The organism is Microcoleus sp. A2-C3 (assembly GCF_036706065.1).
Lineage (GTDB): Bacteria > Cyanobacteriota > Cyanobacteriia > Cyanobacteriales > Microcoleaceae > Microcoleus.
The window spans coordinates 57672-104944 of sequence record NZ_JAUBVX010000017.1 but is presented as its reverse complement, the minus strand read 5'-3'; the positions used below and the strand labels follow the sequence as shown (position 1 = coordinate 104944).

At 46.2% G+C, this 47273-nt stretch carries 31 protein-coding genes and 1 pseudogene; 18 read left to right on the top strand and 14 right to left on the bottom strand.

Annotated elements, in window-relative coordinates; genetic code table 11:
- Window positions 1-288 precede the first annotated feature (288 nt).
- The 4 genes from QUB66_RS12100 to QUB66_RS12085 all read left to right on the top strand — a co-directional run bounded on the left by QUB66_RS12100 (window position 289) and on the right by QUB66_RS12085 (window position 2170).
- Complete coding sequence (locus QUB66_RS12100; RefSeq protein ID WP_332967980.1) at window positions 289-639, top strand: hypothetical protein; 351 nt, start codon at window positions 289-291, stop codon at window positions 637-639.
- Complete coding sequence (locus QUB66_RS12095; protein ID WP_332967978.1) at window positions 636-1049, top strand: PIN domain-containing protein; 414 nt, start codon at window positions 636-638, stop codon at window positions 1047-1049. The genes QUB66_RS12100 and QUB66_RS12095 overlap by 4 nt, the downstream gene beginning before the upstream one ends.
- Before the next feature lie 395 nt (window positions 1050-1444).
- Window positions 1445-1726 (top strand): hypothetical protein, encoded by a 282-nt coding sequence (locus QUB66_RS12090; protein WP_332967976.1) that lies wholly within the window; start codon window positions 1445-1447, stop codon window positions 1724-1726.
- A complete protein-coding gene (locus QUB66_RS12085) occupies window positions 1727-2170 on the top strand; it encodes a type II toxin-antitoxin system VapC family toxin (protein ID WP_332967975.1) in 444 nt (147 codons plus the stop codon).
- A 168-nt stretch (window positions 2171-2338) separates the two neighbouring features.
- Here QUB66_RS12085 and prfC read toward each other — a convergent pair whose 3' ends face one another.
- A complete protein-coding gene (prfC, locus tag QUB66_RS12080) occupies window positions 2339-3967 on the bottom strand; it encodes a peptide chain release factor 3 (RefSeq protein ID WP_332967974.1) in 1629 nt (542 codons plus the stop codon).
- A 102-nt stretch (window positions 3968-4069) separates the two neighbouring features.
- On the opposite strand from prfC, the gene QUB66_RS12075 reads away from it, so the two are divergent.
- The gene (locus QUB66_RS12075; protein WP_265239581.1) at window positions 4070-4414 is read left to right on the top strand and encodes a DUF4870 domain-containing protein; all 345 of its coding nucleotides are present in this window, start codon (window positions 4070-4072) and stop codon (window positions 4412-4414) included.
- A 287-nt stretch (window positions 4415-4701) separates the two neighbouring features.
- Here QUB66_RS12075 and QUB66_RS12070 read toward each other — a convergent pair whose 3' ends face one another.
- The 3 genes from QUB66_RS12070 to infC form a co-directional block, all read right to left on the bottom strand.
- On the bottom strand, window positions 4702-5178 hold the full coding sequence (locus tag QUB66_RS12070; RefSeq protein WP_265239582.1) for a Crp/Fnr family transcriptional regulator: 477 nt from the start codon (window positions 5176-5178) through the stop codon (window positions 4702-4704).
- Window positions 5179-5418: 240 nt separating this feature from the next.
- Window positions 5419-8481: a HEAT repeat domain-containing protein gene (locus QUB66_RS12065; protein ID WP_332967973.1), complete on the bottom strand. Its 3063-nt coding sequence runs from the start codon at window positions 8479-8481 to the stop codon at window positions 5419-5421.
- Window positions 8482-8706: 225 nt separating this feature from the next.
- On the bottom strand, window positions 8707-9240 hold the full coding sequence (gene infC / locus QUB66_RS12060; protein WP_265239585.1) for a translation initiation factor IF-3: 534 nt from the start codon (window positions 9238-9240) through the stop codon (window positions 8707-8709).
- A 425-nt stretch (window positions 9241-9665) separates the two neighbouring features.
- On the opposite strand from infC, the gene QUB66_RS12055 reads away from it, so the two are divergent.
- The 6 genes from QUB66_RS12055 (at window position 9666) to QUB66_RS12030 (ending at window position 25084) form a co-directional block, all read left to right on the top strand.
- Window positions 9666-10688, top strand: coding sequence for an alpha/beta fold hydrolase (locus QUB66_RS12055; RefSeq protein ID WP_332967972.1), 1023 nt, complete (start codon window positions 9666-9668; stop codon window positions 10686-10688).
- A 493-nt stretch (window positions 10689-11181) separates the two neighbouring features.
- Window positions 11182-11307 (top strand): hypothetical protein, encoded by a 126-nt coding sequence (locus tag QUB66_RS12050; protein WP_332967970.1) that lies wholly within the window; start codon window positions 11182-11184, stop codon window positions 11305-11307.
- Between the two features lie 613 nt (window positions 11308-11920).
- On the top strand, window positions 11921-13708 hold the full coding sequence (locus tag QUB66_RS12045; RefSeq protein ID WP_332967968.1) for an N-acetylmuramoyl-L-alanine amidase: 1788 nt from the start codon (window positions 11921-11923) through the stop codon (window positions 13706-13708).
- 93 nt (window positions 13709-13801) lie between these two features.
- Window positions 13802-14683 (top strand): glutamate racemase, encoded by an 882-nt coding sequence (gene murI / locus QUB66_RS12040; protein WP_332967966.1) that lies wholly within the window; start codon window positions 13802-13804, stop codon window positions 14681-14683.
- Window positions 14684-14897: 214 nt separating this feature from the next.
- Window positions 14898-15452 (top strand): NYN domain-containing protein, encoded by a 555-nt coding sequence (locus tag QUB66_RS12035; protein ID WP_332967964.1) that lies wholly within the window; start codon window positions 14898-14900, stop codon window positions 15450-15452.
- A 1691-nt stretch (window positions 15453-17143) separates the two neighbouring features.
- Window positions 17144-25084, top strand: a complete 7941-nt coding sequence (locus QUB66_RS12030; protein ID WP_332971235.1) for a hypothetical protein — start codon at window positions 17144-17146, stop codon at window positions 25082-25084.
- A 260-nt stretch (window positions 25085-25344) separates the two neighbouring features.
- Here the strand turns inward: QUB66_RS12030 and QUB66_RS12025 are convergent.
- The 4 genes and pseudogenes from QUB66_RS12025 to QUB66_RS12010 all read right to left on the bottom strand — a co-directional run.
- Window positions 25345-26382: pseudogene (locus QUB66_RS12025) on the bottom strand (DUF4238 domain-containing protein); the annotation flags it as partial.
- A 275-nt stretch (window positions 26383-26657) separates the two neighbouring features.
- Window positions 26658-27236: a Uma2 family endonuclease gene (locus QUB66_RS12020; protein WP_332967961.1), complete on the bottom strand. Its 579-nt coding sequence runs from the start codon at window positions 27234-27236 to the stop codon at window positions 26658-26660.
- A 124-nt stretch (window positions 27237-27360) separates the two neighbouring features.
- Window positions 27361-27768 (bottom strand): GFA family protein, encoded by a 408-nt coding sequence (locus QUB66_RS12015; RefSeq protein ID WP_332967960.1) that lies wholly within the window; start codon window positions 27766-27768, stop codon window positions 27361-27363.
- Between the two features lie 372 nt (window positions 27769-28140).
- A complete protein-coding gene (locus QUB66_RS12010) occupies window positions 28141-28284 on the bottom strand; it encodes a hypothetical protein (protein ID WP_332967959.1) in 144 nt (47 codons plus the stop codon).
- 380 nt (window positions 28285-28664) lie between these two features.
- Between QUB66_RS12010 and QUB66_RS12005 the strand changes: the two genes are divergently transcribed.
- Complete coding sequence (locus QUB66_RS12005; RefSeq protein WP_332967957.1) at window positions 28665-29774, top strand: hypothetical protein; 1110 nt, start codon at window positions 28665-28667, stop codon at window positions 29772-29774.
- A gap of 97 nt (window positions 29775-29871) precedes the next feature.
- Here QUB66_RS12005 and QUB66_RS12000 read toward each other — a convergent pair whose 3' ends face one another.
- From QUB66_RS12000 to cobU, 3 genes are all read right to left on the bottom strand, one after another.
- Window positions 29872-31941, bottom strand: coding sequence for an ABC1 kinase family protein (locus QUB66_RS12000; RefSeq protein ID WP_332967989.1), 2070 nt, complete (start codon window positions 31939-31941; stop codon window positions 29872-29874).
- Window positions 31942-32247: 306 nt separating this feature from the next.
- A complete protein-coding gene (locus tag QUB66_RS11995; RefSeq protein ID WP_332967955.1) occupies window positions 32248-32670 on the bottom strand; it encodes a hypothetical protein in 423 nt (140 codons plus the stop codon).
- 279 nt (window positions 32671-32949) lie between these two features.
- Window positions 32950-33498, bottom strand: coding sequence for a bifunctional adenosylcobinamide kinase/adenosylcobinamide-phosphate guanylyltransferase (cobU, locus tag QUB66_RS11990; RefSeq protein ID WP_265239598.1), 549 nt, complete (start codon window positions 33496-33498; stop codon window positions 32950-32952).
- Window positions 33499-33500: 2 nt separating this feature from the next.
- Here cobU and QUB66_RS11985 point away from each other — a divergent pair, with 2 nt between their 5' ends.
- The 3 genes from QUB66_RS11985 (at window position 33501) to QUB66_RS11975 (ending at window position 36036) form a co-directional block, all read left to right on the top strand.
- On the top strand, window positions 33501-33749 hold the full coding sequence (locus tag QUB66_RS11985) for a hypothetical protein (protein WP_332967953.1): 249 nt from the start codon (window positions 33501-33503) through the stop codon (window positions 33747-33749).
- Window positions 33750-33961: 212 nt separating this feature from the next.
- On the top strand, window positions 33962-34933 hold the full coding sequence (locus QUB66_RS11980) for a glycosyltransferase family 2 protein (protein WP_332967987.1): 972 nt from the start codon (window positions 33962-33964) through the stop codon (window positions 34931-34933).
- 101 nt (window positions 34934-35034) lie between these two features.
- Window positions 35035-36036, top strand: coding sequence for a glycosyltransferase family 2 protein (locus QUB66_RS11975; RefSeq protein ID WP_265239600.1), 1002 nt, complete (start codon window positions 35035-35037; stop codon window positions 36034-36036).
- A gap of 89 nt (window positions 36037-36125) precedes the next feature.
- Here QUB66_RS11975 and QUB66_RS11970 read toward each other — a convergent pair whose 3' ends face one another.
- Window positions 36126-36923 (bottom strand): cation diffusion facilitator family transporter, encoded by a 798-nt coding sequence (locus QUB66_RS11970; RefSeq protein WP_265239601.1) that lies wholly within the window; start codon window positions 36921-36923, stop codon window positions 36126-36128.
- A 163-nt stretch (window positions 36924-37086) separates the two neighbouring features.
- Here QUB66_RS11970 and hpsU point away from each other — a divergent pair, with 163 nt between their 5' ends.
- On the top strand, window positions 37087-37656 hold the full coding sequence (hpsU, locus tag QUB66_RS11965) for a hormogonium polysaccharide biosynthesis acetyltransferase HpsU (protein WP_332967985.1): 570 nt from the start codon (window positions 37087-37089) through the stop codon (window positions 37654-37656).
- 19 nt (window positions 37657-37675) lie between these two features.
- Here the strand turns inward: hpsU and QUB66_RS11960 are convergent, their stop codons facing one another.
- Both QUB66_RS11960 and QUB66_RS11955 read right to left on the bottom strand, forming a co-directional pair.
- Complete coding sequence (locus tag QUB66_RS11960) at window positions 37676-39007, bottom strand: hybrid sensor histidine kinase/response regulator (protein ID WP_332967950.1); 1332 nt, start codon at window positions 39005-39007, stop codon at window positions 37676-37678.
- A 5-nt stretch (window positions 39008-39012) separates the two neighbouring features.
- Window positions 39013-43119 (bottom strand): PAS domain S-box protein, encoded by a 4107-nt coding sequence (locus QUB66_RS11955; RefSeq protein WP_332967948.1) that lies wholly within the window; start codon window positions 43117-43119, stop codon window positions 39013-39015.
- Window positions 43120-44367: 1248 nt separating this feature from the next.
- On the opposite strand from QUB66_RS11955, the gene QUB66_RS11950 reads away from it, so the two are divergent.
- Entirely contained in the window at window positions 44368-45879 is a 1512-nt protein-coding gene (locus QUB66_RS11950; protein WP_332967947.1) for a mechanosensitive ion channel domain-containing protein, read from the top strand.
- 11 nt (window positions 45880-45890) lie between these two features.
- Window positions 45891-47039 carry a flagellar assembly protein H gene (locus QUB66_RS11945; RefSeq protein ID WP_332967945.1) on the top strand — a complete coding sequence of 383 codons (1149 nt, stop codon included), beginning with the start codon at window positions 45891-45893 and terminating at the stop codon, window positions 47037-47039.
- Window positions 47040-47273 lie beyond the last annotated feature (234 nt).

Genomic DNA, 47273 nt, shown 5'->3' with positions numbered 1-47273 from the left:
AGAGAAATTAAGATAGGCTACACACTGAAATTATCTTTCGGTTATTATAGGATCATTTATTCTGTGGGACTCTCTAACGAGTCGTCACACAAACTACTGGCCCCACATAAAAACCCGGTTTCTGGCCACCCGCGTAGTCCTGGACGCACTCCGACAAAGAAACCGGGTTTTTTCCAAAATCTGCGAATCACCACCAAGTATTCAAGGGAAAAACCCGGTTTCTGGCCACCCGCGCGTCAGTCCTAAATTTGCTAAAATATCCCCATAAAATATCAAAATATCAAAAATATGAACGAATCCCAAATACCGCAAATACCTTGGCTACCCTTAAGCCGAGAAGCGCACAAACTATCAGTTACCGACAGATTAGCTCTAGTCAATGCGATTGTTGAGTCCATCAGACGGGAACTAAAATCCCCACAATCTTTACCAGATAACTTCGTGGAACCCATGACGGGGCTAGCAAAAACTGATGCACTACCGCTAACAAATACCGAAGTTAAAATTAGATTGCACCCCGATCGCCAAGGTGCAGCCAAGCGACTCAGAGGACTAGCCAAAACAGATATGCCACCGCCTACAGATGCAGAAGTTGCAATCATGTTAGAAGAACGTTTGGTGGAGAAGTACCTAAAATGAAGGTATTAGTAGACACCAATATTATCCTCGATAGTTTGCTAGAGCGAGAACCATTTGTAGAGGATGCTGATGCTTTATTTGAGGCGATTGAAAATGAGGAAATAGATGGATATGTAACAGCAGCAACCTTAACAAATATCTTCTACATTGTCAGAAGACAAACTCGCAGCCTCGATCGCGCTAGGCAAGCTATTTCTGAAACATTAGCATTAATGAAAGTATCAGCCGTCGATCGCGAGGTTTTGGAAATAGCATTTGCATCTAATTTAACCGATTTTGAGGATGCCGTACAGTTAGCTTGTGCGCTGTCAGATAACCTGGAGGCGATCGTCACCCGCGATGCAGGAGATTTCGTCGGTGCTACCTTATCAATTCTATCACCTAGAGAGTTATTAAAACGTTTGGAATAATATTAGCAGGATTTACGCACTCCGACAAAGAAACCGGGTTTTTTACCAAATCTGCGAATCACAACGAAGTATTCTGGAAAAAACCCGGTTTCTGGCCACGCGCGCAATCCTGGACGCACTGCGACAAAGAAACCCGGTATTTCCCCCAAATCTGCCAATCACAACGAGTATTCTCGAAAAAACCCGGTTTCTGGCCACCCGCGCGTAAGTCCTAAATTTGCTCAGAAGGACTCAACCTCTCAGCTTACCTTCCCGGCGGTGTACCATCAGCCGATCGCACTCGCCCGGTCTTATTTGTTTTGATGCGGGATTGGATAGTTATAATATGAGAATCAATTCAACAAGTGCGATCGAACCCGCTATCATCAGCCGAAAACTTGCACTCAAGGATAATTATGCTGAACAATCTTCAACAAGATCACCAACAAGACATACAGACTATTACTCAGGTTTTGGCAAAAATCACCAGTCGCACGCCGGATCAGATTAAACCCTTACTAGATGCGATGCTCAAACGGCTAATAGAATCTCAACAACCTCCATTTTACGAAACAGCTACTACAACAGAATGGTTAATAGCATTTCAAGAATGGGTTGACAGTCATCGTAGCCTAAACCTCCCCAATCTTTCAGATGAAGCTATTAGCCGAGAGAGCATTTATGGAGACAGAGGTTAAATGCCATTCCTCCTCGATACAAACATACTGCTGCGTAGCGTCGATAGCACACACCCAATGAATCCTGATGCTGTCAATGCCATCATTACTTTGCGTAATCGCGGGGAACAACTTTATATCGTACCCCAAAATTTGATAGAGTTTTGGAACGTCTGCACCCGCCCAATCCAGAGAAATGGATTAGGACGTACTGCAACAGAAGCAGAGGCAGAAATTAATCGCTTAAAACAGATTTTTCCTCTTTTGTTGGATACAGAAGCAATTTACCAAGAATGGGAGCGACTGGTGATCACATATAAGGTTATAGGTGTCAACGTTCATGATGCGCGGCTAGTTGCGGCTATGATCGTTCATGGTTTAACCCATATCCTAACTTTTAATATTACTGACTTTGCTCGTTATTCAGAAATTACGGCTGTTAATCCCCCAACTTTAAAGATGTAGACGGCGGTTGAAACCGCGTCTACACAAACGATGTCCGGATGGTGCGCGGACTAAAGAAAATAACGTAATTTCAACGGAATTTCAACTATCGTGTTTTCTTCAACCCGCGGAGGCGGGTTTTGTTTGTGTCGCCGCGAATTCCATTCGCCCGGTCTTATCAGGGTTTCCCTACTCCGCGCTAACAGCCAAACCAGAAACCACAGGCGCGATCGCATTTAGCTTCAAAACAGGATGCTCACCTTCCACCTGACGGCAATTCCAGTCATTCCTAAACAACAAAACCGGCCGCCCCCAACTATCCTTCACCGTCACAGTATTAAACAACCGCCCAACCTTAGCCAGCGCATCCCAACCGCCATCAACCCAACGAGCTACACTATAAGGCAACATTTCGATCGCAGTTTCCACATTATATTCCGACTGCATTCGGAACTGCACAACCTCAAATTGCAACTGTCCCACAGCCGCCAAAATCGGATCCCGTTTCGACTCATCCACCGAATACATAATTTGCACAGCGCCCTCTTCCTGCAACTCCGAAACACCTTTGCGGAACTGCTTAAACTTAGAAGGATTCGGATTTCTCAAAACAGCAAAAAGTTCCGGCGAAAAACAGGGAATCCCTTCATATTCCAGCTTTTGACCAGTGTAAATAGTATCGCCGATCGCAAAAACCCCCGGATTGTTCAAACCAATCACATCACCCGGATACGCAATCTCGATCGACTCCCGATCCTGAGCAAATAACTTTTGAGGCCTTGACAAACGCACCGTTTTACCAGTCCGAGCGTGAGTCACGTTCATATCCTTTTCAAACTTACCCGTACAAACCCGAATAAACGCCACGCGATCGCGATGTCGCGGGTCCATATTCGCTTGCAACTTAAACACAAACCCGGTAAAATCTTCATAAGTTGGCGGAAGTTCCCCGACGCTGCTGTTGCGGGCGATCGGCTTCATCGCGTAATCTAAAAACGCATCTAAAAACAGTTCAACCCCAAAATTGCTCATCGCGCTACCAAAGAAAACCGGAGTCATTTTCCCAGCCCGAACTAAATCTAAATCGAGTTCAGTTCCTAACTCATCCAGCAGTTCCAACTCTTCTTTAAGCTGATAGTAAAGGTCTTGTTCCAACAAATCCTCAATCCGCGGATCGCCCAATTCAATGACTGTATCCACAGCCGCGCGAGAACCGTGTTTAGTCCGCTCGAATAAGTGAATTTTGCGCCCTCTGCGATCGAAAACACCCTTAAAGCGATCGCCCGTACCGATCGGCCAATTCACCGCATAAGTCTGCAACCCCAATTCCTTCTCAATTTCGTCCAATAAATCCAAAGGATCTCTGCTAGGGCGATCGAGCTTATTAAAGAAAGTAAATATAGGCAAACGTCGCAGCTTACAAACTTCAAATAACTTGCGAGTTTGCGGTTCCAAACCCTTAGCAGCATCCTCAAGCATCACCGCATTATCAGCCGCCGCCAGAGTGCGATAAGTATCTTCACTAAAATCTTGGTGTCCCGGAGTATCGAGCAGATTAATGTGATAATTTTGATACTCAAACTGCAACACAGTAGAAGTAATCGAAATTCCCCGCTGCTGTTCCATCGCCATCCAGTCAGAGGTAGCGTGTCGCTGAGCTCGCCGCGCTTTCACAGAACCTGCTTCGTGAATCGCACCTCCGTAAAGCAGCAGCTTTTCTGTCAAAGTAGTTTTCCCCGCGTCGGGGTGAGAGATAATCGCAAAGTTGCGCCGGCGCTCAACAGCAGCTAGCAGTTCAGTTTCGAGTTCTGTTGTCATCACAAATTAGGTAGGGGAATCATCACCCGATCGCCATTATAGCCTGTGCTACAGTTGCTATTAAAGGTAAAATTATCGGTAAAGTCAAGGAATAAAACTAATATGTACGACTCCGACAAGCGGAAGCTGCTATCACTGGTGTGTCACGGGGCGATTTTTTTCAGCACGTTAGTGTTCTCGATCGGAGCGCCGATCGCTGTATTGTTAGTATCAGATGACCCCGTTGTCAAAGAAAACGCCACAGAAGCCATCAATTTTCACCTGAATGTATGGCTGTACAGCACCGTGATTGTGGTGTTAACTGTCGTCACTTTTGGGCTTGCAGGCTTTATCCTCGTGCCGCTAGGTTATCTCCTGCACTGGGGACTGACAATTATGGCTATCCTCCACGTTTTGCAAGATCCTAACCAACCTTACCGCTATCCTTTTATTTTCCGAATAGTTTAGACAGCCAATCGCGCTTCACCATCGATTTAAACAACCCGATTTCTTGTAGAAACCGGGTTTTTAATTGTTTGATAGAAGAAGGAAGAAGGAAGAGAAAAGAAGGAAGAAGGAAGAAAAGAAACGGTTTTAGCTTAGCAATTCGTAAGGAAGAAAAGAAACGGTTTTAGCAATTCGTAAGGCGCAGTACGCATTTTACGGGAGAAAAATTGTGCCTACCTAATTGCCGCTCGAATAAAACACAATTCCCAATTCCCAATTCCCAATTCCCAATTCCCAATTCCCAACTTTCATCGCATTTCAGCAACTCTAGCAGTCTCTGTCGGTGGCATAACCGCTTCTTTAGCATTCAACTTGATATTCAACTCACGAATCCGGCGCGACAGCAAGCGAATAATATTAACAGCAATTCCCGGCGTTTCATCGATCGCATCATAGAGCTGCATTTGAGTCAACATCAAACACTCCGATTGTTCCAGAGTAGAAATAGAAGCCGATCGAGGTTCCGCATCAAACAGCGACATTTCCCCAAAACAAGCCCCCGCCTTCAACTGTGCCAAATCCCGATCGCCTATATGCACCCGCACCGTACCCGATACCAAGATATAGAGCGATCGACCTTCCTGTCCTTCCGTAAAAATCCTATGCTTAGAAGGAAACGAAAGTTCATCCATCACCGATGCTAGACGCACGAGAAAATCATCCCGCAGTTCCTTAAAAATGGGAACTTCCCTGACAAACAATAGGCGTTCGACGCTGGTTAACATAATGCGATGCAGTGATTAATTTAAACTTTCAAAGGAGAAGAAAAAGGGGAGAGTGGGAGAGGGGGAGAGGGGGAGAGTGGGAGAGGGGGAGAGTGGGAGAGGGGGAGAGGGGGAGAGTGAGGAGTTGTTCTTGTTTTTTCCCTCTTTCTTCTTCCCTTTTCTTTCTTCCCTCTTCCCTTTTCTTTCTTCCCTCTTCCTTCTTCCTTCTTCCCTCTTCCTTCTTCCTTCAGAATGATAACTTTACCTTTTTGTGCTATTCCCCAACTCTGCCATCATCTCTTCAACTTGAGCTGATACCAAATTATCCGGGTCATTTTGCAGCCTCGGCAACAATTCGAGCAAAGCCCGCGGCGAAGCTATTTTCAAATAGGCTAACACTGCTTCGCGCACAAAGCCCGTCGGGTGTTGCAGACAGACAAGAGTTTGTTGGGCGGTAAGACTCCAACGCGCTTCCCTCGCCAAGTGAAAGCAGCAGGCTAAGGCCCAATCCGAAAGGAAATGGCGCAATTCTAGCAAGCGGCGCAAACGATCGCTAGGGGATAGAGGTTTGTACACCATCAATTCGGAGAGATTGCTCAACTTCTCTGTTTCTGAGTGCTGATCCAACAAATTAATCAGCGATCGCTTCTTAGCGATATCCACAGTATTGTCGAGAATTTCCAATCCCCTAGCCACCAAAGAAGGTTGGCCAGAAGCAATGTTGAAAGCAGCAGCTTGTACGGTGTCCAACGCATAAAGAAACTTCATCAGCAAAAAACATCGCTCCTTAGCATCAGCTTCCAGCCCAGCCAAAGCCCGCTGCAACAATTGAGCCGTATCGTTATCCTTCGCAGGTGCGGGGCTATTTACATCTCGCTCTGAGAAATTGCTGTAGGTTGTTACCCCAGACAAATCTACCAGAGCCGCATAAATTTGACCGATAAACATCAACTCCTGTTCGATGAGAGTTTCCAATCCGCTGCGGCCAATGCGGTCTAGAACCCCTTCTATCCCCGCTTCCGAGGGCATTTTCAATAGGATGCGGAGGATGTTGCGCCTGGTAGTTCCCCAAGCCGTCATCAAATTGCTGACTAAAATGTCGATCGCCTCCACAGTCCCAATTTGACCGAGAGCCGTCCAAGCTTGCAATCTGACCAAATCCGACTTGTGGATGTCCTCAGCTAAATAGACGAGCAAAGGAATCGCATCATTGTGAAGTTTGACGATCGCCTGCAAAGCCGCTTCCCTAGTCGATTTGTAACCGAGTCCGCGCAGCAGCGAAGGATAATATTCTTCCGAATGAGTAGAAGAAATCACATCTAACAGAGCACAGCGCACTCGCAGAGATTCATCTTGCAACAGATTGGGAATATACAGCCGCAGTCCTTGCAAATAATCAGCCTCTCCTAGAGCCCGCGTCCCCATCACCCGTTCTCGTTCCAGCTTGTGGGTGAGCATTTGGCGCAGCGTATTAGTAGCTTCTGCCTTTTGCTGGCGATCGCCCCTTCTCATAATTAAAGCAGCCGCCGTACCTCGTACCACCGGATCGACGATCGGCTGCAAATAAGGCCGCAAGCTGTCAATATTCGGTTCAGCCTCCGTCAGCCAGATGTAGCGCAAAGCCAAAGCTAGCACCTCCGGCGGCAAAGATTGCTCCGACAGTGCGCGGACAGCTTCTAAATATTCCGGGTTCGGATGTTGCAGCATGGTTTCCAAGCTCTGGCGCTGCAAAGCCGAAGGCAAAACTTCCAGGATAGGCGCCAAAACTTCTCCGACATTTTTCGGGTCAATTTGCGTCAGCAGTTCTATGCAGGAGCGCTTTTCATCTTCGCCCCCCGGCTTTTCCAGAGTTTCCACCACTGCGCGTTTGAGAGCTTTCAGGTCAACGTCGGTGACGCCCAAGCGCCCCCGTTCCGCACTTTTGACCAACAAACCCACGTATTGAGAGCGGATCAGCCAGACTACAAACAGCCACACCAAAGCCAAAAGTACGATCACGCCAATAAATATCAAACTTTGGTTGTCGTGAAATAGCTTGTCCTTTTCGTCTTGGTGGGGCAGTATCTTGTCTGTCACCCACAGCATAATCAGGATGCCAACTCCTGTCACTCCGCAGGACAGAGGTTCGCCCACACCGTTGACTAGAGTTTGAATACCCGATCGAATATTGTCAGGAATCGGTTGGAATAAAACCGGGCTCACAGTTTCCAACAGCGTGTAGTGCAGCAGTTCGTCCAGAAATCTCAGCAATATCAGTCCGATGAACACAGAGACTAGCTGGCCCAGAGATGCTCCTATCGTCAGCACGCCGAGGATCGCGATACCCGCCGGCAAAATCATCGCCGTCACAAATACACCGATTCGTTCTACCAAGCGACTGGAAGCAAACCACTGAGTCGCGACTTGAAACAGACCTTGTATACCTTCGTAAATCCCCAAAAAGCTAGCAATCCAGCTAGCTCCATTGGCACCGTCCGAAGGGTTTTGGTATTCTAGCTGGCTGTAGAATTGAAAATCTACCAACACATAGAGGACTTCTGCAAGGACGAAAAAACTGACTAGAGGTATGGCATATTTTTGCAGAGGGCCTGTAACTTTGCGGGCGGTAAATTCTTGTTGGTCGTCTTCGTCCTCGTCATCTGTCCAGTGAGCCGTTTCCGGGAATGCTTGGCGGTATTTTTCCGTGAGGTAGTACAGTAACAGCGAGCCTGTCGCCACCATTAACCCCGATATCAGAGTAACGTTTTTGAGTCCGACTACGTAGAGCAAAACCGGCAGAGAAAACCCGCTGACTACTCCAGCCACTAGATAACCACTGCTGACTAGAGGATAGGTGCGCTTGATTTCTCTAATATTAAACAGTTGGTTGGAAGTAATGGAAGTATTCAGGTCATTGAGGACATAGCAAGCTTCCACCCACAGCCACATCAAAAAAATAGTAATAAAAGCGATGCTGATGCCAGCTATCTTAGTATTTTCATAGCCGATGCCGAATCTAAACAAAAATAGCGGTACCGACATCATTGCCAAAACCACTACAACGGTGCGCCTCAGTGGCAAGATTTTTTGCAGCCACGAGTAGACAAATCCCAAACCAGAACCTATAAAGGCGCTGGCTATATAGATATAGGGCATTTTGTCCGCACCGAATTCGTCTAAAAACAGACCTACCGTGCTGAGTTCCAGCCAGATCAGCCCGACGGAGGTGAGAGTGTAGACGAGGAACATCAGTACGGTTCGCTCTACTTCTTCCGATCGCAGGTTGAGCGATCGCAGCACTCCTTTTCCTGCTCCCGCCCAAGCGCTGATTTGAAAATTTTCCATGCTTCTGATGCGTAGATATCCCGATTTGAAATTTAAGATTTGAGATTTGAAATTTACTCCACAGATGCCATCTAGGAGCTGGAACTTTGGTCTAAAATTTTTGCTTTGACCCTCCACGACTATAGTCGGAAACCTATATCCGTTTTGGGGCGTGGCAATTAGTCTACCGTCACCAGTCTATTAATATTGACTGATGACTGATGACTGATGACTAATCACTCATAACTATTTTTTCGGCGACAGCAGCATCATCATACTGCGGCCTTCTTTTTTCGGCGCTTGCTGCACCTCTGCGATTTCCTGTAAATCTGTGGCCATGCGCTTGAGCAAGTCCTCTGCTAGGTTACTGTGTTGGATTTCCCGACCTCTGAACATGATCGTGGCTTTTACTTTGTCCCCAGATTTGATAAAGCGGTCTGCTAGTTTGAGGCGCACTTGGTAGTCGTGTTCTTCAATTTTGTAGCGCATCTTCACTTCCTTCACGTCAGCAGTGTGTTGCTTCCGCTTTGCTTCTCGCGCTTTCTTTTCCTGCTCGAATTTGTACTTCCCGTAGTCCATGACGCGACATACAGGCGGGTCAGCTTTGTCACTGACAAGTACGAGGTCGAGTTCTTTTTCTTCTGCCAGACGCAGCGCTTCTGCGGGCGTCAATATCCCTAGTTGCGCGCCGTCGGTATCGATCACCCGGATTTTGGGGTATCGAATATTTTCGTTAATCTGGGGTAGGTTGCGATTTTGTCTTCTTTCAATCACAGGCATGAATGGTTTTACAATCAGTAGTTGAATATTGAAGCTTCTTGATAGTTACAGGTTCGATCGACCAATATTTCAATTGTCCGAGCGAGCTATTTTGTAAGGTGTTGCCCTTACCGAACGTACTACCGCGCCCTCTCTCCCCTCAGCTTAAGCGTTAGGGAATATTTGGACGATCGTAAATGAATTCTTACAATACCTGTTATTCTACTCAGTCTGGCTAAGTTTCTGCGTAGTTTTATTTTAACTTCACACACGAGCGTCCGCCCCCGTGTCAGATTGATGACAAAACGGTCGAAAATTCCCGGTCAATCGTTAAAAATGAGGTAAAACGGCTTTTATTACCGCATATAGCCCAGTCTGGCAAGTGCCCCAAGTCCCCCAAGTCCCCTGATTTGCCTTGTAGAATAGGTATAACCAAGTGTAAATTTATGTTACGAGCTGAGGCAAAATTGACAAATTCTCTGCTGTGGCACCAACGGGTGGGAACTCAACGAGACTGGGTGTGGCGTGGTTGGCAAACTCGCTACACTTATTTACGGCCAGCTTTGGGACAAAATCAAGGCGCGATCGCATTTCCCGATTCTGCGGACAAACCAATCACCTCCGCCACATCAAGCACCCCGATTATTTTACTGCACGGATTTGGAGCTTCGATCGGGCATTGGCGCCAAAATTTCGCCCCACTCGCCGAAAACCATACAGTTTACGCCTTAGATTTGCTGGGGTTTGGCGCTTCTCAAAAAGCTCCCGCCAACTACGATGTGTCTTTGTGGGTCGATCAAGTTTATGATTTTTGGCTGACTTTTATCAAAGAGCCCGTAGTATTGGCAGGAAATTCGATCGGCTCCCTGATTTGTCTGGCCGCCGCCGCCGCTCACCCGGACATGGTGGCTGGTACGGTAATGATTAGCCTCCCAGACCCCTCTGTGCGAGCCGAGGCGGTGCCCGGATGGCTGTTACCGGCGATCGAAGCTGTAGAAAGTTGGTTTGTTTCTCCGCTCATCCTCAGACCTCTGTTTGCTTTCGTCCGCAAGCCTGCGGTTGTCCGCCGCTGGGTTGGCTTTGCCTACGCCAACCCGGAAGCTATTACCGACGAATTAGTGGAAATTCTAGCAGGGCCTGCGGGCGATCGGGGAGCCGCCCGTGCCTTCTGCGCTGTATTCAAAGCTGTAGGAAGTGCACAAGTTGGCCCCGGTGTCAAGACTGTGCTGCGAAATTCCACAATCCCAATGCTGTTAATTTGGGGCAAACAAGACCGGATGATTCCCCCTCGGTTCGCCCGCCCCCACCAATTTGTCGAATGCAATCCCAATTGTGTAGAGCTAGTGGAATTAGACAATGCCGGCCACTGTCCCCAGGATGAGTGCCCGGAACAAGTAAATCAAGCAATTTTGAACTGGATGAGCCGGAATTTTGCAGCTAGGGGCAAGAGTCAATTGCAGCGCAGTTGATTAGACACGGGCAGTGCGTTGCTAATTAACCAAAATAACTTGCAGGTATCGATCCCGCTCAAAAATAAAGTTGTGATAATTCGATCGCACGCGGTGGTATGGTATTACAGAATTTCCCTCACTCGTTGACACAATCGCCAAGATAGTGTATCTTTTCTAACTGGTAGCATACATACAAGTTATGTAGTTAGTCGAAAAGCGAGTCATCAAACCAAATTACAGGTTTTATCGAGCAGCCCATCGACTGTTTTTACTGTCCCAAAAACTTGACAACTGCCCTAACTATATTTGCCGCCCAAAATTTTATCCGCGTCAATCAACCAATGCTCTGGCTGTCCATCGTGCACTCAAAAAGAGTGTTAATAATGACAAAGCATAGCCCGCAAAGGTAACAGAAAAAACTCTCCGGTTACTGCTGACAGCATCGACTAGCGATCGTAGTGTCAGGAAAATCGCGATCGCCCTACTAATTTTCGATCATCGCCGAAAATTCATGAGTAAAAAAAACCAGAAAAAAAGAGAGCAGGGACGCTATGTAATTGTATTTAACTGTCAAGCTGTCAGCAAAAATGTTTGTCCCCAAAAATATGCCACTTTGTCGGAGACTAATATTTTGTAGCCATCAAAAGTCAGCTAAATCTTGAAAATCTGGATTCTTTTCAAGATCGGTTGTTAAGTTGTCGGTATGGTATAAAAAATTAGAACGAAACACAACAGTCAAGCGGATTATTACCCTTGCCGTAACAAGCTGCGCCAATATTAAAGAGCGATAAAACCGCTCCCTTGAAGAACCTTCATTCAGTTGACAGTTGACAGTTAACAGCGACCTCTACTTGAAAGGAAGAGGATTGGAGTAATGAATAGTTTTTTTTAATTTCTCCCCGATCAGGGTTCCGGCTTTAAACCAATTCTTTCTGGTAAAATTTGACCTTATAACTTGTATCTTCTAACTTCAAGAAAGACATTGTTTTTTGCTCCTAAAAATAAATACCTTCCCTTGTGCCAACAATTTTTCAGTCAGCTTATAACCGATCGCCCCCAAATATACGGGCAAGTTCCAAAATGCCATGATTGGGCATTTTGTAGGCTGTTAACGCATAAATAAAGTCAATGAGAGCCAACAACTGACGGTCGGAAGTCCCCAGTCGGCTAATGGCTCACCGCTGAAAGCCGATCGGGCAAGCGGCACCCTTCCACCTTTTAGCAGTAACGCAAACGAGGAAAAAACTGTCGTGAAATTCCACTGGCTACTACCGAGTTTCTTAAGTGTATTTTTGCTCGCTGGAGCCGCCGAAGCAGCGAGACTGCAATCTTGGCGGTTTGATGCTTCAGAGAACCGGCTTTACATTAGAACAGAGGGGGGAGTTCAACCCAAAGCTCAACTGATTTTCAACCCCACGCGGTTGGTAATCGACTTACCGGGGACGAGTCTGGGACGTTCTGCGGTCAGCCAACCGCTCTCAGGAGCGATCGAATCTGTGCGAGTAGGACAGTTTGACGACGATACCACCAGAATAGTTGTCGAACTCAGAGACGGATTTACCCTAGATCCGCAGCAAGTAAAATTCCGGGGAATTTCTCCCAGCGAGTGGACAGTAGATTTGCCAACGCCAGTGCGGGGAGCAACTCAAAATCCGATTTCAGAACCAGGGGGAGAAAGATTATCGGTTGAACCTTCAGCAACGGAAACCCAATCTGCTGAAGCGACTGTAGTTCAGAACGTTCAGGTGACGGCGGACGGTTTTTTAGTCCGCACTGCGGGCGGGCGCCCCCAAATTAATTTTCAACAAAGTCGGGCCGGGGACATCGCCACCCTCGATATTGAAGGAGCTACTTTAGCTCCGGGCGCGGGCGGCCAACAGCCTCAAACGAACGGCAAGTACGGAGTTGACAAGATTGAAGTGCGGCAACTGCCAACAGATCCGCCCGTTACCCGCGTGACTTTGCGGATGAAGAGTTCTAATACTCAGTGGCGCGCTTCTGTGAGCAATTCGGGCTCTGTTGTGCTATCGCCAGGGGGCACGAGGCCGCCAATCCTCACGGGCTCCCAACCTGTACCTGTTGGGAGACCAGCTCAAGCAAGTTTAGCGAGAGTTCAGTCCATTGATTTAGCCAGTAATGGCACGCAATTTGTGGTGAGAACTGACCGCCAAGTCTCCTATACCAGCGGGTGGGATCAGTCGTCGAAATCTTACTGGATTCGGCTCGCTTCTAGTTCTCTGACTGGGCAAATTCCTCAGCTCGATGGGAACAGTCCTGTATCGTTTACTGCCAGTCAGGAAGACGCGGAGACTGTGGTGATTTGGGTGCAGCCGCGATCGGGGGTACAGGTAGGCAGGGTGACGAGACCTAACCCGCAGTTGCTGTCTTTGCAGTTGCGATCGAGTGCTAGCGCGCAGCCACCTGTGACTCGCGATCCAAATCCGCAGCCGTTGCCGAGAAGGACTATCGGAGCGGGTGATTTGCCCCAAGCTTCTAACCGCCGCGTCGTAGTAGCGATCGATCCAGGCCACGGCGGCCGCGATCCGGGTGCAGTCGGGATTCAGGGCATTCAAGAGAAGGAGATTGTTTTAGATATCTCCTATCAGGTGGCGAGGCTACTGGAACAGCAGGGAGTGCAGGCGGTGCTGACTCGGACTGATGACAGCGAAATCGACCTGGAACCGAGAGTTTCTTTGGCAGCACGGGTGAATGCTACTTTGTTTGTCAGCATTCACGCTAATTCGATTAATATGAGTCGCCCGGATATTAGCGGGATTGAGACTTATTATTTCGATAGCGGACAAGATTTAGCTCGCGTGATTCACGCCAGTATTTTGGATGGGACGGGAGCGACTGACCGCCGGGTGCGGCAGGCGAGATTTTATGTTTTGAGGAAGAGTTCTATGCCTTCTGTTTTGGTGGAAGTCGGTTTTGTCACGGGTGCTGAGGATGCTGCTAAACTTTCTGACCCAGCTTACCGCAGTCAAATGGCCGCTTCGATCGCTCGCGGCATCTTAGTTTATCTTCAACAAAGATAATGGGCATGGGGCATTGGGCATTGGTAATTGGTAATTGGGCATTGGTAATTGGTAATTGGTAATTGGTAATTGGTAATTGGGAATTGGTAACTAATGACAACAGACAACAGACAACAGACAACAGACAACAGTCAACAAAGAATCGGTATTTTTGACAGCGGTGTGGGCGGTTTGACGGTTTTGACGCAGTTATACAAACAATTGCCGAACGAATCAATACTTTATTTTGGAGATACGGCGAGACTGCCTTACGGGACTCGCGCGGCGTCGGAAATTGTACATTTTGTCCGGGAAATTATGGCCTGGCTGGTCGAACAAGATGTGAAAATGGTGATTATGGCCTGCAACACCAGTTCTGCTTTGGCGATGGAGATGGTGCAGGCTGAGTTTGATATTCCGGTGCTGGGAGTAATTCTGCCGGGGGCGCAGGCTGCGGTGCAGCAAGGTAAGCGGATCGGAGTCATTGCAACTCCTGCTACTGCTGCTAGCAATGCTTATCGAAATGCGATTTTGGAAATGGACGCTTCTTGTCGGGTATGGCAGGTTAGCTGTCCGGCTTTTGTGCCGCTGGTGGAGCAAAATCGGATTCACGATCCTTATACTTCTGAGGTGGCGCGGGAATATTTGGCTCCTTTGATTCAGCAGCGCATCGATACGCTGATTTATGGCTGTACTCATTATCCGCTGTTGGCTCCCGTGTTGCGATCGCTCTTGCCTGCTGGGGTAAATTTGATCGATCCTGCGGTGCGCGTGGTGGCTGCTGCGGCGAGAGAATTGGAGGTTTTGGGGCTGCGGAATGCTGGTGTGGCGCTGCCGACTCGTTTTTGTGTGAGTGGCCCTCCGCAGCAGTTTGCGGACTTGTCGGTGCAGTGGCTGGGCTGTACTCCTGCGGTTGAGAAAGTATCTCTGCCGGCCGTTGTACGTAGCGAAGCGGGGCGTAAGCCATCGCCCGTATCCCTGGAATCTGTCGAATAAGCCGGCCAATTTATCGATCGCACGGAGCGCGTTGCTTGCATTCGAGGATCGCACAAATATTACCCCCACATCCCAGACACTTAGGGATTTGGGGGTTTAATTATGGCGATCGAAGGTAGCAATCAATCTACGATCTGTAATAAAATGCAACAAAAGCTTTGATGAACAATGCAAATAACGTCCTATATCTGCTGGAGATCTTCAGCCTTGAACCATGTCAACCTATATATCGCAAGCAGTGTTACTTGTAGACGGCTATAACATGATTGGACTGTGGCCTCGACTCCGAGAGAAGCGCGATCGCGACGAACTCGAAACAGCTCGCCGTGAGTTAATTGAGGTTTTAGTTAACTACAGCGCCGTTCAAGATTTTGAGGCTCGACTCGTGTTTGACGCTCACTATCGAGATACTCCCAGCGTTAAAGAAATTATTACTAAAAATTTATCAGTGCACTACACTGACTTCGGTCAGACAGCAGATACTTATATTGAAAAGTCTTGTGCTAATTTGCGGTATGAGTTGCGATCGATCAAAGGTAAAGGGCGCATGATTGTCGCCACCTCAGACAGAGCGCAGCAATTGACAGTAGTCGGCTACGGCGCCGAATGGATGTCCGCCGAACAACTAGCGGCTGACGTAGAATCCACCGCCCGCCGCAGCGAGCGCCAGCACAAATCCCGAAAACACAACTCCAGTCGCTTTCTGTCCAATTCCCTCGATCCAGAATCGCAGCAGCGCCTCGCCAGAATGAGAATGGGGCTGCATTAGCGGCCTAAACCCGCTTGGTGTATGAGAAAAAAAAAAGTTTGCAAAAGGCCTTGCCAAATCGAATCGGTTCAGCTACTATTAGTAAATGTGGGTGACGAAAACCACGCAATCCTCGGTAGCTCAGTGGCAGAGCGATCGGCTGTAATGAATGCAAGCCTTTGGTATTAACCAAAAGCCCTAGTGACATAGCAGCTTTATCCGGTAACGGGTACTGAAAAATCGGGTGAATTCAAGGAAACCGCAGCACTTCGGGTGGCGGCAATCTTGAGCCAAGTCTGGCGAAAGGCAGTGGTTTAGACCACAAGTAGCCATAAAGGTGCAGAGACTAGAGATGAGGAGCCTAACCAATAAATCTCACAGCGCCCGACATCCCGCGACAGATATTAAATCTGCGTTCTAGGGATGATGAAATAGTCCACGCCCTTCGGAAACGTTGGGATAAGTGTAACCGATTGGTCGTAGGTTCAAATCCTACCCGGGGAGTTAGTAAAAGTCTGAAGTTGGAATTTTCCAGCTTCAGATTTTTTTGTGTTTAATTATGGTCATGAATCCCAAGCCGATTCTGGTCAGATTCAAAACATCCGTTGAGAATCCCCACGAATGCAAGACCAGCAAGAGATCAAACCTAAAATATCCTTGTGGGGAACTGCATTTGCGAAGCCCAAAGACCGTTCAACTCCCGAAACCATCTCTTTTCGATGCTTTCACGGAGTCTTTACAGAATTTCTGAAAAATAAAGTGAGATTTTGCATAAAACTACCGAGTCGGCCCCGATAGATAAGTATGAGGGACAGTTAGGCGGTTGGGTCGATCGCCCTTCAACTTCCAAAACCAACTCTTTCGGTACTTTCACGCAGTCTTTACAGAATTTCTGAAAAAAAATTGAAATTTTGCATAAAACTACCGAGTTAGCCCTGATAAGTACATGTACGAGACAGTTAGGCAGTTGGGGCTATTTTTCGCACAACGAAGTCGATCGCGCAATCCCGCAGTCCGAAAGTCCGGGAGGTAATTAATTACCTACCGGGCTGGGGGGAAAGCGCATTATTCGATCGCGCTTCAACTCCCAAAATCCGCTTTTTGCAGTGCTTTCACGTAGTCTTTACAAAACTTTGCCAAAAAAAAGTTGAGTTTTGCATAAAACTACCGAGTCGGTCCTGATAGATAAGTATGAGGGACAGTTAGGCGGTTGGGTCGATCGCCCTTCAACTCCCAAAACCAACTCTTTCCGTGCTTTCACGCAGTCTTTACAAAGCTTTACAAAAAAAACCGTAGAGTTTTGCATAAAACTACCGAGTTAGTCCTGATAGATAAGTAAGGAGTTACGCACCAAGCTCAAGAAACCGGGTTTTTCGCAGAATCTCCTGCTAACAGCGCATAATTTCGCAAAAAACCCGGTTTCTGGCGGCGCATAAATCCTGTGGCGCGATCGAATTTATTAATTTCAGGGGGTGCATTAATCTATGGATTTTGAATCTGGCTTTAACGGTTGTTTGCGGTGTTGGCGGGCGATTCCCTGGGGGATAGCTTAGCTTCACGAAGTTTTTCACAATACCTTAACTGACTTGAAGGGCGATCGACCCTAATTTTTAGGCGAGCAAATTCGGTGAATGTGACACGTCTGTGCGTGTCGGCGGAGTCTTTTTGTCAATTTTCAGCACACATTGTATCTACTCTTGGAGAATAAAACCATGACTTCTAACAATTCTTTCAACTTGAAACCTGTTTTTGAACAACAAGTAGAAGATAGCGGTCGCTCCTTAACTCTTTTTATTAATGGTCTTTGGACTACGGAACAAGAATACCTCGATCAAGCTAAAGAACTTAGCGACAAATTGCGTTTATCTGACAACCAAGAAATAATATTTGGCAATGAAACCTTTTCAGGAAGCATTCAGTATCAGCATTTCTACAATGAGTCTGACAAAACAGGAGATTTGGTTGTTGATATTGGTTTACCAATTGTTAGAGGTTTATCAATAGGATTGTTAGTCTTTGGATTAAGCAGTTTAGGTGGTAAGACTTCTGCTGATGAAATCATTGAAAAATCCTCTTCTGTGAAGTGGTCAAATACTAATGAAGCCCTTAAATTTTTGCAAGAAACTGCTGGATTAGATGCTGATGGCATACTAGAAAATGGTCTTAAAGGTTTGATACAAGGCATCTCTGATCTTGCCATTCTAGAAACAAAAATGATCGATGAGGAGAAGATATTTCAGGACGCTCAAAAGGTATTTAACAGCGTACAACAAGCAATTACTAATCTAGGGGGAGCTATAACCGATGTTTTGCAAGGCAATTTTGATTCAGCTCAAAATCAGCTAAACCAAGCTGAAGGAAATTATAATGCGGCATTCAATAATGTTCAAAATCTGCTGGGAAATATGGTTCAGCAATATGGTTCAGCATGGCAAGAATATTTTGATAAGTATAAATTTAATGACCAGATAAAAAAAATTCTAGAGACATTTGCACCAGTTTTTGATGGTATTATAAGTGGAAAGAACCCACTTGAAGATGCTGACTTTTCCAAGGCTATCATTGACACAGTAATCACAGTTGTCACCGATCTACCGATTTTTAAGAATGTACCAATCATCAAAGTTGCCAATGCGGTTTATGAGGGCGTAATTGCAGCATTACCAGAAGACGCCAAAGAGGCTTTTAGTCAATTTTGGTTTAGTGGAACAAAGATGAGCAATGACAACCTCAATGAGAAGTGGATAGAGTCTGTTAAGTCAGACCTTAAAAAGCCCAATTATTCTTTAACTACGATTGGCTACTCTCAGGGAAATTTCTTTTTTGAAGATGCCTTGAAAGATATGGGTGAGAATGTCTCAAATAAAAACACAAGAGTTTTTGCTTTAGGTTCTCCAACAAAATACCTTGCTGTAGGTGGTCTTGAGACATTTAATGGAGAAAATGATTACAATATCAAGAATGAGAACGATCCAGTTACCAAACTTCAATTTGATAATGATTTTTTCATTGACAAATTTAAAGTCCTATTTGATGCTGGTGTGACAGCATATCAAGAGGGAATTTCTCAACATGATTTTGGAAAGTATTTAAACAATCCAACTCTTAAGCAGGGGGTTAATAAAAATTTTCAGGAGTTTTATCCTAAAGGATACTACTTTCCTAACGAACCAATTAAAGCAGAAAATTCTGCCATTGGCACCAAAGATGATGATTGGCTTGAAGGAGGAGAATCAAATGATATATTGTCTGGATTATCTCGGAATGATGTTCTTAGAGGTAATGGAGGGAAAGATGTTTTAATAGGGGGTGTCGGTTATGATATTTTAGATGGTGGCGAGGGGAATGAAGACACCGCTGATTACTCTAATAGCGAGAGTGGCGTTAGTGTTTTGGCAGACAAAATTTTAGGTTCTGATGTTTATAAAGTCAGTGATGGTTTCGGTACAGAAGATATCCTTGGCAATATCGAAATTGTCAGCGGTTCAAATTTTGCTGATGAAATGACTGGCGGTGACTACAGCGATATCTTCTACGGCCAAGGCGGAAACGATCTTTTTCGGGGACAAGGAGGAGACGACAAATTTTACGGTGGTACTGGTGAAGACACAGCTTACGGTGGCGATGACAATGACGACCTCCGAGGCGAAGAGGGAAATGATGAATTAAGAGGAGAAAACGGCAACGATTCTCTTTACGGTGGCACTGGCAATGACTTCCTTTACGGCGGCGAGGACAATGACGAACTCCGAGGCGAAGAAGGAGACGATGAATTAAGAGGAGAAAATGGCAAAGATTTGCTGTACGGCGGAACTGGCAATGACTTCCTTTACGGCGGCGAGGACAATGACGAACTCCGAGGCGAAGAAGGAGACGATGAATTAAGAGGAGAAAACGGCAAAGATTTGCTGTACGGCGGCAGCGAAAACGACAAACTTTACGGTGGTAACGACGACGACAAACTCTACGGCGAAACAGGCAACGACCTACTCTACGGAGAAGCAGGCAGCGACACCCTAGAAGGAAACGAAGGCGAAGATATCCTCGATGGTGGCATCGATAGCGACTTCCTCTACGGCAACGCCGGCAACGACATTCTCTACGGCCGCGAAGGCGATGACATCATCGACGGCGGCAGCGAAAACGACCAACTCTACGGCAACGAAGGCAACGACAAACTCTACGGCCAATCCGGCAACGACTTCATCCAAGGCAACGCAGGCGAAGACTACGCCGAAGGTGGCAGCGGCCGCGACCTCATCCAAGGCAACGAAGGCGACGACATCCTCTACGGACAAGACGGCAGCGACACCATAGAAGGCAACGCAGACGATGACTTCATCGATGGCGGCAACGGCCAAGACTCGCTTTCCGGCAATACCGGAGATGACGTAATTTACGGACAAGGTGGCAACGATGTCATCTCCGGTAACGAAAACAATGACTGGCTCGAAGGCGGCGACGGCCAAGACATCATTGATGGAGGTGCCGACGATGACGATATTTACGGACAAGCTGGCGAAGACTACCTTTTCGGCAGTCAAGGCCAAGACTTCATCGATGGTGGCGATGGCAAAGATACTCTGTTTGGCGGCACCGACGATGACGTACTTTTAGGACAAGCCGGCGACGACACCCTCAACGGCAATGCTGGCAATGACGAACTTTACGGCGGCACCGGGAACGACTCGTTAATCGGAGAAATCGGCGATGATTTAATTGACGGCGGCGAAGGAATCGACCTCGTTAACTACATCAATTCTCCCAGCGGCGTTATCGTTAATATTGACGAAAGTAGCGACTACGAAAACAACACCAGTCAGCGTTTCAAACAATTTGTTAACGCAGCTAATCCCACGGAATACTACACCGAACTCGAACGGGATTTTGAAATTGCCGCCGGTACTGGTAAAGATGGTTTTGGCACTACCGATGCCCTGAGAAATCTCGAAGATATCATCGGTACTCGCTTTGAAGACATCTTGATTGGCAACGAAAAAGATAACCGAATTTGGGCATTAGAAGGCAACGATTTATTAATTGGCAATGCCGGCAATGACTCATTCTACGGCGGAGAAGGCATCGACATTCTCAGCTACCGCCGCGACCCCAACGGCGTTACTGTCAACTTACAAACAGGCGATGCTACCGACGGTTGGGGCGACCGAGACCAAATTTCCGGCATCGAAAATGTCGCCGGTTCCACTCACAACGATGATATTACCGGCGACGATAGCGTTAACGTTATCACTGGAGATGCTGGGGACGATCGCATCAACGGACTCGGAGGCGACGACAAACTCTACGGCGAATTCGGCAACGACGAAATTTACGGAGGCGACGGCGGCGACAGCATCTACGGCAACCAAGGCCGAGACACCCTTTACGGCGAAGCAGGCCGAGACTACATCCGAGGTGGCGATGCCGACGACCTAATCTACGCCGGTAGCGATGACGACACCGTAGCCGGAGACGCGGGCTACGGCAACGACACAATCTACGGCGAAACAGGCAACGACAGCCTCGAAGGCGGTGCCGGCAACGACTACATCTACGGCGGCGACGACAAAGACACAATCTACGGCGAAAGCGACAACGACAAACTCTACGGAGAAGGAGACACCGACCTCATATACGGCGGCATCGGCGACGACGAAATGTTCGGCGGCGACGACAAAGACACCCTCTACGGCGAAGCCGGCAACGACACCCTCAGCGGCGATGCAGGCGACGACAACCTAGACGCAGGCATCGGCAACGACTACCTCTACGGTGGTGACGGCAAAGACACCCTCGATGCAGGCGACGGCAACGACAACCTTTACGGTGGCGACGATGCCGACATCCTCCTAGGAAAAGAAGGCGACGACAACCTGTTTGGCGAAGGTGGCAACGACAGCCTTGATGCAGCCGAAGGCAACGACAACCTCTACGGTGGCGACGGCAAAGACTTCCTGGATGCTGGCATTGGCAACGACCAACTCTGGGGAGGCCAAGACGATGACACCTTACTCGGCAAAGCCGGCGATGATAACCTCTACGGCGAAGGTGGCAACGACAGCCTCGATGCAGCCGAAGGCAACGACAGTCTCTACGGCGGCGACGGCAAAGACTTCCTCGATGCCGGAATCGGCAACGACTATCTCTGGGGAGGCCAAGGCGAGGACACTTTATTCGCCCAAGCCGGCAATGACAAGCTGTTTGGAGAAGCTGGCAACGACAGCCTTGATGCAGGCGATGGCAACGACACCCTCGAAGGTGCCGACGGCCAAGACTTCCTCGATGCCGGAAGTGGCAATGACCTACTTTATGGAGGTCAAGACAACGACACTTTACTCGGTAGAACTGGCGATGACAAAATGTTTGGGGAATCTGGCAACGACAGTCTCTACGCAGCCGAAGGCAACGACAGTCTCTACGGCGACAACGGCAAAGACTTCCTCGATGCCGGCAGTGGCAACGACTATCTCTGGGGAGGCCAAGACAATGATACTTTGTCCGCCCAATCTGGCGATGATTACCTCTACGGCGAAAACGGCGATGACATCCTGAATGCAGGCGATGGCAATGACAGTCTCTACGGCGGGAACGACAAAGACACCCTCGAAGGCCTAGCTGGCGATGACTTATTAGAAGGCGGTTCCGGCAATGACTCGCTGTTGGCGGGCGAAGGCAACGATACCCTTCTCGGTCAAGGTGACAGCGACACCCTCTACGGAGGCGGTGGCGATGACATCCTCGAAGGCAACTCAGGAACTGACCGACTGTTTGGCGAACTAGGTAACGATTCCCTCGATGGTGGTAGCGAAAATGACACCCTCGAAGGCGGCGACGGTAACGACTTCCTAGACGGTGGCGAAAATAATGACAGTTTGTTCGGACAGGCTGGTGATGATACGGTTCTCGGCAGTCGCGGCGATGACATTGCCGACGGCGGTTTGGGGAATGATTTGCTACAGGGCAATGAAGGGCGCGATCGCCTTTACGGACAAGCAGGCCTCGATACAATCCTCGGCGGCGACGACAGCGACACCCTCTGGGGAGGCGACGACGGCGACAGCTTGCTGGGAGAATCCGGCAGCGATACCCTGTTCGGCGGTTTCGGCGACGACATTCTCGACGGTGGCGATGACAGCGACAGCCTTTACGGTGAAGCGGGTAAAGACACCCTCTCCGGCGGTAGCGGTGACGACATGGTTGACGGCGGTACTGAGAACGATACCCTCTTCGGCAATGACGGCCGCGATCGATTGTACGGCCGCGCAGGCGATGACCTTTTAGAAGGCAATGCCGACAATGACGAACTCTGGGGCGGCGATGACAACGATACGCTGTTGGGACAAACCGGAGATGACATTCTCCGAGGTGAAGCCGGCAACGACAGCCTGGATGGTGGCGAAGGGGACGATCGACTTTTCGGACAAATCGGTACTGACACCCTCTTCGGTAACAACGGAGACGACTACCTAGAAGGCAACGCAGGCGATGATAGCTTGAGTGGCGGTGAAGGGCGCGATCGCATTTACGGCAACGACGGCAACGATATCGCCACAGGCGACGGCGGCGACGACTACATCGACGGCGGCGCGAACAACGATACTTTGTCTGGTGGTGAAGGAGTCGATCGCATTTTCGGTCAATCCGGCAACGACAGCCTCGAAGGTAACGAAGACAACGACTTCATCGATGGCGGAACCGGCAGCGACACCGTATTCGGCAACGACGGCGACGACGAAATCTATGGCCGCGAAGACCAAGATTCGATCGACGGCGGCCGCGGCAACGACGACATTTACGGCGGAGATGCAGCCGACACCATCCTCGGACAAACCGGCAACGACAACATCGATGGCGGTTCCGGCGGAGACTCGATTTCCGGCGGCGACGGCAACGACAACATTTGGGCGCAAGCAGGCGATGACTTCATCAACGGCGGCGCGGGCAACGACAACATTTGGGGTAACGAAGACGACGACACCATTCTCGGAGAAGCCGGCAACGACAAAATCGACGGCGGTTCCGGCTACGACAGCATCGACGGCGGCGCTGGCAATGACGAACTGTTCGGCGGTACCGGCAACGACCAATTAATCGGCGGCGCTGGTAACGACAAAATCGACGGCAGCATGGACGACGACAAACTCTTCGGCGGGGCCGGCAACGACTTAATGTTTGGCAGTCAAGGGCAAGACACGATGTTAGGCGAAGTTGGCGAAGACACCCTCTACGGTGGCGACGAAACTGACTTGATGGACGGCGGGGCCAGCAACGACTTGGTTGTCGGCGACTCCGGCGACGACACCATCACCGGCGATTCTGGCGACGACACCCTCGTCGGCGGCAGCGGCAACGACTGGATGGGAGGCGGCAACGGCGATGACTTGATGTTCGGCGAATGCGACGACGACACGATGCTGGGCGGCGCGGGCCGCGACACCATTGACGGCGGTTGCGGCAACGACTTGCTAACCGGAGAAGCCGGCAGCGACAATCTGTTGGGCAACGAAGGCGATGACAGCCTCGATGGTGGCAGCAGCGATGACACCCTTGACGGCGGTAATGGCAACGACTTCTTAAATGGTGGCAGCGGCAACGACAGTCTCAACGGCAACGATGGCGATGACAGCCTCTACGGCGGCGAAGGCAACAACATCCTCAAAGGTGGCAACGGCCAAGATACGCTGATTGGAGGCATGAGTTCCGACATATTTGTGATATCACCAAATTCGGGACTGGATAACATTTTCTACTTCCAAGCCGATCGCGATTACCTCGGACTCGCACAAGACCTCACTTTTGACCAATTGCAAATCGTTCAAGGCGGTGAAAATTATACTAACGATGCCTTAATCAGCATCGCAGGCACCGGCGAACACTTAGCTTGGCTGAAAGATACTCAATTTAGTGCGATCGACAGTTCTCGCTTTATATCCATCACTCCCGGAGGCCCGCTACCCGCAGCCTTCAATACTCCCTCGAATACGGATTCTTTAACCGGTGAACCTGTTGAGAGTGATGATGTTCTAAGTGCGATCGACAGCGGTTCTAGCACTAGCTTATCCAGTGCTACTCCTGCACCAGCAAGTCTGCCAAACAGCACAACTACTGCACCAGCAAGTCTCAGCCTGCAACCATTGACAACAGATACTAATCCAGCAACAGCAACGGCACCAATTAGTTTGTCAACAAGCACGACTTCTGTACCAGCAAGTCTCAGCCTGCAACCATTGACAACAGATACTAATCCAGCAACAGCAACGGCACCAATTAGTTTGTCAACAAGCACGACTTCTGTACCAGCAAGTCTCAGCCTGCAACCATTGACAACAGGTACTAATCCAAGTAGTGCAACAGCAACTCCTGTCAAAACTACCACCAACGATAGCTTGCTAAATCGTGGTTCAATCCCAACCATGATGACCTTTAGCGAAACCGATGATGACCTCCTGATCTACGACACAAAGAGCTTGTTAACTTCTCTCACCAGCGCTCAAACTCAGCCAATCATTCCTTTAAGTGGCATGATCGCTAGTAGTGCAATTTCCCCAGTTGCTAATACTTCTGCCAACGACAATAGCCTCTTAATTACTCCGGCTGCAAGTCCCAGCAATCCACTAGCAAATAACGATTTGACTGGCATTTCGACCTTGTAGTAATTGTAGGTTTGGTTGAGGGCGATCGAATATAAAAAAACTCGGTTTCTTTAAGGAACCGAGTTTTTTGCATTTTTTGTGGTTTGTAATACCAAATCCGGGTTAGCTATTCTCGCGATCGAGGGTAAGGTGCGTCGCTCGTTTAATCTTGGTCAAGAGCGAGAATTATTGCTGACACACCTTATTTTACTATACGAGTAGGTGAGCGATCGACCATGCCAAGACTACTGTCAATAATTTTGTAGGATAATTTCTAAGCATCAACCATCTCCTTGGTCTAATTCAAGAATACTGCGTTGTCTTTGCTCATTTATAAATTTTTTGAACTCCATATATTTTGCAGGTAGCTCAGGATCTCTTTCTTGATACGAAGATGCGTAACTTCTAAACTTTTTCTTAACTTTTATGAACGAAGGCATTTTCCTTAACTTTTCTTGTCGAGTAAAAACAAAATGGGTGGATCTTCTTCTTCCCTTACCTTCCTCCGAAGTTGATAAAATACCACTCTCATACTGATGCAATATTATGTTTTTATATCTTTCGCATAATTGTTTTACATGAGCGTCATTTTTTTGTAAATAAAATCCTATTATTGAATTTGAGTTGATAACTTGAAAAGAATTTAGTATTTCAATATCCTTATCATTTGAAACGCAAGTTACCCAGCTTTTTTGTCCATATTTGTACACCTTCGGATCGTATAAACAAAGTGTCATTTTGGGGGACAATGGAAGGAATATTTGAAGCCCGCTCGCATTGAGGCTTGTAACTTCGGGGTGTTCCAACTCGCGATAAAACCAGTTGTAGATAAATACAGGATGATCGGATATGTAAAACTCTGACGCAGTTTCATTTTTAATAATATGGTATTCCATATCCCTTAAAAATACAGCATCAAGCACTCCTTGAACAGTAATGCAAGAAGCTAAGCTATCCGGATATAATTTTAAGCGTCCAGCACTTGCTTCTTCTGGATCAAATCCGTTCAAGTTTAAAAGCTCGCGTACCATTGACTCAAGTTGTGAATTTACAAAGCCACTTACTCTTTCACTTGCTTCGGGTGTTCTATAAAAGAGAGATAAGATAAATCTGTGCAAAGTTAAAGTATCTTCACCAACTATATTAAAATCCCCATTGACGATTTTATCTATTATTTTTGAAGCTGGCCCTTCTATTTTTTCAGCCATGAAGGTTTCAACTTTGTTGTCCTTGCCATAAAAATAGTTCTGTGAAAACACCTCCTTAACTGACTGGTTATATCTCACAACAGATCTTTCGATATCAAATATATTTATCTTTTTCCCTTCTTTGCATCACAACCAAAATGCTTAAGCAAGCATTGAGGAACATAATGTTGGTTCTTAGTTATTTGCTTACTCATCAACGCTTTTATAGTTTTGTAAACTTACAGAAATTACCTCGATCGATTTGAGATTTGAGATTTTGGAATTAACCCCACATACCGCCAAATCCTCACATAATTTTATCAAAAGTTACCTTCTCTGAAAAATCTTATTGCTCGAATGGCTCTATCAGAATAGCCTCTAAAATCCAACGTATGATAATCGTATATCTAGGGCTGTATATCGAAAACAATTTCCTCATATAATTGCTCGATCGGCAAACTTAGATTGATACTTTGAAACTCAACCATATCGCCCGATCGATAACTAAGAATTACCCATTCACCAGCATCATTTTTATGATAAATATCGATCGCAATTTCATCAGAACTGACCAACACATAATCAACCAGATTCGGATTGCGGCGATACTTTTCAAACTTCTTCCCTCGATCGTAAGCTTCGGTGCTATCCGATAAAACCTCGACAATTAAACAGGGATAGGTAATATAGAGAGGATGCTCCCTATCTCGATCGTCACAAGTCACGCTTAGATCGGGATAAGTGTAGTTGGGTGTATTGAGAATGTTAACCTTTAAATCTGAATTAAAAACAGCGCATCGACCGCCCCGCAGATGAGGGCGAATTAACAACAAGAAATTAATTGCGATCGCACTATGATTTTTAGTGCCACCAGTCATCGCATAAACCCGACCATCGATCAGTTCGTGTCTTTCTAGCTGCTTTTCCTCCCAACTAAAATACTCTTCCGGTGTAAAAGAGCGATCGTTATCTCGTGCTGCTATCACAACCATAAACTCCCTAATCCAACAGTAATAACACTAATTCTACCTCTAAAAATTCAGCATTCACGAGTTCCCTCGCAGGCTTGATTAGATCGTCTCCTTGTCTGAGGATTTGATTATGCCTTGTTTATAAGGCCCCATCAGGTAGGCCTTGAAACGACGGGATGCCATCATAAGGTTCATTCCAAGTCGCTTTAGACTCCACATTTACATGAGCCGAAGGACGGAAGTCTATGGGGGTATCAACTGTGGAAAGAACAATCGCAAGATACAACGATTTATCTTGCGGATAATTCATTAGCCTTGTTCCGCAGTTTGAGCAAAATGCTCTAAAGCCACCCAAATCGTTTTTGTGTTCTTTGAATAAATGTTCACCTTTTGTGATTTTGAGTGTATTCCCTTTTGCAAGAGTTACTGTTACAAAAGCAGAACCATGAGCCTTCCTACAGAAAGAACAGTGGCAATTAAATGTTTTCTCCGGAATTAGTTCTACCTCATATTCAATCTGACCGCAAAGGCAGCTACCTTTTACCATTTTCTTTTCCTAAAGGCATAAATTATAATTGTATCGCAGATGCGGTACAATAGTATTCCTAGTTGGCTGATATCGCACATTTGTGGTTTAAATCCGAACATTCTGAACAGCTTGTTGTCTGCTTTAACTCAAAGAATAAAACACCCCGATCGCCCTGTTGGCGATAAAAAGTGACATGATTTTGTAAACTTACGTAAATTACTTCGATCGATTTGAGCTTTGAGATTTGAGATTTACGATCCTTAAGTAACAAATTCTCCTGTGAGACAGCGAAACCCCTGTTCTCGGTTCATAAGTTCAGGGGTAAGAGGTTCGATTGGAATCTGGGAAAAGTCGATTCCTTCAAATTTTTGACTGGGCATTCTTCTTGGCTTAGCGACGACGAGCCGCAATCCGTTTGGCAAGGTTGAGGACAGGTTGATTGGTGATGGCTCGACCGGATTCGATCGGTTCTATTAGCTTTTTTGCTGCTTCGCCAACGACGGGCTGAGATTGGGTGTGAAGGGGATACTTCATGATGAACGATCTGGGGCACGTCAATTATAGCAAGTCTCTGTCACCAGCTACAGTAGCAGCTTAAATTAGGACTTACGCATGGATGCCCAGAAACCAAGTTTTTGCGAAAAGACTTCGTTGCAGTCCGCAGATTTGGTAAAAAACTCGGTTTCTTTGGTCTGAGTTACCCATGAATGACCAGAAACCGGGTTTTTTACCAAAAGACGCGTTGCAGTCCACAAATTCGGTAAAAACCCGGTTTCTTCGATCGGAGTTGATAAGTTATGTAATGAATCGAACCCAAATGTAAAATATTGTTATAAATTACTTGAGACCAGGAACTAAATCTCTATTATCACTGACTATAATTAGATAAAAAATAATTTCATAGGGAAAAATCCATGCAGAAACTAGCTCGATTTTTATTCACTACAGCTTTAACCCTAAGTATTTTGTGTTTTCCCACAGCCGCTTTCGCCAAAGCTAAAATTCAGATTGCCATCCTTTTAGATTCTAGTAATAGCATGGATGGACTGATTGACCAGACTCGCAATCAACTTTGGCAAATTGTGAATTTTTTAACTAAAGTCACCAAAGATGGCGAAGTGCCAGAGTTACAAGTCGCTCTCTACCATTATGGTAATGACAGCTTACCTTCTGAGGAAGGTTTTGTCAGATTGTTAACTGGATTTACTCCTGAATTAGATGTAGTTTCCGAAAAGCTATTTAGTATCAAAACTAATGGCGGCCAAGAATATGCTGGCTGGGTAATTCGCTCCGCCATGCAACAATTAAACTGGAGTAAAGATCCTGCTGATTTTCGCGTGATTTTTATTGCGGGTAATGAACCCTTCGATCAAGGCCCAATTGTTTGGACTCAATCTGTCAATCTTGCTGTGAAAGGAGATACTCTCGTTAATACTATTTACTGTGGTTCAGCGGAAAGTCAGGAGCGACAACTTTGGGCATCTGGAGCTACTGTAGCAAAAGGCAGTCACTTTAATATCAATCAAAATCAAGCAATTGTGGTAATTAAATCCCCTTTCGACGACCAGATTTCGACATTTAACACTAAACTAAATCAAACCTACATTCCCTATGGTAGAGAAGGCAAAGTAGGACAACAGCGTCAAGCAGTTGAAGATAGTAATGCTGGCGGAAATTTGGTGATGCGCAGTAGCTCCAAAGCTTCTGAATACTATGATAATGCTTCTTGGGATTTGCTAGATGCTCTCGAAAACGGCAGAGTTACAATTGAGTCACTCTCCAATGATGCTTTGCCAGAAGTGATGCGTAGTATGGCTTTAGCCGAAAAAAAAGCATATGTAGCTGCTAAGAAAGCCGAAAGGGAGAGCATTAAAAAGACGATTCGCGAATTGTCTCAAAAGCGAAATGAATATGTTGAACAACAACGTAAAGCTAGTGCCAATAAAGGCGAGAATACGGTCGATAGCGTCATCATTCAAAGTCTCCGCCAACAATTAGCTGCTAAAGGATTTAAACTTCAGTAGTTACTGAAATACTCGAACAGATGAATGCAGATATAATTATATCTGCATTCATCCCTGTTCATCCGCTAACATCTGCGGATCTCAACTCCCAATCTCACTACTTAGCAGCAGGTAAAGACAACTGAGGCGAAGTTTTAGGATAAGCTGCACTCTCAGGAATTGCTGCCGGTTTCTCGGAAAGCAAAAACTCCCTAATTAACCTAGCAACTGCTCTTTGAGCTAAACCGCCTACGACTTGCTGGCCCATGTTCTGCACTTCTGGTTTTACTAATAACTGCGGAATTAGCTGCAATACTTTCATGCTGTCAAAACCCGGAGTTGATTGCAAAATATCCCAAATTCGCTTGATATGTTCCAAGTTTTGTTGTTCGGTTGGTGAAACAACGGGTAGACTCGCTTTGACTCCAAACCATTCGCCGACAACTGCTTTGGCATTATCAAAAGCTTTGCTGGAAAGTGTGTCGAGACTTTTTACCAATTCAACAACAATCCGATCGCGAATGAAATCTCCTCTCTGAGAAAATAAATACTCTAACGCTTGGTTGAGGATTTTGCTGACATCGTAATCGTCGCTTTCGCGGGCATTGTTCAGTAAGTTTTCTAAGCGGTTCCAGCGGAATTCGCCTTGTTTGAACAATAAATCTTGCAAAGATGCTCTCAATTCCGGTGCGGGGTCGCTCAACAGCCGTTTTGCTACGTAAGGATAGGCTTTGCTGAGCACTTTGAATTCTGGATCGACATTAATCGCAATCCCTTCTAGGGTGACGAGCGATCGAATAATCAAAGCATAGTAAGCTGGAACTCGGAAAGGATATTCGTACATCACCGCCGAAAGTTCGTCAGTAATGCTTTTGAAATTGAGTTCGGCAACGCTAGCACCCAAAGCATTGTTAAACACGCCGGCCAAAGCTGGAATAATTGGCGTTAAATCGGTATCCGGTGTCAAAAATTCTAACTTGACATAATCTCTAGCTAAACCTTCAAAGTCGCGGTTTACCAAATGCACCACAGCTTCCAACAAGCCGTACCGCTGATAAGGTTTTACTTCGCTCATCATCCCGAAATCGAGATAAGCCAAGTGACCGTCAGGAGTTGCCAAAAGATTGCCGGGATGCGGGTCTGCGTGAAAAAAACCGTGTTCTAGAAGCTGTCTGAGGGAACACTGCACCCCCACTTCAATTAAGTAAGGAGCGTCGATTCCTTGAGCCTTGACGGCTTCCAAATTAGTGAGTTTGACGCCGGTGATCCATTCCATTGTCAAGACGCGACGGCGGGTATATTCCCAGTAGATTTTGGGAACGTAAATATCCTTCAAATTCCCGTAAAGTTCGGCAAAGCGTTCGGCGTTTTGTCCTTCGTGGGTATAATCCATTTCTTCGTAAATGCGCTCGCCCAACTCGTCCATAATTCCTGCTAAATCGCTGCGAATTATTTTGAAGTTATTTTGTGCCCAAACTGCGACGCGCCGCAGGATATAAATATCTAAGCCGATGTTTTCGGCTAAACCCGGTCGCTGTACTTTGATGGCGACGATTTCCCCTGTTTTGAGTTTCCCTTTGTAGACTTGTCCGAGGGATGCTGCTGCGATCGGATCTGCGGTGATTTCGGCGTAAATTTCGTTGGGGGGTGCGCCCAATTCTTCTTGTATAAATTGATATGCTACTTCGTTGGGAAATGCTGGCAATTGGTCTTGCAGCGTTGTTAGTTCTTCTAAATATGCGGGGGGTACTAAGTCGGGGCGGGTGGAGAGTGCTTGTCCGATTTTGATGAAAGCTGGGCCGAGTTGGCTGAGAATGTCTCGCAGGCGGGCGGCGCGGCGCTTTTGGTTGGCTGCGGTGCGCCCTCTTTTTTTGTCCCACCACAAACTGAGGGCAAAGCTAAAAAATGTCCAAACAACACTCGACAGCCGTCCCCAGACTTGCAGGGGACGATCGCGATACTGGGCTGCGATCGCCACTGGATCGTAGCGCACGGCTTCTCCTGCCAACTCGTAAGCGATATCTTTGGCTGATTTGAGCGGTTCGGGAGTCACCGCCACTGTCTCTAGTTCTACTTGTATTGCTTGCAGGGGAACGGTTTCTACCTCTTGGAGATTGCCGAGTGCAGTGTGAGTCCCTGAATTTGAGTAAGTTAGCGGGGTGGCTGGCGATACTGTCTTGACATCCATAAACTCAGACCTAGTGTGAAGCATTGTAAACTAATTGTAACAATTTGTCGCCTTCTCACCACTGCTTTTAGATAGAGAAAACCGAAGGCATGGGGCATGGGGCATGGGGCATGGGGCATGGGGCATTGGGCATTGGGCGAAGCGGAGTCCAAGACTTATGCGCTATGACCAAAGAAACCGGGTTTTTTACTGGATCTAGGGTTGTAACGAAATATTTTAGAGAAAAACCCGGTTTCTGGCCACCCCCTCTCCCAATCTCCCAATCTCCCAATCTCCCAATCTCCCAATCTCCCAATCTCCCCCTCTTTACTCCCCGCCGGTTCTCTGGAGTCGATCGCGAATGCCTGAAAGTTGTGATTTTGTACTGACGGGCGATCGAGGTTGGGGCATTTCAGTATTGGGCCAGTTCGCTAAGTCGTGACAGGGACAGGACTCCGGCGGCATTCCGTTTTCGTGAAAGACTACGGGCATGGCGCAGCGGGCGCAGGGACTGATTTCCCATCCTGATGTCAGTAGTTCGGCAATTGTTTCGTTTGTGCCTTCCAGGTAGCAGTCTCCGCTGTCGGGGGAGATGATTTTTTGCCAGCAGTCTTCAAATTCGTTGCTGTAGCGATCGCCCGCAATTACCGATTTTGGTAGCAGCGCTGCGGAACCGTTGCGAATTAATACTTTTTTGCCTAACTGAAACCAGTAAGCAATATATTTTCTCACTTCATTATTGGATGCCATAACTTTTAGTCAATCCTGCAATTGATTAGCAATTTTAGACTTTAAACTTTAAACCTACACTCTATCCAAAAAGGCATTTTATATTTTACATATTTTCAAAACTTGGCTATTTTTAGTGTCCAATTGTGGTGTGGGTTTCCCAATAGAGTAGTTCCTTGGAGTAATTTATGTAAGTTTTGAGTTTTCAATCTTGGTTAGAATTATACCTAATTTTTAGCTAAAATTGTCTACCGGGAAACCTGGATTTTTTCTCAGAAAGTCGATCGCACTTCCGGCTGATTAATTCTTGGCTAGTGGCAGTCGCGTACCCAAAGTGCTGAGATTTAAGGCGTAACCTCCGGTAGCGAGATAAACAGCATCGGCGATCGCCCCGATGTGGCGGACGAGAGTGCCGAGGCGATCGCGAAACAGCCGCCCCGCCGGATAAGCAGGCACAACACCCCATCCGGTTTCTTCTCCTACAAAAATTACATCGGCCGCCGTTGACTTCAAACTAGCGAGCAAATCTTGCTGCGTAGTCGCCCAAACTGCCGCTTCTTGTTCCAAAAGATTTGCTGTCCAAGTTCCCAGGGAATCAATTAATAAGCAATCCGACGGTTGACCGGCGCGCACAACTGTCGGTAATTCGATCGGCACTTCGAGAGTTTTCCAATTAACTGGACGGCGATTTCGGTGCTGTTCGAGGCGACGAACCCACTCCAAATCCGCTTCATCAACCAAGCCGGTAGCCACATAGATTACTTGTTTTCCAGAACCCTCAGCCAGAGTTTCCGCCCATTCACTTTTGCCACTGCGGGCCGGCCCAGTTACTAAGATTATTTTAGTCATTTATGGTTGGTTATTGGTTGTTGGTTGTTGGTTATTGGTTATTGGTTGTTGGTTATTGGTTGTTGGTTATTGGTTATTGGTTATTGGTTATTGGTTATTTGATTGCCAATTATGTTAAGGCGATAATAGCATTAATGGGACAATATAGCGGTTCTCAAAAAAGTGAGGTATGCCATATCCCCGATGCCATATCCCCGATGCCATATCCCCGATGCCATATCCCCGATGCCATATCCCCGATGCGTACCTGATCTTTCTGAGAAAGGCTATATCAGAGTCAGTCGATCGAGCTTCCAAGCATAGCCGTTTTCTTTTCAAGTGAGGTACTACTAATTCGCAATTCAGGTAGAAGAAGCAAGAAGCTGAAACTATTCCCAATGCTCAATGCCCAATGCCTCCGCTTCGCTTCGCCCAATGCCCAATGCCCAATGCCCAATGCCCAGTATTTCCCAAGCTGTTATTTATGCCAAAGCATCCTCAGATATCAGCGATTATTTGCACCCACAATCGCGCCGCCTATTTAGCTGGGGCGATCGACAGCTTGCTGGTACAGGATTTTCCCGACAACTTTGAAGTAGTAATAGTCGATAACGGTTCTAGCGATTATGCGACTGCCGAAAGTTCGATTTCGCGCACCCGTGAGGTGGTAGAAGCGAGACTAGGCGATCGACGGCTCAAGTACGTATGGGAACCCGAAATCGGTCTGTCAGTAGCCCGGAACACTGGCGCAAAGGCAGCTCGTAGCCAAATATTGGCTTATCTCGATGACGACGCTATTGCTGAGCCGAATTGGCTCAGGGTGCTGCACGCGGCTTATCAAAGCAATCAAAAACTAGCCATAGCCGGCGGCAAAGTTAACTTGCTGTGGCCTGCTGGAGTCTCCCCGCCAGACTGGCTGTCGCCCGGATTGGCCCAGAATTTGGGAGTTTACGATTTAGGCGATACTTGCGTGTATGTAACTGCTGCCGGTTTGACTCCCAGGGGTGTAAACTACTCAATCCGGCGCGCTTTTCTCGAACAAATTGGCGGCTTCGATGTCAAACTCGGTAGAGTCGGCAAAAAGTTGCTGTCAAATGAAGAATTGCGCGCCACAGAATTAGCATTAGAGTTAGGTTGGCAAGTAATTTATCTGCCGTCCGCGTTGGTGATGCACAATGTTGCCCCAGAACGGCTCAACAAAGCTTGGTTTCTAGAGCGCGGTTGGTGGCAAGGCATCAGCGAGTGCTATCGGGAACAATTGTGCGATCGAGCGGGTATTGCTCAGCTTGGACGGGGCGGTGAAAGAATACTGAGGGGTGTCTACAAATCTTTGAAATACATCAGAGATCCAGGGCTGCGCTTTGAAAATTTCGTTTTTGCTTGGGGTCAAATCGGTTATTTGAGTGCAGCCCTCCGCGGCCTGATTTTTCTACCGAAATCGACCAGCAGGCATTAGGCTATAAGCAATATCCCTCACTGTTCCAGTCGTCGGCTCAACTGTGCCGATCGCACTTCATCCACAATAACTCGACCGCATTCAGATTCAAGCACTCGATTATGACATCTAGTTCATCCAAGATTCCGGTTTCAGTTCTCATTCCGGCCAAAGACGAAGAACTTAATCTACCTGCGTGTCTGGCCAGCATTGCCAGGGCGGATGAAGTTTTTCTGGTAGATTCCCAAAGCAGCGATCGCACCGTAGAAATTGCCATCAGCAGTGGTGCAAAAGTAGTGCAATTCTACTTCGACAACCGCTGGCCAAAAAAGAAAAACTGGTCTTTGGACAACCTACCCTTTCGCAACGAATGGGTATTAATTGTCGATTGCGACGAGCGCATTCCGCCGGAACTTTGGGACGAAATCGCGCAGGCGATCGAAGACCCCAATTTTGACGGCTACTACCTCAACCGCAAAGTCTTCTTTTTAGGTCAATGGCTGCGTTACGGCGGTCGATATCCGGACTGGAATTTGCGTTTGTTCAAGCATCAAAAAGGCCGTTACGAAAATCTCGGCACTGAATCCGTCCCCAATACTGGCGACAATGAAGTTCACGAACACGTCATTTTAGGTGGTCAAGTCGGCTACTTAAAAAATGACATGATCCACGAGGATTACCGCGATTTATTTCACTGGATAGAACGGCACAACCGCTATTCTAATTGGGAAGCTCGCGTTTATTACAATATTATTGAAGGGCGCGACGACAGCGGCACTATTGGTGCTCACTTATTTGGAGATGCCGTACAGCGGAAGCGATTTCTCAAAAAAGTTTGGGTGCGGCTGCCTTTTAAACCACTGCTCAGATTTATTTTATTTTACTTCATTCAGTTAGGCTTTTTGGATGGAAAAGCTGGCTATATTTATGCAAGACTATTGAGTCAGTACGAGTATCAAATTAATGCAAAACTTTACGAGTTGCGTTGTTGTGGCGGTCAGTTGAATGTGGCAGAACCTGAAGCTCCTATATCGCCGCCTGTAGCGATCAATCAGGAGATGGAAGAAGAAGACCGAGCAGTTGAAACCGCGTCTATAAAAACAAAACCCGCCGACGCGGGTTGAATATCGAGCAGTAAAAATTACTTTATTTCTTCAGTCGGATTGAAGTGTACTTCGTTTCAGTAAACCTGGTCTCAACCACCGTCTTGTTTTTATTTAATAAGTTCTTCTAGTGAGGGAAAAAGTAATTTTTCGGCGCTGATTTTTTCGCAATCGCAAGGCTGTTGAATGGCGGCAATAGCAGAGACATTACCTAACAGTAAACGGATGCTTTCAATTAATAGTGGTAGAGTTAGTAAAACGATCGCCCCAGACACCAGCAAGCTAATCAAGCCGTCGGCCCAATTCCAGTGCAGCCAAGCCACGGCGATGGCTGCGACAATTACCCCAACCGAGGAACAAATGTCCGCAACTGCGTGCAGAAAGGCGCTTTTAAGGTTGAGGTCGCCGTGACAGCAAGAATGCAGACAAAAAGCATTAATTGAGTTGATGCTTAAACCGACTATGGCGGTAATTAACATCGGGAGTCCTTCTACTTCGGGAGTTGGGGACAGCAATCGGTCGATCGACTCTACTGCAATCCACAGGGCGATCGCCACTAAACTGATACTATTAACTAAGGCAGCAATGATTTCTGGGCGATCGGGAATTGGCGATTGTGCGATCGTACAATCTACGGATTTACTTTTGCGTTTGACTGAGGAGTACCAAGTCGCTGTCAAAGTTATTGCTAAAGCTGCTACATCTGAAAAAACGTGACCCGCATCTGCTAATAGGGACAAACTATGAGAATTAAGTGCGGCGATTAACTCTGCTACAAAAAAGCTGCTAAGCAGTACCAATGCTGTTTGTAAAAGTCGAATTTTGCCAATTCTGGGATTTATATTCTCGCATTGTGCGATATCCTTGGCGTTTTTCGAGTCAAAATTGTCCCTAACTAGAAATGTCATGCAGCAGTCCTTAAGGTTAAACTCGATTTTAAATTAAATAATAAATTAACTATCAGTGACCGATTATATACCAAATACGAACCAAGATCAGGAAAATTTGATCGCAAATTCCCCAAATTCTCAAATAAACGATCGTCCAATTAGCGACAATCACGCAAATACTTTGACAGGCGAATCTTTAGTTGATTTGCGCCGCTACGATCAATCAAAGTTCGATCGCGGAAGGCCTGGTTGGCTAATTTTGCTGTGGTGGTTCGTCCAGGCGATCGCCTTTCCCCTCACTCCACACCCTTGTAATAGCATCAGGAGCGGGCTGTTGCGGTTATTTGGAGCAAAAATAGGTCGAGGTGCGGTAATTCGCCCCACGGCTCGTTTTACCTATCCGTGGAAAATTGAAATCGGAGACTACAGTTGGATCGGCGATGATGTTGTATTGTACAGTTTGGAGCGAATTGCGATCGGTAAACACTGCGTCATTTCCCAAAAAAGTTACCTTTGCACCGGCACCCACGACCCTCAAGACCCAGCCTTTGGCTTAATTACAGCATCTGTGATCATTAATCATGGCGTTTGGATTGCCGCCGACTGCTTCATTGGCCCCGGTGTCGAAATCGGTGCCAACGCTTTAATTGGAGCTCGCAGCAGCGTCTTTAAAAATATGCCCGCAGGCTTTGTTTGTACGGGTAATCCCTGTCATCCGCGCTATCGGCGAGAAATTAACCAAAGTTCGTAAGAGACATTGCACCGGGAAACTAAGCAACTTGACCAACTTGTTGCCGAATTGGAATTTCAATGACAAATTCTACCCCCTTTCCTACTAATACAGGTTTACAGTATAATCTTCCCCCATGCTTTTCAACGATAATTTGGTAACTGATAGATAACCCCAATCCAGTTCCTTTACCGATAGGTTTAGTGGTAAAAAAGGGGTCAAATAGCTTTGGTTCTATGGTTTCGCAAACTCCCCGACCGTTGTCACTAATATTAATAGCAACCCAATTTTCGTCAATTACTTTTGTACAAATCTGAATGCGGTTCGGGTGTTGTTTGATTTCTGCAAAGGAACGCTGCTGATTAGATTCATCCAAAGCATCAATGGCATTTGAAAGAACATTCATGAACACTTGATTGAGTTGTCCGGCATGGCATTCTACTGGTGGAAGCTGACCGTACTCTTTTATTAGTTCAATCTCAGGATGCTCTGATTTTGCTTTTAAACGATGATGCAGAATCGTGAGTGTACTATCAATTCCTTCATGGATATTTACTTCTTTCACGTCTGCCTCATCTAGGCGAGAAAAGATTCGCATAGACTTGACAATCTCCTCAATGCGTTGCGTTCCTAAGTTGATTGATTTAAGAACTTTGATAAAATCTTCCTCCAAAAAGTCCAGTTCTACTTCATCCATTGCTGCTTGAATCCGAGGAGTTGGATTTGGATAATCTTCTTGATACAGGTGTAAAACTTTTAATAAGTTTTCCGCGTATTCTTGGGCATAACCCAGATTGCCAGATATGAAATTTATAGGGTTGTTTATTTCATGAGCAATCCCAGCCGCCATTTGCCCTAAGCCGGACATTTTCTCGCTTTGGATTAACTTAAGTTGCATTTGTTGTAAATCTTCATAGGCTTGGCTGACTTCTAAAACTTTTTGCTCCAATAAGGTATTTTTTTCTTCTAATTTATCAGCTAGAACATAAAGCTTTAAATGCAGCTTGACGCGAGCTAATACTTCCTCCTGTTGGAAGGGTTTGGTAATATAATCTACAGCCCCAAGCTTAAACCCCTCAACTTTATTAGCCGTATCCGAGAGAGCAGTCATAAATATAATGGGAATCTGTTTAGTTTCTGGATTAGCCTGTAATCGACGACAGGTTTCAAATCCATCAATCTCTGGCATCATGACATCTAGCAAGATTAGATCTGGTAGAGCATATTTAACCCGCTCTAATGCCATTTTTCCAGATTTCGCGACTCGAACTTCAAATCCTTCCTGACTTAAGGCATCAGATAAGACACCCAAGTTGGCTGAATTATCATCAACTATAAGAATTGTACCCTTGGGTTGAATTGCTGACTTCATAAACCTTACTTGTAGGATTGAATAAAGATTAAAATCTCTTCGTCTTGAAAGTCCTTTGCCATTTGATGCAATCTTTTAGCAAAGGGAATGTATTTTGGATCTATTTCTTCAAGTAATACCGCCTGTTTAACTATTTCTCGGAAATTGCCTTTCATCGCCAGCTCGTATAGTATTTCCATTTCTGTAGCAGGCGGGGAAATTAGCTCATCGGTGTCTGAGGCGATCGCCAGTGGAGCTTCATTGGCTTCGTAAACCCATTCCAAATCAAGATACTTTTGCAATTTTTCCAGGAGTTCCGTGGCTTGAACAGGTTTGGGAATAAAGGTGTTACCTCCTGCTTCTAAACTTCTGTATTGATCTGTTTCAAATACGCTGGCAGAAGAGACAATAATCACGATGTCTTTGAAATTTTCCGAGTCTCGAACCCGCTTAATCAGCTCGTAGCCATCTAGTTCGGGCATTAATAGGTCAGTAACGATTAAATCGGGCTGCATCTCTAGAATCTTTTCCCAGCCTTCTTGCCCATCGTTGGCTTCAGACACCTCAAAGCCGATCGGACTGAGCAAATTGCTAATTACTGAACGGTTAGCCCATTTGTCATCGATCACCAGAATCTTAGGTTGGCGGTCTTTGATGCCGATTATCTGCCCGCGATGGTCGATTTGAGACGTTTTCACCCATTCCTCGGCTTGATACAGATCGACATCAAACCAGAAAATACTGCCAACATTCATCTCACTTTGAACCTGAATGGTACTGCCCATTAGTTCTACAATCCTTTTGCTAATTGCCAGTCCTAATCCGGTGCCCTCTGTCTGCCGTCTGCGATCTCCTACCTGCTCGAAGGGCTGAAAGATAGTTTGGAGTTGATGTTGTGCAATGCCGGTACCTGTATCGCGTATTTCAAAGCGAATTTTTTCTTCTGTGGCAAAACTGACTATAAAAGTAACAGTGCCCTCATCCGTAAATTTAATAGCGTTACTCAAAAGATTAATTAACACTTGTCGCAAGCGTTTTTCATCCGCACGAATGCCGATCGGCAGTTCGGGGCTTGAGGGAAAATGAAACTGAATTCCCTTTAGTTCAGCTCGGATGCGACACATCTCGGCTACACCTTGCAGGAAGGCTGGGAAATGAAAATCGGTGGGCTGGAGTTCCACTTTCTGCGCTTCAATCTTCGACAAATCGAGAATGTCATTGATTAAGGTTAATAAATGGGAACCGCACTGATAAATGACATCAATGCGCGATCGCTCTTCTTCATTCACGACTTTGGAACGCTGAAGAATCTGGGCGTATCCCATGATGCCATTCAGGGGAGTCCGCAACTCGTGGCTCATGTTGGCAAGGAATTCACTTTTTGCCCGATTAGCTGCTTCTGCGGCTTCCTTGGCTTTTGCCATTAGGAATTCTGCTTGTTTGCGATCGTGGATATCGGTGCAAGTGCCAACCCACTCGCGAATGCTGCCATCTTCATTCAGAATGGGTATCCCTCTAACTTGAAAATAACGATAGTTTCCATCTGCTCCCCGAATCCGATATTCTATGTCATACAGGCTTTTCGTTTGCACTGCTTCCATCCACACCTGAGCCGTTCGTTCGCGATCGTCCGAGTGAATTGTATCTAACCAGCCCAAACCAACCACCTCAGCTACGGTTTGTCCAGTATAAGCTCTCCAAGTTGGTAAATCGGGCGATCGCCCTTCAGAATCGGCTGTCCAGACAATTTGGGACGTGGCAAGGATTAGCGATCGATAGCGTTCTTCGCTTTGTTTTATAGCATCTTCTGCTTGTTTGCGATCGTGGATATCGATGCAAGTGCCAACCCACTCCCGGATGCTGCCATCTTCATTCAGAATTGGCACACCTCTACATTGAAAATAACGATAGTTTCTATCCGCCCCTCGGATTCGATATTCTATGTCATACAGGCTTTTAGTTCGCAATGCTTCCATCCAGACTTGAACCGTTCGTTCGCGATCGTCCGGGTGCATTACATCTAACCAGCCAGAACCAGCCACTTCCGCTTCGGTTTGTCCAGTATAAGCTCTCCAACTCTGTAAATCAGTGCCTTGCCCCTCAGCATCCGTCGCCCAGACAATTTGAGATGTGGCAGCGATGAGCGATCGATAGCGTTCTTCGCTTTGTTTGAGAGCTTTTTCTGCTTGTTTGCGATCGGTAATATCTCGTGTTGTGGCGATGATGCCGAGGATATTGCCATTAGTATCCCGCCAAGGAGATTTTGTAGTGAAAAAAGTCGCGGTTTTTTCACCGCCAGAGACATCTTCCTCGTAACTCTCAGTGATTCCTGCTGCCATGATTTGGCGCTCTTTTGCCATCATTTCATGGGCAGTGTCAGGCGGCAGTAATTCCAAATCATTCTTGCCGATGATTTCCTCAATTGGCTTGCCTAGGAAGTTTGCCAAAGTGGAGTTGATGGCAACATAACGCCCTTCCCGATCTTTAACAACAATTATGTCTGGCGTACTTTCCAAAATAGAGTTTAGCAGTGCGTTACGATCGCGCAGTGCAGCCTCCTGTTCGCGCAGCTCTTCTTCAGCTTTTTTGCGATCGGTAATATCTGTATTAGCTCCAATCCATTCCCGAATTGAACCATCCGCGTTCAGAATTGGTACACCACGACAACTCATGTAGCGATATTCTCCGTCATAGCGGCACATACGGAATTCTACTTCATAAAGCGATCGATTGGCCAAGGCAGCCGACCAGACGCTAGCAACATGAGGGCGATCGTCTGGGTACACCATATTTAGCCAGCCCCATCCCTTGTAATCATCAAATGTCTGTCCTGTAAATGCACCCAAAGTAGGTTGCTCGATCGTCATTTCGCCGTCCGCATTGCAGATCCAAATAATTTGAGCAGTGGCTTCCATCAAAGAACGAAACCGTTCTTCATTTTGTTTGAGGACTTCTTCTGCGATTTTGCGATCGCGAATATCCCGCGAAATACTGGCAATTCCTAAAGGTTCATTAGTCTCTGGATGTTTGACCAGAAATAGGGTGTAATCTACTAAAATGGGTTGATTTGTGACGAAATGTCTGAAGCGGTAATCACTCCGCCAACTTCCCTCTTGCATCAGCGCAGGCAGAACACGCTGCTGTACAAAGTCCAAATCTTCTGGCATGAAGAAGTCGTTAATGTGTTTGGTTTTGGCTTCGTCCAAGCTACTGAGTCCAACCAAATCCAGACCAGCCTGATTCAGGAGTAGAGGACGACCATCCATTGAGGCAACGCCAATAAAGTCACGGCTATTCTCGATCGTTGTAGCCAGCAATTGCCGTTCTTCCTCTGCTTTTTTGCGATCGCGAATATCCCGCGCTACAGTCGAAATAAACTCGACTTCGCCCGCTTCCGTTTTGTGAACGATCAAAACCTGGGAGACTGGAATTTCTTGCCCATCGCGTGACAAAAATAGGGTTTCACCAGCCCAGCTACCCTCGCGTAAAGCGGTGGCAAAGGCTTCGTCGTGGAATTTTGCCCTAGCCGAGGGAGCTAACACAGAATCTAGACTAAACGGCGATCGCGCTTCCTCTGGAGACATCCCCAGCATTTTTTGTCCGGCTTTGTTGAGGTAGACACTATGCCTAGTAACATCCGCAACTCCTACTAAGTCGGAAGTTGCTTCCAAAATTGCCGTCAGTCGTGCTTGCTCTTTCTCTGCACGCTTGCGATCGCTAATTTCAATCACAATCCCACCAACACCAAAAACCCTGCCATTTTCATCCACCAAAGGATAGTAAGATGTTGCCCAGTAGCGGAGGATGCCTGGTTGTTTCGGCGTTTCACCCGCTACTTCATTGTCAAGAATTGGCTTGCCCGTATCCAGAATCCCTTGCAGCATTGGTTCCAGAGTCGGAGCCAATTCTGGCACTACTTCACGCAGCGACCTACCAATATGGTCTGCCACACAAATGCCATTGAGCTCTGCCATAGCTTGGTTAACTTGGACGTACCGAAGTTGGCTGTCAAAAATCAGCATTCCGGCGTTGGCACCTGCAAAAAAAGCCTCGAAGTGAGCCTGTCGCAATACCTCTGCTGTTGTGTTCTCTTGCTGTGACGGTTGGGTTTTCTCTGGTGGGAATTTGCTCATGTTGGCTCGTGCATTTCAGCTTTTATTCTACAACTTGTGTCCAATTGGGCGATCGCAAGGTTTTCATTCCCTCCTATTTGGATACTGAAGAAAACGTTCAGTAGGGCGACCATTAGGTTTTTAATCGGCGATATATGTATCCCTTGCGACACTCTTTCCCTTAATTCTTCGGATGTATCGCCAAGTATTTCTATTTCTCATCAATTCTATTGCTAATCAATCCTATCGGTAGAACATTGGTGACAACATAAGCTAGGGAAGCGTTTGTCAATAAGCAATTATGATCATAATTTACTCAGATTTGGGGGGGGGGAAACTAAGATTTGGGCGATCGAGCAATTTTGGCGATCGGCATATTTATGCCCACCCACCCCCAAATCGCCAATTTTCTACTCCTAAACAAGCAGTATTTTAAGTAAAATTACGGATTGACAAATGTGATTGAGTTATAGTTTTTCCCCCATGTCGGTAGAATGTCAAGTATTCTTGGAACGTTATCAATTTTAGCTATATCCGTTAAATTTTCACTTAAATAGACACAAAACAGACGCAACTAGCAGAGTAATAGCAATATCTCTCCCACCAGTTAAACTCATTGTAATACTTGGATATTTGACTTGTCCACTTAAAGAGTCATTGCATAACCCCTGCTTAAATTGATAACGGGACTTCAAAAAAAAATTAGTGGAGATTATGATAAAATCCAATAAAATTAATGTTGACTAAAGTTAGTAGAGTGATATCTTTAGCAGTAGATGAGTCTGCTCTCGAATCGCGAAAAAGTGGCACACTAACCGCAGGCCTGCGAAGACCAGGTATAGCAGTTGACAGTTGACAGTTGACAGTTGAAAATTGACAGTTTTTAGACGGGCATCAAACCGTTGATGCTACAAGGGTCATGGATCTATTCATGAGCTTATTTCTGTCCTTACCAATGTTGGGGTTGCTATATCTGAAAAATTGGCAATAGGGATAACTGCGTAGTATGAGGAACCACATCTCTATGTAACGACTTCACTTTTCTTACCCTAAAAATAGGTTAAAATTTATGATTACGAGTTCAGTATTTTATTTTTACATTGGGTACTGAGGACTTGATTTTTTACCAGAAAGAATTGGTTTAAAGCCGGAACCCTTCTAGGGAGAAATTAAAAGAAGAATATTCATTACTCCAATCCTCTTCCTTCCATATAGAGGTCGCTATCAACTGTCAACTGTCAACTGTTAACTGAATACTCCCCTTCAAAAATGACCACACAAAAAACTTTAGTGCCTGAATTTGAATTGTATACAATACAAGAAGAAGTATTGACACAGGTCTCGAAAATATTTACCGCTACCCTATTTAAAATAGGTGAAAATCCTGTATCCTTGCAGTCCCTGGTGGAACTGATTGTATTGTTTATGGCTATCCTTGTGATAGCACGATTTTTTACAAACTTTCTCAAGGAACGCTTGTTAGTCAGACTAGGAATTGACGAGGGAAATCGGGAAGCAATCGCAGTAATTATTGGGTATTTAATAGTAGCTTTGGGTGTGATAGTCGCCATCCAAAGCATCGGATTCAACCTCGCTTCTTTTGCAGTAGTTGCGGGGGGATTGGGAGTCGGAATTGGCTTCGGAATCCAAGATTTAACAACTAATTTCGTCAGTGGCTTAACGCTGCTTTTAGACAGGCCTGTGAAAGTCGGAGACTTTGTGGAATTAGAAGGATTAATGGGAATAGTCAAAAAAATCTCGATTCGATCGACCATCATCCAAACCACTGAGGACTCCAGCGTCATAGTTCCCAACAGCAAAATGATTAGCAACAAAATTGTTAACTGGAGTTACGAAAACTCGCTACTCTGTTTGCGAGTTCCCGTAGAAGTAGCCGAGAATAGTAACCCGCTGTTAGTGACAGAAACTCTGTTAAATATTGCTTACGCAGAAGCGGGAGTTTTATACGAACCGCATCCGAAAGTATTGTTTGTCGAGTTTGGTGATGATAGTTTTAAATTTGAACTTTTAGTTTGGACGGACAGGCCGACTGAAAGAGAAGTAATTAAAAGTTCTTTGAATTTTGCAATTGAATACAATTTCCGCCAGCAAAAAATCGAATTTCCGTTCAATGACAGAGAAATTTATTTGCAAAACCCCGAAGTTCTGTTATCAATCTTAAACAAAAAAGAAACTGCAATTGACCTCCCGAACAGTTACTATAAAAATGAGCAAAAACAGCCAATTTTTCCAGAGAAACTGCAAAAACCATCGTCCCTTAGCTGTTTGCTGCGAGAGGTGGAATACTTTGAAAATCTGACTGATCTTGAATTGCGGCAATTGATTGAAGTTGGATACCGCAAACGGCTGCGATCGCAAGAATATTTGTTTCACGAAAACGACCCCGGAGATGCTTTTTACATGATTCTTTCAGGTTCAGTAGAAGTTTTTGTAGAAGCTATTGACAAACATCTGAATAACCTCGGTACTGGTCAGTTTTTAGGGGAACTTTCTTTGATGTTGGGAATTCCCAGAACTGCTTCGGTAAGAGCTTTGGAAGAAACAATTTTGTTTGCCATAAATAAAGAAGGTTTCCAAAAAGTTTTAACTGAACGACCGGATTTATCTGAACAGATTATTAAAGAAATAGTCAAACACAAAGAAGAACTCAGCGAGAGACAGCAATTATTGCGAGAAATGGAATTGGTAGATGCAGCAGAAGAGGATGAAAATCCGGTAGAATGGGTAAGAAAACGGCTAAAAGATCTATTTAGTGTTTGAAATAATTTCTGATGACGCGATTTATTCACGATCTCTTTGCCAAAGAATACCTGGAGGAATTTCTCTCGCCGATCGGAACTGTCGATATCGGCAAAGATGTGAGTTCCGAAGTCCGAGAAATTGATGTTTATTTCACTCCCGGCACTGCCATACCTGAATACTCAGAAACCCTGGGATTGTTGGGAAAGATGGCAAGCACAACTGCAATTTTTGAACCGTTTCGCAATCCGGCAAACGTCAGCGAAATTTGTAGCTGTCTGGGCAAGTTATTCGACGTGCGAGGTGAGTTGGAGCGAAAATTCAGGAGAGAAAATACTCGCTATGATGATACTCAGTTACCCAAACTGTGGATTTTGATGCCCACAGCATCGAAATCATTGGTAGATAGCTTTAATGCGATACCAGACACAGAGAATTGGATGCAGGGAATTTATTTTTTGGGTGAATCTTTGCGAACTGCAATTGTGGCGATTCACCAATTGCCAGAAACTCCCGAAACCCTGTGGTTGAGGATTTTGGGCAAAGGGGGAGTGCAGCAAAGGGCTATTTCCCAATTAAGCGCTTTAGCCACAGACGATCCGTTGCGGATTATCGCGCTAGAATTGCTGTATCGGTTACAGTCAAATTTAGTAACCGATGCGCCACAACAATTAGAGCCAGACGAGCGGGAGTTAATTATGGCCATTGCACCACTTTTTCAACAACAAATACAAGCAGCACAGCAACAAGCTAGAGAAGAAGGACTAGAACAGGGACTAGAAGAAGGACTAGAACAAGGGCTAGAACAAGGACTAGAACGAGGCAGACAAGAACAACAGCGCTTAATCTTAGAAAACTTCCTGCGAGTTAGATTTGGAGAAGTAAGTCCAAAAATGACAGTTTTTCTATCTGCAATATCCAAGTTGGCGGCGGCGGAATTTACAGTTTTGTTGCTAGCAATCTCGATGCTGACAGTTGATGATGCAGGGCGGGAATCTGCGGTTAAATTGTTGGTGGAAAGTGTCTTGCAAGTACGATCGCCCGAATTGGGCGATCTTCTACCAGCAGCCGTCAATAATTTATTGGCATTGCCTCTGGCAGAATTGACATTGCTTGTAGAACAACTGCCCCAACTATCGGCTGATGAATTGAGGGAACGGTTAGGTAAAACACCTGACTAAAACCTGCGATCGCAGCCATCAAGGGCGATCGCAGCCATCAAGGGCGATCGCCCTTTATAGCATTTCCATAATTCTTCAATCAAATTCCTCGCTGCTGCCGATCGCATCGTTAACATGGAAGATGGAAAATTAGCCTAATTTTTAACTTCCCACAACTTCCCACAGAATAGACATCACCCATAACTCCCCCAATCTCAACTTATAGCTATCTCCAAAAACTCTTGTGGGGTAGGC

What these genes read in the sequence shown, in the direction of transcription:
- QUB66_RS12100 (WP_332967980.1), top strand. Translation starts at nt 289, where the DNA reads ATGAACGAATCCCAAATACCGCAAATACCTTGGCTACCCTTAAGCCGA.
- QUB66_RS12095 (WP_332967978.1), top strand. Translation starts at nt 636, where the DNA reads ATGAAGGTATTAGTAGACACCAATATTATCCTCGATAGTTTGCTAGAG.
- QUB66_RS12090 (WP_332967976.1), top strand. Translation starts at nt 1,445, where the DNA reads ATGCTGAACAATCTTCAACAAGATCACCAACAAGACATACAGACTATT.
- QUB66_RS12085 (WP_332967975.1), top strand. Translation starts at nt 1,727, where the DNA reads ATGCCATTCCTCCTCGATACAAACATACTGCTGCGTAGCGTCGATAGC.
- prfC (WP_332967974.1), bottom strand. Translation starts at nt 3,967, where the DNA reads ATGACAACAGAACTCGAAACTGAACTGCTAGCTGCTGTTGAGCGCCGG.
- QUB66_RS12075 (WP_265239581.1), top strand. Translation starts at nt 4,070, where the DNA reads ATGTACGACTCCGACAAGCGGAAGCTGCTATCACTGGTGTGTCACGGG.
- QUB66_RS12070 (WP_265239582.1), bottom strand. Translation starts at nt 5,178, where the DNA reads ATGTTAACCAGCGTCGAACGCCTATTGTTTGTCAGGGAAGTTCCCATT.
- QUB66_RS12065 (WP_332967973.1), bottom strand. Translation starts at nt 8,481, where the DNA reads ATGGAAAATTTTCAAATCAGCGCTTGGGCGGGAGCAGGAAAAGGAGTG.
- infC (WP_265239585.1), bottom strand. Translation starts at nt 9,240, where the DNA reads ATGCCTGTGATTGAAAGAAGACAAAATCGCAACCTACCCCAGATTAAC.
- QUB66_RS12055 (WP_332967972.1), top strand. Translation starts at nt 9,666, where the DNA reads ATGTTACGAGCTGAGGCAAAATTGACAAATTCTCTGCTGTGGCACCAA.
- QUB66_RS12050 (WP_332967970.1), top strand. Translation starts at nt 11,182, where the DNA reads ATGAGTAAAAAAAACCAGAAAAAAAGAGAGCAGGGACGCTATGTAATT.
- murI (WP_332967966.1), top strand. Translation starts at nt 13,802, where the DNA reads ATGACAACAGACAACAGACAACAGACAACAGACAACAGTCAACAAAGA.
- QUB66_RS12035 (WP_332967964.1), top strand. Translation starts at nt 14,898, where the DNA reads ATGTCAACCTATATATCGCAAGCAGTGTTACTTGTAGACGGCTATAAC.
- QUB66_RS12030 (WP_332971235.1), top strand. Translation starts at nt 17,144, where the DNA reads ATGACTTCTAACAATTCTTTCAACTTGAAACCTGTTTTTGAACAACAA.
- QUB66_RS12015 (WP_332967960.1), bottom strand. Translation starts at nt 27,768, where the DNA reads ATGGTAAAAGGTAGCTGCCTTTGCGGTCAGATTGAATATGAGGTAGAA.
- QUB66_RS12010 (WP_332967959.1), bottom strand. Translation starts at nt 28,284, where the DNA reads ATGAAGTATCCCCTTCACACCCAATCTCAGCCCGTCGTTGGCGAAGCA.
- QUB66_RS12005 (WP_332967957.1), top strand. Translation starts at nt 28,665, where the DNA reads ATGCAGAAACTAGCTCGATTTTTATTCACTACAGCTTTAACCCTAAGT.
- QUB66_RS12000 (WP_332967989.1), bottom strand. Translation starts at nt 31,941, where the DNA reads ATGGATGTCAAGACAGTATCGCCAGCCACCCCGCTAACTTACTCAAAT.
- QUB66_RS11995 (WP_332967955.1), bottom strand. Translation starts at nt 32,670, where the DNA reads ATGGCATCCAATAATGAAGTGAGAAAATATATTGCTTACTGGTTTCAG.
- cobU (WP_265239598.1), bottom strand. Translation starts at nt 33,498, where the DNA reads ATGACTAAAATAATCTTAGTAACTGGGCCGGCCCGCAGTGGCAAAAGT.
- QUB66_RS11985 (WP_332967953.1), top strand. Translation starts at nt 33,501, where the DNA reads ATGGTTGGTTATTGGTTGTTGGTTGTTGGTTATTGGTTATTGGTTGTT.
- QUB66_RS11980 (WP_332967987.1), top strand. Translation starts at nt 33,962, where the DNA reads ATGCCAAAGCATCCTCAGATATCAGCGATTATTTGCACCCACAATCGC.
- QUB66_RS11975 (WP_265239600.1), top strand. Translation starts at nt 35,035, where the DNA reads ATGACATCTAGTTCATCCAAGATTCCGGTTTCAGTTCTCATTCCGGCC.
- QUB66_RS11970 (WP_265239601.1), bottom strand. Translation starts at nt 36,923, where the DNA reads ATGACATTTCTAGTTAGGGACAATTTTGACTCGAAAAACGCCAAGGAT.
- QUB66_RS11960 (WP_332967950.1), bottom strand. Translation starts at nt 39,007, where the DNA reads ATGAAGTCAGCAATTCAACCCAAGGGTACAATTCTTATAGTTGATGAT.
- QUB66_RS11955 (WP_332967948.1), bottom strand. Translation starts at nt 43,119, where the DNA reads ATGAGCAAATTCCCACCAGAGAAAACCCAACCGTCACAGCAAGAGAAC.
- QUB66_RS11950 (WP_332967947.1), top strand. Translation starts at nt 44,368, where the DNA reads ATGACCACACAAAAAACTTTAGTGCCTGAATTTGAATTGTATACAATA.
- QUB66_RS11945 (WP_332967945.1), top strand. Translation starts at nt 45,891, where the DNA reads ATGACGCGATTTATTCACGATCTCTTTGCCAAAGAATACCTGGAGGAA.